The 53,848-nt window shown below is 43.8% G+C and carries 48 protein-coding genes and 1 pseudogene; 23 read left to right on the top strand and 26 right to left on the bottom strand.

Annotated elements, in window-relative coordinates:
• Positions 1 to 47 precede the first annotated feature (47 nt).
• Positions 48 to 152 (bottom strand): annotated as a pseudogene (locus tag AZI85_RS17525) (transposase); the annotation flags it as partial.
• 441 nt (positions 153 to 593) lie between these two features.
• Here AZI85_RS17525 and AZI85_RS06540 point away from each other — a divergent pair.
• Complete coding sequence (locus AZI85_RS06540) at positions 594 to 1,982, top strand: trypsin-like peptidase domain-containing protein (RefSeq protein WP_063243342.1); 1,389 nt, start codon at positions 594 to 596, stop codon at positions 1,980 to 1,982.
• A 64-nt stretch (positions 1,983 to 2,046) separates the two neighbouring features.
• Here the strand turns inward: AZI85_RS06540 and AZI85_RS17790 are convergent, their stop codons facing one another.
• Positions 2,047 to 2,826 carry a hypothetical protein gene (locus tag AZI85_RS17790; RefSeq protein ID WP_216635855.1) on the bottom strand — a complete coding sequence of 260 codons (780 nt, stop codon included), beginning with the start codon at positions 2,824 to 2,826 and terminating at the stop codon, positions 2,047 to 2,049.
• 416 nt (positions 2,827 to 3,242) lie between these two features.
• Here AZI85_RS17790 and AZI85_RS06530 point away from each other — a divergent pair, with 416 nt between their 5' ends.
• The 3 genes from AZI85_RS06530 (at position 3,243) to AZI85_RS06520 (ending at position 5,243) form a co-directional block, all read left to right on the top strand.
• A complete protein-coding gene (locus AZI85_RS06530; protein WP_063243341.1) occupies positions 3,243 to 3,845 on the top strand; it encodes a DUF6088 family protein in 603 nt (200 codons plus the stop codon).
• 18 nt (positions 3,846 to 3,863) lie between these two features.
• Positions 3,864 to 4,868, top strand: a complete 1,005-nt coding sequence (locus AZI85_RS06525) for a nucleotidyl transferase AbiEii/AbiGii toxin family protein (RefSeq protein WP_216635853.1) — start codon at positions 3,864 to 3,866, stop codon at positions 4,866 to 4,868.
• A 138-nt stretch (positions 4,869 to 5,006) separates the two neighbouring features.
• Positions 5,007 to 5,243, top strand: coding sequence for a hypothetical protein (locus tag AZI85_RS06520; protein WP_063243339.1), 237 nt, complete (start codon positions 5,007 to 5,009; stop codon positions 5,241 to 5,243).
• A gap of 70 nt (positions 5,244 to 5,313) precedes the next feature.
• On the opposite strand, the gene AZI85_RS06515 is transcribed toward AZI85_RS06520, so the two are convergent.
• From AZI85_RS06515 to AZI85_RS06465, 10 genes are all read right to left on the bottom strand, one after another.
• The gene (locus tag AZI85_RS06515) at positions 5,314 to 5,679 is read right to left on the bottom strand and encodes a hypothetical protein (protein WP_155723949.1); all 366 of its coding nucleotides are present in this window, start codon (positions 5,677 to 5,679) and stop codon (positions 5,314 to 5,316) included.
• A gap of 129 nt (positions 5,680 to 5,808) precedes the next feature.
• A complete protein-coding gene (locus AZI85_RS06510; RefSeq protein ID WP_063243337.1) occupies positions 5,809 to 6,225 on the bottom strand; it encodes a hypothetical protein in 417 nt (138 codons plus the stop codon).
• A 123-nt stretch (positions 6,226 to 6,348) separates the two neighbouring features.
• The gene (locus AZI85_RS06505) at positions 6,349 to 6,831 is read right to left on the bottom strand and encodes a hypothetical protein (RefSeq protein WP_063243336.1); all 483 of its coding nucleotides are present in this window, start codon (positions 6,829 to 6,831) and stop codon (positions 6,349 to 6,351) included.
• A 10-nt stretch (positions 6,832 to 6,841) separates the two neighbouring features.
• Positions 6,842 to 7,225, bottom strand: a complete 384-nt coding sequence (locus tag AZI85_RS06500; RefSeq protein WP_063243335.1) for a hypothetical protein — start codon at positions 7,223 to 7,225, stop codon at positions 6,842 to 6,844.
• A complete protein-coding gene (locus tag AZI85_RS06495; RefSeq protein WP_063243334.1) occupies positions 7,222 to 7,878 on the bottom strand; it encodes a hypothetical protein in 657 nt (218 codons plus the stop codon). Before AZI85_RS06495 ends, AZI85_RS06500 begins: the two co-directional genes overlap by 4 nt.
• Positions 7,878 to 9,782 (bottom strand): hypothetical protein, encoded by a 1,905-nt coding sequence (locus AZI85_RS06490; protein WP_155723948.1) that lies wholly within the window; start codon positions 9,780 to 9,782, stop codon positions 7,878 to 7,880. The genes AZI85_RS06495 and AZI85_RS06490 overlap by 1 nt, the downstream gene beginning before the upstream one ends.
• A gap of 86 nt (positions 9,783 to 9,868) precedes the next feature.
• Complete coding sequence (locus tag AZI85_RS06485; RefSeq protein ID WP_063243332.1) at positions 9,869 to 11,011, bottom strand: site-specific DNA-methyltransferase; 1,143 nt, start codon at positions 11,009 to 11,011, stop codon at positions 9,869 to 9,871.
• A 95-nt stretch (positions 11,012 to 11,106) separates the two neighbouring features.
• On the bottom strand, positions 11,107 to 11,532 hold the full coding sequence (locus tag AZI85_RS06480) for an ASCH domain-containing protein (RefSeq protein WP_063243331.1): 426 nt from the start codon (positions 11,530 to 11,532) through the stop codon (positions 11,107 to 11,109).
• Positions 11,529 to 12,917: a radical SAM protein gene (locus AZI85_RS06475; protein WP_063243330.1), complete on the bottom strand. Its 1,389-nt coding sequence runs from the start codon at positions 12,915 to 12,917 to the stop codon at positions 11,529 to 11,531. The genes AZI85_RS06480 and AZI85_RS06475 overlap by 4 nt, the downstream gene beginning before the upstream one ends.
• A 558-nt stretch (positions 12,918 to 13,475) precedes the next feature.
• A complete protein-coding gene (locus AZI85_RS06465; protein WP_063243328.1) occupies positions 13,476 to 13,718 on the bottom strand; it encodes a nucleotidyltransferase domain-containing protein in 243 nt (80 codons plus the stop codon).
• A gap of 474 nt (positions 13,719 to 14,192) precedes the next feature.
• On the opposite strand from AZI85_RS06465, the gene AZI85_RS06460 reads away from it, so the two are divergent.
• The gene (locus AZI85_RS06460) at positions 14,193 to 17,174 is read left to right on the top strand and encodes a fibrinogen-like YCDxxxxGGGW domain-containing protein (protein ID WP_063243327.1); all 2,982 of its coding nucleotides are present in this window, start codon (positions 14,193 to 14,195) and stop codon (positions 17,172 to 17,174) included.
• A gap of 34 nt (positions 17,175 to 17,208) precedes the next feature.
• Here AZI85_RS06460 and AZI85_RS06455 read toward each other — a convergent pair whose 3' ends face one another.
• From AZI85_RS06455 to AZI85_RS06440, 4 genes are all read right to left on the bottom strand, one after another.
• A complete protein-coding gene (locus AZI85_RS06455; RefSeq protein ID WP_063243326.1) occupies positions 17,209 to 17,655 on the bottom strand; it encodes a hypothetical protein in 447 nt (148 codons plus the stop codon).
• A complete protein-coding gene (gene pgaC / locus AZI85_RS06450; RefSeq protein ID WP_063243325.1) occupies positions 17,639 to 18,868 on the bottom strand; it encodes a poly-beta-1,6-N-acetyl-D-glucosamine synthase in 1,230 nt (409 codons plus the stop codon). The genes AZI85_RS06455 and pgaC overlap by 17 nt, the downstream gene beginning before the upstream one ends.
• The gene (gene pgaB, locus AZI85_RS06445) at positions 18,865 to 20,511 is read right to left on the bottom strand and encodes a poly-beta-1,6-N-acetyl-D-glucosamine N-deacetylase PgaB (protein ID WP_063243324.1); all 1,647 of its coding nucleotides are present in this window, start codon (positions 20,509 to 20,511) and stop codon (positions 18,865 to 18,867) included. Before pgaB ends, pgaC begins: the two co-directional genes overlap by 4 nt.
• 278 nt (positions 20,512 to 20,789) lie before the next feature.
• Positions 20,790 to 23,318, bottom strand: a complete 2,529-nt coding sequence (locus AZI85_RS06440; RefSeq protein WP_253720882.1) for a tail fiber domain-containing protein — start codon at positions 23,316 to 23,318, stop codon at positions 20,790 to 20,792.
• A gap of 79 nt (positions 23,319 to 23,397) precedes the next feature.
• Here AZI85_RS06440 and AZI85_RS06435 point away from each other — a divergent pair, with 79 nt between their 5' ends.
• On the top strand, positions 23,398 to 24,216 hold the full coding sequence (locus tag AZI85_RS06435; RefSeq protein ID WP_063243323.1) for a DUF4423 domain-containing protein: 819 nt from the start codon (positions 23,398 to 23,400) through the stop codon (positions 24,214 to 24,216).
• Positions 24,213 to 25,265, top strand: coding sequence for a hypothetical protein (locus AZI85_RS06430; RefSeq protein WP_063243322.1), 1,053 nt, complete (start codon positions 24,213 to 24,215; stop codon positions 25,263 to 25,265). Before AZI85_RS06435 ends, AZI85_RS06430 begins: the two co-directional genes overlap by 4 nt.
• 10 nt (positions 25,266 to 25,275) lie before the next feature.
• Here AZI85_RS06430 and AZI85_RS06425 read toward each other — a convergent pair whose 3' ends face one another.
• Positions 25,276 to 26,754, bottom strand: a complete 1,479-nt coding sequence (locus AZI85_RS06425; RefSeq protein ID WP_063243321.1) for a HAMP domain-containing methyl-accepting chemotaxis protein — start codon at positions 26,752 to 26,754, stop codon at positions 25,276 to 25,278.
• Between the two features lie 307 nt (positions 26,755 to 27,061).
• On the opposite strand from AZI85_RS06425, the gene AZI85_RS06420 reads away from it, so the two are divergent.
• From AZI85_RS06420 to AZI85_RS06380, 9 genes are all read left to right on the top strand, one after another.
• Positions 27,062 to 29,335, top strand: a complete 2,274-nt coding sequence (locus AZI85_RS06420; RefSeq protein ID WP_063243320.1) for a nitric-oxide reductase large subunit — start codon at positions 27,062 to 27,064, stop codon at positions 29,333 to 29,335.
• 12 nt (positions 29,336 to 29,347) lie between these two features.
• Positions 29,348 to 30,829: a copper-containing nitrite reductase gene (gene nirK / locus AZI85_RS06415; RefSeq protein ID WP_063243319.1), complete on the top strand. Its 1,482-nt coding sequence runs from the start codon at positions 29,348 to 29,350 to the stop codon at positions 30,827 to 30,829.
• Positions 30,826 to 31,551 carry a formylglycine-generating enzyme family protein gene (locus AZI85_RS06410; RefSeq protein WP_063243318.1) on the top strand — a complete coding sequence of 242 codons (726 nt, stop codon included), beginning with the start codon at positions 30,826 to 30,828 and terminating at the stop codon, positions 31,549 to 31,551. The genes nirK and AZI85_RS06410 overlap by 4 nt, the downstream gene beginning before the upstream one ends.
• Positions 31,548 to 32,138, top strand: coding sequence for an SCO family protein (locus AZI85_RS06405; protein WP_063243317.1), 591 nt, complete (start codon positions 31,548 to 31,550; stop codon positions 32,136 to 32,138). The genes AZI85_RS06410 and AZI85_RS06405 overlap by 4 nt, the downstream gene beginning before the upstream one ends.
• Positions 32,139 to 32,312: 174 nt before the next feature.
• Positions 32,313 to 33,182: a L,D-transpeptidase family protein gene (locus tag AZI85_RS06400; RefSeq protein WP_063243316.1), complete on the top strand. Its 870-nt coding sequence runs from the start codon at positions 32,313 to 32,315 to the stop codon at positions 33,180 to 33,182.
• Positions 33,182 to 33,616, top strand: a complete 435-nt coding sequence (locus AZI85_RS06395) for a hypothetical protein (RefSeq protein ID WP_063243315.1) — start codon at positions 33,182 to 33,184, stop codon at positions 33,614 to 33,616. Before AZI85_RS06400 ends, AZI85_RS06395 begins: the two co-directional genes overlap by 1 nt.
• 436 nt (positions 33,617 to 34,052) lie before the next feature.
• Positions 34,053 to 36,533 (top strand): hypothetical protein, encoded by a 2,481-nt coding sequence (locus AZI85_RS06390; protein WP_253720881.1) that lies wholly within the window; start codon positions 34,053 to 34,055, stop codon positions 36,531 to 36,533.
• Positions 36,530 to 37,021 carry a type II secretion system protein gene (locus tag AZI85_RS06385; RefSeq protein WP_063243313.1) on the top strand — a complete coding sequence of 164 codons (492 nt, stop codon included), beginning with the start codon at positions 36,530 to 36,532 and terminating at the stop codon, positions 37,019 to 37,021. The genes AZI85_RS06390 and AZI85_RS06385 overlap by 4 nt, the downstream gene beginning before the upstream one ends.
• Positions 37,018 to 38,100, top strand: coding sequence for a prepilin-type N-terminal cleavage/methylation domain-containing protein (locus AZI85_RS06380; RefSeq protein ID WP_063243312.1), 1,083 nt, complete (start codon positions 37,018 to 37,020; stop codon positions 38,098 to 38,100). Before AZI85_RS06385 ends, AZI85_RS06380 begins: the two co-directional genes overlap by 4 nt.
• Here AZI85_RS06380 and AZI85_RS06375 read toward each other — a convergent pair.
• The 6 genes from AZI85_RS06375 to mbhE are packed head-to-tail and all read right to left on the bottom strand — an operon-like array spanning position 38,060 to position 43,358.
• The gene (locus tag AZI85_RS06375) at positions 38,060 to 38,419 is read right to left on the bottom strand and encodes a cation:proton antiporter (RefSeq protein ID WP_063243311.1); all 360 of its coding nucleotides are present in this window, start codon (positions 38,417 to 38,419) and stop codon (positions 38,060 to 38,062) included. The genes AZI85_RS06380 and AZI85_RS06375 overlap by 41 nt on opposite strands.
• Positions 38,419 to 38,673 (bottom strand): monovalent cation/H+ antiporter complex subunit F, encoded by a 255-nt coding sequence (locus tag AZI85_RS06370; protein WP_063243310.1) that lies wholly within the window; start codon positions 38,671 to 38,673, stop codon positions 38,419 to 38,421. Before AZI85_RS06370 ends, AZI85_RS06375 begins: the two co-directional genes overlap by 1 nt.
• The gene (locus tag AZI85_RS06365; RefSeq protein WP_063243309.1) at positions 38,670 to 39,014 is read right to left on the bottom strand and encodes a Na+/H+ antiporter subunit E; all 345 of its coding nucleotides are present in this window, start codon (positions 39,012 to 39,014) and stop codon (positions 38,670 to 38,672) included. The genes AZI85_RS06370 and AZI85_RS06365 overlap by 4 nt, the downstream gene beginning before the upstream one ends.
• Positions 39,011 to 40,468 carry a complex I subunit 5 family protein gene (locus AZI85_RS06360; protein WP_063243308.1) on the bottom strand — a complete coding sequence of 486 codons (1,458 nt, stop codon included), beginning with the start codon at positions 40,466 to 40,468 and terminating at the stop codon, positions 39,011 to 39,013. The genes AZI85_RS06365 and AZI85_RS06360 overlap by 4 nt, the downstream gene beginning before the upstream one ends.
• The gene (locus tag AZI85_RS06355) at positions 40,465 to 40,734 is read right to left on the bottom strand and encodes a sodium:proton antiporter (RefSeq protein WP_063243307.1); all 270 of its coding nucleotides are present in this window, start codon (positions 40,732 to 40,734) and stop codon (positions 40,465 to 40,467) included. Before AZI85_RS06355 ends, AZI85_RS06360 begins: the two co-directional genes overlap by 4 nt.
• Positions 40,731 to 43,358: a hydrogen gas-evolving membrane-bound hydrogenase subunit E gene (gene mbhE / locus AZI85_RS06350; protein ID WP_063243306.1), complete on the bottom strand. Its 2,628-nt coding sequence runs from the start codon at positions 43,356 to 43,358 to the stop codon at positions 40,731 to 40,733. Before mbhE ends, AZI85_RS06355 begins: the two co-directional genes overlap by 4 nt.
• A gap of 112 nt (positions 43,359 to 43,470) precedes the next feature.
• Between mbhE and AZI85_RS06345 the strand changes: the two genes are divergently transcribed.
• Entirely contained in the window at positions 43,471 to 44,373 is a 903-nt protein-coding gene (locus AZI85_RS06345; protein WP_063243305.1) for a universal stress protein, read from the top strand.
• On the opposite strand, the gene AZI85_RS06340 is transcribed toward AZI85_RS06345, so the two are convergent.
• Positions 44,353 to 44,922 carry an NADAR family protein gene (locus AZI85_RS06340; protein WP_253720880.1) on the bottom strand — a complete coding sequence of 190 codons (570 nt, stop codon included), beginning with the start codon at positions 44,920 to 44,922 and terminating at the stop codon, positions 44,353 to 44,355. The two genes, AZI85_RS06345 and AZI85_RS06340, sit on opposite strands and share 21 nt — an antisense overlap.
• A 121-nt stretch (positions 44,923 to 45,043) precedes the next feature.
• On the opposite strand from AZI85_RS06340, the gene AZI85_RS06335 reads away from it, so the two are divergent.
• The 4 genes from AZI85_RS06335 to AZI85_RS06320 are packed head-to-tail and all read left to right on the top strand — an operon-like array spanning position 45,044 to position 50,297.
• The gene (locus tag AZI85_RS06335; RefSeq protein WP_063243304.1) at positions 45,044 to 45,430 is read left to right on the top strand and encodes a hypothetical protein; all 387 of its coding nucleotides are present in this window, start codon (positions 45,044 to 45,046) and stop codon (positions 45,428 to 45,430) included.
• A gap of 59 nt (positions 45,431 to 45,489) precedes the next feature.
• On the top strand, positions 45,490 to 48,615 hold the full coding sequence (locus AZI85_RS06330; RefSeq protein ID WP_063243303.1) for an efflux RND transporter permease subunit: 3,126 nt from the start codon (positions 45,490 to 45,492) through the stop codon (positions 48,613 to 48,615).
• Positions 48,616 to 48,629: 14 nt separating this feature from the next.
• Positions 48,630 to 49,034, top strand: coding sequence for a hypothetical protein (locus tag AZI85_RS06325; protein ID WP_063243302.1), 405 nt, complete (start codon positions 48,630 to 48,632; stop codon positions 49,032 to 49,034).
• 9 nt (positions 49,035 to 49,043) lie between these two features.
• Positions 49,044 to 50,297 (top strand): TolC family protein, encoded by a 1,254-nt coding sequence (locus AZI85_RS06320; protein ID WP_063243301.1) that lies wholly within the window; start codon positions 49,044 to 49,046, stop codon positions 50,295 to 50,297.
• Between the two features lie 36 nt (positions 50,298 to 50,333).
• Here the strand turns inward: AZI85_RS06320 and AZI85_RS06315 are convergent, their stop codons facing one another.
• Together AZI85_RS06315 and AZI85_RS06310 are read right to left on the bottom strand one after the other, a co-directional pair.
• Positions 50,334 to 51,296: a quinone oxidoreductase family protein gene (locus tag AZI85_RS06315; RefSeq protein WP_216635852.1), complete on the bottom strand. Its 963-nt coding sequence runs from the start codon at positions 51,294 to 51,296 to the stop codon at positions 50,334 to 50,336.
• A gap of 38 nt (positions 51,297 to 51,334) precedes the next feature.
• Positions 51,335 to 51,673 (bottom strand): FKBP-type peptidyl-prolyl cis-trans isomerase, encoded by a 339-nt coding sequence (locus tag AZI85_RS06310; protein ID WP_063243300.1) that lies wholly within the window; start codon positions 51,671 to 51,673, stop codon positions 51,335 to 51,337.
• Positions 51,674 to 51,789: 116 nt separating this feature from the next.
• On the opposite strand from AZI85_RS06310, the gene AZI85_RS06305 reads away from it, so the two are divergent.
• Both AZI85_RS06305 and AZI85_RS06300 read left to right on the top strand, forming a co-directional pair.
• The gene (locus AZI85_RS06305) at positions 51,790 to 52,467 is read left to right on the top strand and encodes a hypothetical protein (protein ID WP_063243299.1); all 678 of its coding nucleotides are present in this window, start codon (positions 51,790 to 51,792) and stop codon (positions 52,465 to 52,467) included.
• A 218-nt stretch (positions 52,468 to 52,685) separates the two neighbouring features.
• Complete coding sequence (locus AZI85_RS06300) at positions 52,686 to 53,279, top strand: Hpt domain-containing protein (protein WP_063243298.1); 594 nt, start codon at positions 52,686 to 52,688, stop codon at positions 53,277 to 53,279.
• Positions 53,280 to 53,848: the final 569 nt, after the last annotated feature.

Below are 53,848 nucleotides of genomic sequence, written 5' to 3'. Positions count from 1 at the left end.
TAGTTAAGTGGGAAGAACCAATTAACTGGGGCAGTCAAAGACTCTAGCTAAGAACAATACTCTAAAACTCTTAATCTAAAATTCTCAAAATTTCTAAATCCATAAGCTCGTCTTATAATTTCTTCCATTCTGTTGTGCAGGCCTTCCGTTATTTATGATGTAGACCCCAAGGCTCTTCTTTTTTCAATTTTTCTGCATTTTCCAAGAAGAAATAAGCCAATCTTGTTGTCCATCAAAACTCCCATCCACCGCGATGGGAGTTTTGGGGATTCTAGCCGCTCCCTTGCCAGCTTTTTCAACGCCTTAGGCGCTTGGGGCGACCTGCTTTATCTTGCTGACCACCCACTCCCAACGTGTTGAGAGCAGGTGGTCAGCAAGGCAGGTCACCCATTACTTAAATAACAAAAAGCTGGCAAGGGAGCTCGGTGAACATAGCGTTCTAAGAATGAAAAGTTCTTAGAACTCGCATGTACATTCCTTAAACACCTGATTAGGCAATGCTGGGTACTGGGGCAAAATTCTTGAGTTAGATGTAATTTAAGTTATTCCCAGGGGCACGAGCATTGCTGGTGTATAAATAAAACGAGGTTTTAATGAAGTGTTTACTTTTGAGACAAGTTAGCGTGGGTGTTGTTCTGGCGTTTGGCTTCAATGCCTACTCCCAATCTATTAGCACGGAAAAATCAAAATTTGTCTTTGATCGTAAGGATGAAAAGCAACTTTTGGAAGATGAAACAAAGCTTGTATCTGAATCGGAAGATGAATATCTCACTTCGTTTGCTACAGGTGAGACTGACCTAATGAAAGAATATCAAGCTTATGGTGGTTTCAATGGTATAAATGCCACGAAAGTTAAATGCTTTAGTAAGCAGCGCGAGATAGTTCAGAAGGCTTTCGAAAATAATGAAGAATGGGCCGTGATGAATGTGGCTCATGAGCTAGAGAAGAAAGATTCTAATAAGTCACTGATGTTGTATCAAGCTTTGGCTGAGTCAGGAAATTGCTTGATTCAAAGTCATCTCGCAAATGCATATGCTGATGGAAAAAGCTTTGTAAAAAAGAATATTAAAATAGCATATTTCTGGTCGTTAATAACAAATGTTCGAAAGGGTAGGGGATGTTATAGCGGTTTGGAGGAAGGTCTCGAAAAGAAATTGGCAAAAAAGGATATCGAGGTCATTCAAGATCTTGCCAGCTCCTGGAAGGTTGGTAAGAAGGCTCCAACGGCTTCTCTAGAAGCGAGCGGATTTGTAGCGCTTGTTCCGGCAGAAAAAGCTGGGCCGAAGAAAAAAGAAAATGAAAAACCCGTAATAGAAAAAATGAATCCGTTGAACAGAGCGGAAACAAATGTTGTCTATAAAGAAAATTTAGATCCAGTTAAGACGTGGCAACCTTTACATTCTGGAAAATGGCAAGGAAATCTCAGTACACCACTTTCATCTATAGAGTTCTTCGAAGAAACGTCTGAATCAGTATGGATGATAATAGCTGCCACTTCAACTCAGTCCATGAGCATAGGGTCCGCAGTTGCGGTGACAACAAATCAGCTGATCACTAATTGTCATGTTGTTAAAGGAGCCTCAAAAATCGGAATTAAACGCGGAGACATAGTAAAATTCGCAGAGGTGGTTTCTGGTGATTTTAAGGCCGACAAGTGCATTATTTCAGTTAAAGAAGGAAATTTGGTCCCTGTGCGAGGTATGAGAAAGTTCACCGATTTAAAAGTTGGTGAAGAGATATATACTATCGGTTCGCCGAAAGGACTTGAATCGACTCTAAGTCAAGGAATAGTCTCTGGACTTAGAACAGACAAAGAAGCACGTCTTGTTCAAATTTCAGCGCCAATTTCATCGGGATCTTCTGGTGGTGGGGTTTTTGATAAGTACGGAAATCTCATAGCTATAACTACTTTTTTGCTTAAAGATGCTCAAAACATGAATTTCTCTATTTCAATAGAAGATTACTTTGAAGATTCCAAATAACTGACATGGAATCTTGTGGAGAAGTTTTGCATTACTTGGGCGGAGTATGCCCCGCCCAGTAAGTTTAACGATTAAATAGTCCCATAGCTCGCGCATCTTCATCAAGATATCGTCTTTGCTCTTCCATCGTCATACTATCAAACATATCGGCTAAAGCAGCAAGATGAGGTGGCGTTGGAATTATTCCGGGGCCACGGAAGAAATTTCCTAGTGGAGTTCCGGTAGGATTGGGGTCGCGCGACCTCGATTGATGAACCTTTTCAGTTTCCTTGATTGATTTTTCGCTCATTCCAAACATCACATTTGGTCCATCGCTGATCTTGTATGGGTAACCGGCAATTATAGCGGCTGCTATGAATACGCCATTTGTAATATACCCGATATCTTTTTCAGCAAGATGCTTATATCTGTAACTACTTTGGTTGGTGTTGATTGTTTTTATAGGGATGACTCTTGCTTGTAGCCACACGATCGTTTTCGCGATGGCATTCACGCTCTCCCGCAAAACTTTTCGGTTTTTTGTGAATATTGCGTCCCGCTCTTCTTTAGGCAGTCGTCGGTGGCCGTCGTAAATGCCGATGCCGAAATCATTTAAAAGAGGTTCTTTTGCCATCGTAATGGCTAAATGCAACTCCACAGGATTGGCTCGAATGAGGTCTTCCCATTTTGGAAACCCATAATCGATCGCAACAACATGTTGAACACGCATCAAGCTAACGTCTGTCGTGTCTTTGAGTACTCGCTGTACGTGAGCTAAAGCCTCGGCATCATTAGCCTGAACCTGACGGAATAATTTTTTTGCTTCTTTTTTGAAAAACTCGATTGGCGTAGACAAGGTAGTCATACACTCTCCCTCTTAGTTAACTCGCCATTAGGTCCGCAAGAAGCGAGTCATGAAGTTAGAGTCTGACTTGCTACTAATTGAATCGGTTTGACCATAAGTCTTTGCGCGAACGACAGGCGCAACCCACGCCTTCATCCTGAAAGTGCCGCCAATTACTAGTCTGTGTCAAGAGCGCCATGAGCTAAGTGTGGCCAAGTGCGCAAGTTGGACAGGTAAGGGTATGTAGAGTCCGCTCGATGACTCCAATATATTGGGAGTGTTTTGACTCAAGCCTAAGGACCTGTTAATCTTGAGATATCTTCAAGATTAACAGGTCCTTGAGATTCCCATTTTGAGACAATCCCAAAAACACTAAAAATAGGCCCTTACTTTGTCACAAAAATATGCTAAATTTGTGACATAAGTGGGGTTTTTATATGTCTCAAGTAGTTGAAACTAGTATAAAAAATAGAATATACGGACTTGGTAGGGGTAAGTGCTTTACTCCAGACAGATTTTTAGACCTGGGCGGGGACGATGCCATTAGGCAAAGTCTCTCAAGACTCGCTAAGGAAGGCACGATTAGGCGCTTGGCTCAGGGGCTTTACGAATATCCTCGTATTCATAAAACGCTCGGAGTTTTGCCGCCCCAAGCAGAACAAGTCATCAAAGCCCTCACTGAACGAGATCAGATAACGGTGCAACCTTCAGGGGCTTATGCTGCGAATCTTTTGGGGCTCTCAGAGCAAGTTCCTAACAAGATCGTTTATCTGACTCAAGGCTCACCTCGAAAAATTAAAATCGGTAATATGGAAATCATTCTGAAAAGAACTTCGAATAAATCAATGGCGACAGCTGGTAAGATGAGCGGCCTAGTGATTCAGGCGCTCCTTTATCTTGGAAAAGAACATCTTGATAAAGATATTGCCTCGAAATTAAAACGCAAACTTTCTGCGGGCGATAAGAAAGAGCTGATGAAGGATATTAAGTCAGCTCCTATATGGATGCGTGGTTTCTTAAAAGAAATCGCCGGGGTTTAAATGGAAACAATACTGTCATTGGAAAAATCTGAAAGAGCGGCTTATTTTGAAAAGGCCGCAGAGATTCAAAGTCTGTCACCGCAAATCATTGAAAAAGATTTTTGGGTCTGCTGGACTTTGCGTGAGCTTTTTACTCTGCCAGATATTAAAGATCATCTGACTTTCAAAGGTGGAACGTCTTTATCTAAGGTATTCAAGGTTATAGAAAGGTTTTCAGAAGATATCGATATTTCTATCGAGAAGTCCTATCTTGGATTTGTAGGAGAAAGAGACCCAGAAACTGTTGGTGCAAAAAAGAGAAATGCTCTTTTGGGCGAACTTTCTGATGCTTGCAGAAAATTTGTTGGCGATTCGTTGATAGAGTCTCTTAGAAAAGAAATAGCATCCAAAATTCCAAGCGGGGAGCCGTGGAGTTTGGAAATCGATCCCGATGATCCAGATGCACAGACGATATTATTCACATATCCACGCTCACTATCGTCAGCGTCTGGATATGTTCGTCCTATTGTAAAAATTGAAGTAGGCGCAAGATCTGAGCATTGGCCTGTAAGTTCTCGGAGCGTGAGCTCATACTTGAAAGAAGCGCTTCCGGATCTCGTGCAGGAAGAGCCAGTTCAGTTGAAAGTATTGGATGTCGAAAGAACATTCTGGGAGAAGGCCACGATATTGCACATGTATGCGCATTATCCAAATGAAAAGCATCCTCCGGCTCGCCAATCTCGGCATTACTATGATTTTGTGTGTTTGTTGCGATCTGCATATAAATCTAAAGCGGCTCAAGACGTGGATCTATTGGTCAGGGTCGCAGATCACAAGTCGATTTATTTCCGGGCTGCGTGGACAAGCTATTCCACTGCAAGAAAGGGCACACTCAAGTTGATTCCAGATGCAAAGGTGTTTGCTGAAATGGAGAAAGACTACGAGCAGATGAATGAGATGTTTTTCAAATCACCTCCGAGTTGGAGTGAGATTGTTGCTGAAATTACTGCGTTCGAAGCGGAATTTAATAATTTGAACAAGTGAACATCTCAAAATTAAAAATACTGTTCTCAGGAATGTGTTACTAATATTTTATTGTTACCGACGTCGGCGAAATTAATACAAAAACAATATAAAGTTTACTGTTCGAATTCCGATACTCTCCAAAAGGAGAAAATTTCCATGATTAATTTGACCGTCAAAAAAGTAGGTGAGCTGATGTATTTTTATGACAATAACGGGAAGGAAATCGGCTGGGTAAAAGAAGTTGGCTCAGTTGCACACATCGGTGGAATGGACTATAGAAACACGAATTCCTACGCTAAGGAATTTCACGACGCAATTTGCTCTAAGTTGAAATCAATGGGTTATTCTGAAGTTACAACCGCGTTCAATGATTTTAAAAAGTTTGTATCTTAAGAGAAGAGAAATTGCACATAGCAATCTCTCTGAAAGCGCAAGATATCGCATTAACTGTGATTCTTGCGCTTTACGCAATTTCAAAATACTCGTTATAAGACACCTTCAAAATATCCAGAAGCTCCTTAGGTGGATTTTGCACCTGTTCTTTTGAAAGACGAATAGGATGTACTCTCCAATAGGAAGCATAATCGAGCACTTCAATATCGGCGTTCGTTAGTGTCTCGACTTGCTCATCTGTGAGGCGTAGCCGGAGATCAATTCTTAAGGCTCCATTTTTGGTTGGCTTAAAGACGATAAAGTTGGCTGCGCGCCCATCTACAACGCATCCAATATAGGGCTTAGTGCAGCTTAGCTTAAAAGGGCCAACTGTTTTGGATAGTTTCGGCGAGTTTGTCCAAAGCTGCCAGTCGATCAACTCCAATTTTGTCTTCATAGGTTTTTCTGTCGGTAGGTGAAACCTCTTCAAGTTCTTCTTCAATCCGGCGTGGAACCTCGTCTAGAACTTTCGTAAAAGACAGGGTAATAAGGCCATTGACTTCAATTGCCTTCACTTGAATAGCAATCAATGGGATCTGGCGATTGAAAAGGCTAATAACCGAGTGTTGATGGTCTCCGCGCAAATCACACAGCAATGGTCAATTTCTGGGTATCTTCGACGCTCGTTGTCCCAGTACTCGATTGCTCTGATGATATGAGACTCATCGACAATTCCTAGTTGCAGCTCAAAGGTGTAACGGCGACCAGTTTCCTGGTCTTTTAAAAGAAAATCAAGGCGGCCTGCTTCAGGCTGGGGTCGTTCTCTTTGTAGGACAATCAAATCACCAGGAAGATCTAATAGTTTGGGGTCTTCTTCGATACGATCCTGCAACCATCGCTCGTTCAGCGTGGAGTGATTCTTCAGAGATAAATAAGTCGGAGAGACGTACTTTGGAGAAGAAGTATTTTGTATTGCCCGCAGAGTTGATGAATCTTTAGCCATGATAAAAACCTCGCAGGCCTTTTATCGGAGTTTGCCATTCATTTCTTAATCAGTCCGGTGTTTTTGGAAAAAAGTAAATTGATTCATCTTTATTTTCGAGAAGTCAGAATAAATTCTGTAAGACTACGATTTTTTCGACTTCTTTCCAGGCAAGTCGAATACATACTTATATGTCTTCTTATCAATTTTTTCGACCGCCTTTAAAACGACTGTAAGAAAAAAGGTCTGATCGTTCAAATTGAACATTCCGCCGATCGTTACCTTTGACATCATCTTATGTACTCGGTCGCTGTCACGATACGTCTGAAGTTTTTCGCCCATGAGAGTTTGAACGATGTATCTGCGTTTATATAAAATTGTAGGAACATCTTTAGTTAAGCAGATTTTGTTATTATCTAGAGCTTTCAAGATGCCTTTGTATTTTGTCAGCCATGATTCTGCTGCTTTTTCAGTTTTAAAGATCTTATGATCGTAGTCATTCAGTTCCATTGGATCTTTAAAGCCGAAATATTCTAAATCCTCACGAATTACTTCAGGTGAATATTCCATAACTTCTGGATTCTTAACTGACAGATCAATGCAGAAATGAGTTTTTAATGTACCCATGCGTTTTACTTCATCCGATCTTTGATTTAATAAACTTTGCGGTCTTCGCAGCGTCGGGAAGGCCATTCAACGCTTGTGCGACTTGAAGGCTTGTCTTGGCAAATGGCTCAACAACTTCTTTTTTGAACTCTTTCAGTTTTTCGTAGTCGAACTTTTTAAAAGATTTTTCTGCAACAAAAAACTGACCACCAACTGGGATTCCATCGATAAAGATTTGTCCAGTAATGGTTACTTTTTTTGAATCGCGAATTGCACCTTCAACTTCTTCGATGTGCTCGAAGTATTGAACTTCGACTTGCTGCTTGTCACTCTTCCTTTTTAATAGAAGAAAGCAAAGAACACCGATGATAATCAGATTCGAAGCTAAAGAAATTCCAACGATCATTTCATTCATGCCACGCTCTCCTGAAATGCTTCACGAAGGAGCTTCTTATCTTCAAGGTATTTCAGCAGAGATGGACACTTTTCTTTTACCGCATCAACTGACCCAAGCTTCCTCGCAACCCGAATAGCAGTTTCGTCGGACTCCCATTTAGTTGTGTTGATATCCAAACCTTTGGCCAAACAAAACTCTGCATAACTTCCATATGCCTTTTGAATTTGTTTTTTAAATGACAAAAAACTTCCATCGAAATTATATTTGATCTGGTACACATCATATAGCTCTTCGAGAGTAATTTTTGTTGTATTAGATTCTGTGGGATCGTATTTATCATCAGGTTCTTCGCTAAAAATACCTGAACCTCTCGCCACACCAAATTCATGAAATATTTTGTGAACCTTGCGATTATCATGACTTGTCGCAAACTTACTCCAAAACTTCAGATCGCGATGTTCAAACAGATATTTTTTCGCAAGAGCACAGAGATGAGTGTAATAGTCGTCAAAAGAGCTTTTGCAGATATCAGAAGGATCTTTGATGTCTGCAATGACACCAAATTTTCTGCAGCAAAGAACTAATTCCTTTGAGCTTTTGAATTTTGCTAAGTTGCCTTTATAGCCAGCCATCTCTTTAAGCTCAGCAACTGAACGCACAAGAGAATCCATTATGCTCGCTCTTTCTTGCGTTTTTTATCTTCATTTGTATGGAACAAATCATGACAATCCACGCATAGAGTAACAAGATACTTCATGTTCTCTGATTTTCGATGCCATTCGAGAGCACCTTCTTTACCAAATTGTCGAACAATGTTTTTAAATTCCCAGGGTGGCATATGATGAACTTCAAGGTTTACTTCACCATACGCTCGATCACACCCAGCTTCACCAATGACGTTTTTACCTTGGCAGATATATTTATCACGCTTCAAAATATATTCGTTGTATTGGGTTCTACACTGAGCACGAAGACGATTTAGATCTTTTAGCTCTTTAAGAACGTCCATTTGATCGAGAGCATCCTTATTAATATGATGAGTGTTGACGAAATCCACAGCATTTGGATTCGTAATAAGTCTCTCATTGATAAAATCACGGAATCCAACTTCTGATTTGTGAAAAACCTTGTGAGGCAAGTCATAAGCCTCAGAAAGAGTCATCGACGAAGTAGTGTATCTTGTCTTTGGACTCTCATCGGCATCTGGATCAACCTCAATTGGACTTGGTTCACGCTCAGGTTTATCACTACCTGGAGCTCCTTCTCCGATATCTAACTTCTTTCCTGTCAAGGATGTAAGGAAAAGGGTTGCTAGCTTCTTTGGAACTTTATTGGTATCGACGGGTCTCATCAATCTTCCGATTGCCTGCATGATCTTGATTTTGGAATTTGTCGGGCTGATGAATACATATCGAAGATGGGGAGCATTAAGTCCTACAATTAACTTCAACGCTGAGATCAAAAATATTTTTTCACCTTTTTTTAGTGCCGCGATATCTTTGTCTGTGGCTATAATTTCAGAACCGAATCGAGCTCTACATTTTTCCGCGAATTCAGCACTTTCTGATGCTAGAACTTTAATGCGACCTTTAAGGATTTTTGATTTAGGTCCGTAAGATAGCATTTGCTCAACCATGTCAGGAATGATTACGGGGTTGAAGTAGCAAATTCCAGGACCATCGAGTTCGTTTTCGGGCAATACTGTCATAATATGATTTGCCATAAATTCGATGACCTGAGATTTCTCAGTCAAATCCAGCTCTTCACCTGAATCAGCAAAATCTGGGCGAGCATTTTGTAAGTTTACTTCTCGTAATGTAACGGGATAGACAATGTTGTGATCAAGGTAGTAATTAAAATCAAACTCTGAATTGATTTTATTCTTTGACCAGGTTTTTTGAAATTTTCCATCTGGATGTTCATATGGGGAAGCCGTAAATCCGAAGGCATTTCCTCCTCGTTCTTTAACGTGATTCACTAGGTCAGATTGGATAGTTTCCTGTTGGGTGGCATTTCCCCAGTGACACTCGTCAATAATGACATACTTAAGATTTTCTCGTCGAGTTTCATTTCCAAGAGCTTGTACGGAATGGAACTGAATTTTATTCGCCAGTTCCAAACCAAGGAGAGAATTTGCATCACCTTGGAGCTGCTTTAAAATTTCAACGTCATGAACAAGAATTTGAGTTCTCTTGATATCAGCTTTAATAACTAGCTTGGCGTAAAGTAGGCTTAAGCTGATAACGATTGGTACAAGATACGGTTGCTCCTTCAAAATTCCAGGCATTGAATCTTCTATGTTTTTGAACAACCTGAAATCACCAATCGATAGCCCTGCAAGGGTAATTAGAATATGTCCTTTTCCCGCAGAGGTAGGCATAAAGCAATACCCAGATTTCGTACTATCCGTCAGAACAACTTGTTGGAGACATCCCTCAATGGCCTTAACCTGATGTGGATAAAGCATATGACGTTCTTCATTGAAAAGTTGAACTTTCCAATTGATAACTTCATCACGCATAGAGTGGTGTTTATCCTGAATAATTCCTTGCGTGAACTGAATGAAATCAACCACGCTTGCCTCAAAATCATCTTTTGAAGTTAGAGACGAGAACTTATTGAACTCATCTCTGTATCTCGACCCAAACTGTAAGGCCATTGTTAAGCTGCCTTTTTAGAGTTTCGGATTTTATCGATTTCTAGATCCAGGTCCTTCTCATCAATGATTGTAACCTTGGCATTGATCTCTTCTAATCGCTTTTTATTTACTTTCATTGCAGTAGGAGAGATGTCGATCCCAACCCATTTTCTTTTTAGTAAATGTGCTGCATGCATTGTAGTCCCACATCCTGCGAAACAGTCTAAAATAAGACCGTTTTCATTACTGCAAGCAGAAATAATTCGTTGAAGAAGAGCGACAGGTTTTTGAGTTGGCCATCCAGTTTTTTCTTTAGAATTTGCTTGAATAGGTTGAACAAGGTCATCGTTCCAAATATCGCCAATAAGGTTACCTTTCTTTTCATCCAGGTACCTTTTTACTCTCGGAGTTCCATTTTTCGTAAAAATGATAGTTCCATCACGAAGACCTTTGTCGATTTCGTCTTGCCCCCAGATCCAGTGTTTTCCAGAAGGAGGAGTTAGTAATTTACCGTTAAACTTTCTTGCGGGCCCTTGACCTTTTTGAGTGAAATCGAAAGAACCGTATTGACGGCCTGTTTTTTCTTCTGTGTATGGATAATTCTTTGCATCCTTATTAGCATCACCCTTGAGATATAGCTTATTGAAGTTCTTAGAGTTCACAGGAGTTTTTTGGAAGCAAAGAATAGTATCGTGCATCTTAGCAAACGATCCTTCTGTTTGTGCTTTATTATTAGTTACTCGTTTCCAAATGATTTGGTTAACAAAGTTATTGTATCCATAAATATCATCGAGAACGATCTTGATGTAGTGAACTGCATGATAGTCAAGATGACAGAAAAAATATCCACCAGGTTTTAAAACTCGGTGAATCTCAGCAAGTCTTAGTCGCATCCACTCTAGATATGCACGAAGACCTTTTTCGCCAGACTTAATGTGTTGCTCGAAAAAATCTCTAGTGTCAAAGAACCCATCAAGTCGTGATGATTCCCAATCGAGCACAGATTCCTTGTCTCCCCAAATATTTTTATAATTCTTTTGTGTAAAAAAAGGTGGATCAATGTAGCAAACATCAAAAGTATTCTCGGGCATCGCCTTTAAAATTTCGAGATTGTCACCGCGATATAGAGTGTTGGTTTTAGGCGAAATTTTTTTTAACTTGGACATTATAAACTCCTTGAAGTTGACGCGTAAGTGATCGGTCGTTTCAAGGAGCCCCTTAAGCTAGTTTTTATCTCAAATGGGCAATAACGTTCACGTATTTAAATTTGCCTACCCCCGACCTTACAGGCTTTTGCGAATATAATTCCACGTTTAGACGGAGCAGGAGCTGGATTGTCTAGTTTTTCTACCATCCCCACAACCCAACCATATTTTTCTTTTTCTTGTCGATAGCCGAACAGACTATCGTCTGGACTAACTAAATGCTTTTCATACTCCGAACGCCAATGCGTTTTGGTTTTATACTTATACGATCTAGTAAATGTTATTGTACCGATTATCCGAGCTTTGGTAATACCAGCGGCCCTTTTTCCATTTGGACCAGGAGTTTCAATTATCGCAAGTTCAGTATCTATCAAGCGAGCTGGTAGAGGATAGGACCGTGTTTCCACGGTCTTTTTTCCGCTTACAAGAAGTTCACTCCAAGGCCATTGGATATTTATACCTTGAATTACTCTAGGCTTCATAAATTTTCTTCGAGAATTGGTTTCGCTGAATATCTTGCGGCATGATTTAGATAAGTGGGATGAGAAGTCCCAAGCTCTAAGGCAAGACCTTTTAGGGCCTCTTGCTTGGATGTCGCTAATCTAACTCGCTCGTCCCAATCAACATCCTGTGATGATTTTACTATTCCAGTGACGTTCCCTTTAGCATCGCAACAGTCTGTCTTATTAGACCACAGATTTTGATATTTGAAAAAATCTGGCTTTCCCATTCCAATATAACAAGTATTGAAGCGTATCCCTCGTTTTGCAGACTCAGATTTGAATTTCCAATAGTAATGAGCAATCTCTCTATCAGAATATCTCACGTCACCGTTTTTCTTATATTCCGCAGGATCGAAAAATACTTTTAGATCTACCCCAGTTTCTCTTGTCATCGCAGCAACAGCGTTAGTGGACAATCTTACAACACCAACAAGCAAGCTTGGAGTGCCTGATTCTTTTACTTGATCCAACATTGACCAGTCGAACAGTTCAAATTTGGGAGCATTATCGATGCTGCCAAATCTTTCAATCATACGATCTGGATTAGTAAAATACCCATCTGGAAACATAGGGAAAAATGGATTTACTCTCACTGTAGTCCAAAATCCCGCCTCATTGAGCTTCTTCAGTGCAGAAAATCTTTTTGTAACAGAAGGAGCACCTGGCTCAATTAATTTCGTTAGTCGTTCATTATTCCCAGAAATAGAAAACTGAATAGAGGACAGATCTTTTCGAAGCAACTTCATATAAGAGTCGTCCGCAATCAATTCTGATCGCGTAAATATAATATGCGGATAGTCGTAGAAAGATAATATTTTTAATAGTTCTTTTGTAACACTATACTTGGTGTCCATTTTCATAAAGCTATCACTCATAGAGCCAATCCTAAGAGGAATCTTTTGACCCATGATATTTCGCCATTTATTCGGTTTATCCGTCTCAAAAACTTGATAAAAAATCTTACGAATTTCACTTACGTCAATTGGAAATGGATGTGGGCGATTCCAATAACCGTGCGATGACAACATGGCCTTCGCATAGCAATAAGAACAATTATGAATACAACCTCTGCCATAGGTATCAATCTCGAAAGTGTAATGACATTGAGTGCAACTTGTATGTGAATTTGCCATTCTAAAAGGAGATTTAAAAATCACGCCGCCGTTTGGCTGCTCATCACCGAATTTTTCGTAGAGGCGATCATAAACTGACCAGTCAAAAGTATCAGGCATTTTACTATTGAGAGCCTTTACCTTTCTCCACATATCACCAGATAGAACACCGTCAAAAGATCGTTCGTCTTCCGCAAATGTGTGATTCTGTAAATTCAAATTTTCATTAGTTACTAGTTGCAAGTGATCCATCACATCTCTCTTTCTTTGTGTCGGGCATTTTTGCCTTTCACGATTGGTTGAATTTGCACAGTTGGGTTCTGCACAAACTGGTCAATCGCTAATCGGGTCAAAGAGGAAAAGTCCAGAAAGGGATTTCTAACTAAGAATTCCTCAATCCTCTTAATTTGTTTGTCATCGAACCTCACGGTTCTTACGTTTTTAGACATATGATCAACTCCAAGAAGTAGTCTCCTGTATTACATCGACTTACTGGAGTCATCTCTGTCAGACATGGTCTTATATTTATTACTGTAAACGCAATGCGTCCAACATCGCGTTGCGTGTGTAACTGGCTCAACTCAAGGTGCAGCGTCGTTTTAAGGATGGAAGTCCGACGGCTCGCTTAAAGATGCCTTCCAGGAAGCCGCTATCGTATTTCCATACATGGGGACTTCTTTTTTTAGCTCTGGGGCCAGGGGGCCAATGCAAACTGCCAGAAGCTATTTAGCCAAGATCGATTTCCTGATCCGTATTCAAAGCAGTTTCCGGAATAGAACTCAGTTCATCTTTCCATTCGTCGAATTCTTTTTAAGAATAAATAAAAATATCAGCAGAAATAAGATGCTTTTTAAATACCAAAGAGCGTGCTTTGCTCATTTCATGAAAAGTAGATTTTTTAGGGTCGGGCACCACCATCACAAAATCGTAGTCGCTGTCTTTTGTTGCCGTGCCATTTGCACGAGATCCAAACAGAAAGAGACGCAAAGGATTGTATGCTTCCTTTAACGTCTCTTTGATTTCATCGATGATTTTGCGATCTGCCTTTTTCAAGGGATTACTTGATTGGGGCCCAGTTGCTATCTTTTTGCGACTGATTAAGCGCTTCAACCATATCGGAGTTTGGGATCAAATCAAGTTCAGAGATTTGAACGTTCTGAATCTGTCACTGGCTTCCTTCAAGATGGCCATAAGCAAACGTAGGTATTCTCACAACCAGTAAAGCGTCTTCCGATGAATAAAGGAATTGGTTCTCTGACCTTTTCTTTTGGTTCAAATCGTCCTTCATTAGAATATTAGTGGTTAGTTTATTTTTGACTTCTTTAAGTTCCACATAGAGAAATCAATAAAACGCAAAGTAGTTTATGGCAACTAATTAAATCGGTGCATTATACCGTCATTGGTCGGTATCTATGACAACTACCTGCTGGAAGCATGACGGCTGCGGATAGTTAGCGCATTAAACGCTAATTATCATTCTGAAACACCAAAATAAAGATTTCCGAGTTAAAATCCGATATTATACTCATGAATTCGGAACGTTCTGGGACTTTAGGTTATAGTTCGTTCTATAAAGCTATCATTTGTTCGATGGCCTTGGGTTCCTGTACCATCGACACTAAGATTCGTAATCCCTTCGCTGTTCAAATCAATAAGTATTCGATTTATACCAATTCCTCAACTCATCCGTTTTCATTTTCACCGACTTGGGAAGAGTCAGCCTTTAATGGCGGGACCGTGCTTCTTTACGACAACGCCTTTTGCGAGGGGACTCCCACAGAAGTTTCGTTATCAGGGACCGATGTACATATCGATGGTCTGCGAGATGGTAAAAGTTATTATGCGAAAGTGCGTGTGACGAATAATAGCCGTAACTACGAATCATCTTGCGCATTCTGGGTGACAGTGGACATGCAGGCCCCGATGCCAGCGACGATCACCGCACCCTTATCAGATTCTTACGTCTCTGCGACGCACTTTGTGGGTGCATGGAATACCGTAGTCGATGTCGGACCGGCAGGCTTAAGTGAAATTCCTTACAAAGTCAGACTTTATGATCAACCCTCGTGCGCGGGTTCCATCATCTTTACAAAAAACTTAGCATCGCTTACTCACGTCTTTGATAACCTTTCCGCAAACACATTTTACTCTTTCGATATACAATCCACGGATAAAGCCGGTAACTGGAGCACTCCCATTTGCTCTGCATTTATGGAAGTAGATTTATTCGCACCGGGTTTTGTCTTAACTCATACAGGATCTGATCAAGGTTACGCCGCCACACAAACAGTTTCCATCACAGTAACAAACGATGCTTGGGCCTCTTATTGGTGTTTAACGGAAGACTTAAGTTTTATTCCTTTAAGTCCCGCAGATCCTTGCCCAGGTGGACAGGGACCCGCAAACGGTTGGCATACAACTCGTCCAACAAACTATGATCTATCCGCAGGCGACGGTGTTAAAACAGTGAAACTATGGCTCTTCGATAGCGCGGGTAATGCCCTGACGAATAAAACTCCTACTTATAGCATTGTCCTAGATACCATCGCTCCGGGAGCTTTCCCAGTCTTAGGAATCACCGGCGGAAGTGATCTAACGATCGATGATCGCTTATCACAGCTTGTAGATCCGATTGTTAATTGGAGTCCTTCTTCAGGAGCTTCTGCATATAACGTATCGATTCTTAACTTAGATCTTTCCATGCGCTGTGAAGAAAACGTAGGGGCCTCTATCACGCAACAAGTTCTCACAGATTGTGAACTCGTTCCCGAAACAGATTACATTGCCCGCGTGATCGCCCGCGATGAAGCGGGGAATCTTACACAAGGAACCGACCTCGTCTTCCGCGTGGATGTCACTCCACCGGGAAATTTCAATATTTTAGGAGTCAGGGGAGGCGTGGATACGACTTTAGATACATGGGCCGCACAGTGGCCCGAAGTTGTTTGGAGTTCTTCATCGGACGCCATCGTTTATCAAACGTCCATTCAGTCAATGAGCGGAACCATAGTCTGTTCTGAACAGTCGATCTCCATAACGTCCTATGATTTTTCAACAGCGGGTTGCCCTTCATTGATTCACGGAATGCAGTATCAAGTTCTAGTGCGCTCGTTAGATCAAGCCGACTTGGTAACAATCGCCACGAACAGTCCCTATATTTTCCGAGCGGACACTCAAGCCCCGGTTCTCAATGTTACAACAGCTCCAAACGCTATTATCAGAGATACCGCAACAGATTTTGAATTCACCGTTTCAGACGATACAAGCGGATTAGCAAGTGTGGAATGTAATTTTAATTCTGGCAGTTACGCAAATTGCGATAGCCCCTATGAATTATCAGGACTTTCTCAAGGAAGTTACTCATTAAGTATTCGCGTAAAAGATGTCGCCGGAAATGAAGTCATTTCAAATCATAACTTCGACGTCGATCTCTATCCTCCGGTAATCACAGTCACGGATTCTCCGGGGGCCTTTGTTAGTGAAGCTTCAGAGCAATTTGTATTTAACGTCGTTGATTCAGGTTCATCTGGAGTCAGCTTCATAGAATGTAAATTAGACGGTGGATCATGGGCCGTGTGTGCTTCTCCTTATTTAATTCCAGTCGTAACAGATGGCGCGCATGAGTTCCGAATTCGCGCTACCGACAACCTAGGCCACGTCAGCGCAGAGACCATCATCAACTGGTTTGTAGACTCAACGCCGCCTTCGATTGTCTTTACATCAGCACCTTCAGACACAGTTGACACGGACGCGACTATAGAGTTTGAAGTTACCGAATCCGAAACAACAGTAAATATTGAATGCGACTTAGACGGAGGAGGATGGTCTTCATGCACTTCTCCTCACAACCTAACAAACCTTCCATCGGGCACACACAGTTTTTCAGTCAGAGCAACAAATGCAGCAGGTCTTGTGTCGACCCAAACTGTCACTTGGAATGTCATCGCACTCACATCATGTAAAGTCATCTTAGATACCGGCGGCTCTGTCGGAGACGGCATGTACATGATCGACCCTGATGGGGCAGGCGGAAACGCGCCGATCTCCGCCTATTGTGAAATGACGACCAATGGAGGCGGGTGGACGTGGATCATCGGAAACTCCAACTATGCAAGTGGAAACTTCCCCACCGCAGTTTCTGTCAGCGGAGTTTCCGTCTCTTATAGCGGAGGACAAGTATCTTCTTATCAAGGCACAGGCGCGAGTGGCTATTGCAATGTTCCCGCACCATTTATCGGTGTGACAATCACCGTGCCCCACAAAGAAGTTTACCTTTACGGATATTCGCAAGGTTACAACGCCACACCTTCAGCTTGGATTGATATCGGAAACGACGGCTATGATTATCATTGGGCGAGCACTTGTCACAATTGCACTGCCGCAAACACTCATAACGTCACTCGCTCAGTGGCGTCAGAAGTGACGTCTTCTTACGTAAACGTCAACGGCAACTCTTGCCAATACACCGGCGGGAACCAAGCCCATATCTATGTTTTAAAAGTACGGTAGGATTTCTTGTCTAAATAGACTCACAACCCGGTTCTTAAACCGAGTGCGAAACCAACGCCACAGCGTTTTCATCAGCCGATGCCGGCACCAACTTCAAATGCACCGTCGTATTTTCCGAATGAATCGTCGCCGCAGCTTCGTCTCGAGCAACCACATGACAAGCAAGCCCAGTACTCGGAAAGGTAAGATCAACCACCTTACCAGTTTGCGCGAGTACTAACTCCTCAGCTGTCCATTGAGCCGTGTGTTCATTGACGACTGTCTTCTTCGCAGTTTGGAATTTTGAAAAGCGAACCGCGACAAGCATTGAAGCAAAGATGATAACGGCAAGAACCGGAGCGATAGAGATCAGCTTTAAATGCTCCCACATCATTTCGCCAGAAACGCTCTTAGAGAAAAATTCTGCGACAGCTTTGCAGCTTCCGGCAATAAAGACGGTCCACAAAAGAAGTGTACTCAGTGTCTCAATTATTTTTCGCATACGTCACTCCGCCACGATCGGGGCTGATCCAAGAACTGAATTGGCGTTTTGGGCCAAACAGAACTTTTGGGATTGCTACGAATAGCACAAAACTATTAATCATCCAATAAGCAAAAGGGTACCAGATAGCAACAAAGCCCAGTTTCGCCGAACGCTCATAACGGCCGTGCAAAAACATTCCCACCGCAAACTGCAGAAAGCTCATCACACCTGTAAGAAGAATCGCATAACTAAGGTTGATATCGTGAGGGTTATGCCCAAACAGAGCGATCGCAATCGTCACAGGTAATAGGAAAGCCCAGGTGACAGAAAATACGTACTCCAAAAGAACCAGTCTTAAACCGGTGTCGCGGCTTTTCAAAACAGATCGGCCATGTCTAAGAATCACTTCAAATCCACCTTGCGCCCAGCGAAGACGTTGTTTCCAAAGGCCTTTTAAAGTGTCGGGCATTAAAACATCACAAGTCGCTTTGGGCTCGTACTTAAGGGCCCAACCCGAAGTTTGTAGTTTCCAGCTGATTCCGACATCTTCTGTCACAGTGTAAGTATCCCAGTAGCCAACACTTTCAACGGCAGATTTACGGAACATCACTAAGACGCCAGACAAAGCAAATAAGCGTCCCAAAGTTTGGTGGTAGCGTTTAATCATTCCGACGAGGGCCGAGAATTCTCCCACCTGCAGTCGACCCACCAAGGTTCCGCGATTTTTGACGCGCGGATTTCCAGTCACACCCGCCACATGCGGATCGCGAAAGTGTTCCATCATAAGGCGGGGAGCATTGGCGTCTAATTCAGAGTCGGCATCGATACACAAGATAAACTCATGACGACTGGCCATGGCACCTAACGTAAGAGCAGCCGCTTTCCCACGATTTTGAACTAAGTTAATAACGCGCATATTCGGACGAGACATCGCCAGTTTTTCTAAAACAGACTGAGTCTTATCCCGGCTGCCATCATTGATCGCGATGATCTCGCATTGGTCTGAAGGCAATTGATCTAGCGAGCAAATCGTCGCTTCCGCAGTTTTTTCCTCGTTAAAGCAAGGAATTAAAATCGTATAGGGCTGATTAGAAAACTCAGAAAGGGTCGAGCGATGGCGTTCCCTTTTAAAGTAGAAAACAAAAGCCCCCATGATCCAGATCAAAGGCAGAACAAAGGGAGTAATTAAGAAGAGGGATGTGAATAGCACCGGCAGATAAGAGAAAATCATTTCGCTTCCCCTTTGATGTGTTTTGCGTTGCTTTGGCGGACTGAAAACAGAGTTTTGAAATCAGGATCCGGAACGACATCTTTGAAGTTCACATCATAAAATAAATTTAAATAGCCCTCGGCCATCACGTGGCTAGCGACTATATTATAATCTTTCGGCAAGGCGATAATGTCTTGCTTCTGTTTTATCGAATTCGGCACGGCTGCCAGCTTTTCTTTTTCAAGCTGCTGTGGAGTCAGAACCAAGTAATCAAAGATCTCGGCATTTTCAGGTCTTGGACCAATAACTCCATACTGCCAGTGGGGGCGCACAGAGCGACCCGCTGCCATCACAGGTTCAAAAGACAACTCTTTGGCTTTTTCTTTTGAAGAGACCTCAAAAAAGACGCCGTCGATATCGGTGTACTTCGCTAAATCACGAATAACAGCCTTAGCCGTCTCCGTATTTCTCAAAAATGCTTGAGGAACTCGAGCATAGACATTCGGCACGCGAGAGCGATGTCTCATCGTATGGGCCGTGCGATTTAAGTAATCCGCACGAACGTGCATCTGTGAAGTGGGGAAGTAAGCGTCTCCAGATTCAGAAACCGCCTGAAATAAAGCAGCATTGGCCCCTAAGCTCAGAGTCTTTTCTAAAAGATCCCCCAGAACTTGCTCAGCCTCGGCTTCGTTTTTCTTCCAAATACTATCTAAGTCGATGCGAATCATGCGCAACGGAGATGAATCAACAAAAGCCTGTTCAAGCGCACTAGCGAATTGCGGAAGGTCCATATCAGCAAAGATCAACCCGCGCCCGATTTGAGAAATGTCATTCGCGTTATTAAGACCCGCTCGCAAGGTCATCTGAATTTTCAGTCCTACGTCTTCAGCGGCTTTTCGCGACAAACCGTTTGAGGCGCCATACGGCCACACAACTACGGAATTTTCTTTTCCAAGATGTTTTTTAATAAGCTCGTTATTCTTTTTAAGATCTGTCTGAACGCGATTCACAAGGTCTTCTTCAGATTGATAAGATTTCGTAATTGAATCGTATCTAAAAAAGCCCGCCACCGGAGCCTGACTTCCTTGAGGATTAAAGACATGCCCTTGATGCATATCATAGGTGTGAGAAACAACATCCACCCAACCGGATTCAGACATTTCCTTTAGCTGTTTCCAAGAAGCCATTTTCGGATTGGTGTCTTTAAACCCATAATCCGGAGCCACGCCGTCTTCAGTCCACTTACCCACAATGGCAAAGACGGCTTTAAACTTATAAGTTTTTAAAAGAGGAAAGACGTTTTCATAAAAAGAAGCCAAACCATCATCCACCGTTATAAGTACGGCTTTGGCAGGAAGAGTCTTCTTTCCTTGAGAAGCTTCAAGAATATCTTGCAGACCGACGACATTGTAGTGAGCCTTAAGATAGTCGAACTGTTCAACAAGGTCTTTTTTACGAATACTAAAAGCATTGCCGACAAAGCCGTTACTGACGTCGTGATAGCAAAGGGCGACAAAAGTATTCGCCAAAGGATCGTTATTTTCAGGAGTGGAAGAGGTTTCGGCACTTGCGGTAAATCCCGCTAAGAGGAGGGCGAGGGAAATGAAAAGCCGCATTGCTTGAGACGTCCATTTTAAAAAGCCCATGACTCTGTCGGATTTCATTTTCAAACCATATATGGGACAAGCCCACCAAATTTCTTGCAAATGAGTAATCTAGTTCCAAGAAGTCGTCAATAGGTCTGAAAGGGAGAGGCGAGATCTGAAGAGAGTCTCGCAACTTGATTGGGTCAATCGCAAATTAAGCCTTCTCCAAACCAGCTAAAGCCAGTGTCTGAGTTTTGTACATAGAAATTCTATAAGGTTCCGCAGGGGCGAGATACAGGGAACCCGGAGAAGGCCGCCATGCTGAACAAAAGCTTCAAACCACTATAAGTGCTAGGTTATTTACAAAACTCTGCCGAAGGATCCTTCTGGCAAACCCACTTTTGCAAAGACTGAACTTCGTTTGTAAGTCGGGCGTTTTCTGCCTTCAAAGCCGCCGTTTCCGTGCGCCACTGTGAATAGAATTCTTTAAAAGCCTCAATCAAGGGCGCAACGAGGTTCGCGTATTGAACGGCTAAAAATCCATCATTGTCTTTTGTAACTACGTCAGGGAAAACTTCCTGAACCTCTTGCGCGATCAAACCGATTTGCTGACCGTGATCAAAGCGACGGGCAGGGAACTCTTCCACTCTCCAGTCGTAAGTTACACCTCGAAGTTGTAAGACTTTTTCTAAGCTAGAATCAATGGTCGCGATATTACGTTTGAATCGTCGGTCCGAGGTGTTTGCCCACGAGGTTCCACCAGCGGTCCCGCCGACATGAAGCATGTAAGAGGGGTTGGTGATACCAATACCGACATTGCCTGACCCGGGCTCGGTGATCATTGCATATTGCGTAGTGATCGCTCCCGTACCAATGGGCGCTCGAAGCATGATTCCCGTATAAGACCCGATGGTATCATAGGCTCTAGTGGCAAGACGCAGCTCAAGTCCATTGGCTTCATTGATTGTTGTGCCGCCTGTTGCTGTCCCTTCTAAGTTGATATCTGACGTGATGGCATTAATTTTTTGCGAGACAGGTAAAGAGGCTGCTCCCGGAATAAATACATTTGCCCAAAGAGCTGTTTGAAGCCCACTGACATTGGCAGCTCCGGTGTTCACCTTGACTTGACCTTGCACACCATAAGAGGTTCCGGTGAAGCCCGCTTTATTGTCAACAATACTTAATCCTAAAACTGCTCCCATGGTCCCGCCTTGAACATAATCTCCACGGATGCTGTTGTCGACGCCCATAGCAGGCATAGTGATGCTTCCCGCGGCGGTTTGGGTTTGACCGACGCTGACCATGAAGCGCCCTTTTGCGGTAGAGCTCGTTGGCCCATAATAGTAAGAATCGAATGAGAATGAACCAGGAGTCGCGCTGCCCAAACCCAAACTACCCATAAAGAATGAAGACCCTTGAATTCGAAAGCGCTGCGTTCCTCCAGTAGAAAATGCGATTTGATCTGGATTAGGGTTGTACATCCCTGAATCGGAATCAGCACTAAATGAATAAGTAGGTGCCGCCGCGGTGCCAGCACTACCAAGAACGGGGAAGGTCACGGCAGAAACTAAATCTGTATAAGCCGATCCACTTTGCGAGACTTTAAATTTCTTCGCCGTTGAATCAAAATAAATACGTCCTTCATCAGTTCCGGCAACAGCGGGCGCGGCGATCTGTGGTAACGCAATTGTCGAAGGAAGTCTTTCTGCGGGGATCGTTCCCGTTGTGATCACTGCCGCATCCAGCCCCGCGATATTGGAACAAGTAAATGCATCAGTCACAGCGGACCAAGTTAAGGTTTGTGAAGCTGTACAGCTAGTAGAAAACTGTGAAGCGCCCGTTGAAGTGCGAAGGTCGTCAATACCAAACCACACAGGCTCTAACGATGAAGCGCCATAACGATAAACTTGTCCATCCTGAGGAGTCGTTGTTGCAACACTGACACCTTGGACTTTTGCGACTGTCGGGTTAGGAAGTGTGCCACTTAAATCTCCTCCTAGTGAAGTTGCAGATTGAAAGGCTCCCGTGATGCGAGAGTCATTTCCTTGAGCTGCGGTACCCGCCGTGGTTCCAAAACTCACTGCCACCGTTTTAGAGGAAGCTCCGGTAACGCTGATTCCTGATCCGGCAATAATATCTGAAACTACTCCAGAACCACCCGCATCCGTCACGCAAGTAAAAGAGGCTCCGTCAAAGAAGACGACTTGACCTGCGGTACAAGCACTAGAAGGAAGAGACGTCGTACGAATAAAGTCAGTCGCGGTGAAATTTCCTAGCTTCAGTGCGGAGGAAGCAAAGTGAGCATAAGGGACAGAACGAATTTCGTTATCAGGACTGATCTGATTCCAACCAACGCCGTCGTGAAAACTCACGCTCAGACGTCGCGATTGATCGGCAATAGGTCCTTTGTTGCTCGCGACATTGTTGTTGGCATCTGCGCAATCTAAGGTGGCTGTATTATCAAAGATCTCTTTTAAACCTATACTTCCAGAAGTGGGGAATAACTTTGTTCCTGTTCCCAGCGGTACATCAAAAACACCCTTTGAACCTGACATATTCACGCCATTTTTTTGTTCACGATAATAAACGCAAAGTCCATCTTGAGATTTAATCTCAAACAAAAAGCTCACGTTGCTGAACTCAAGAGGAGTTCCTGTCGAAGTAAGAATACGACCTTGATAAGTTAAAGTGTTCGGAGCAGCAAAAGCTATCGATGTCAGTAACAACGCACTCGAAAAAAAGAAGAGTCTTATCATAGGCTTCTTTTCGGACTTAACACCTTTTTGATTGAGTGATGAAAGCAGAATAAGAGCAGCGATCATATTAAAAATGGCTCTCGCAATAATCAGAAAGTATTCGGCGATGTTCGGATTACCAAATCGCACTGGGCATTCTGTAGAGCGTCGGTAAGTGTAACGGCAGATTGATTGATAATGTTCGGAGTATAGAATAAGTCTTCGGTCAATGGCCGAACAAGTTCTCTTCTACGATGATTACCGTCTCTATCTGTCTGAAGCTTTTGAAACTCGACGTTTGCGAAATCCGAATTATTCTATGCGAGCCTTCGCTCGTGATTTAGGGTTGGCGGTGTCAACCCTGATTGAAGTGCAAAAAGGTAAGTACGGCCTTTCAGCGGCACGAGCTTATGAGGTTGCAACCAAACTCAACTTAAGCCAAAGACAGTGCGAACACTTTTCTGATTTACTCACTGCGAAATTCGCCCGTTCTTCTGAACAAAGAGTGGTTGCGAAGAAGGCTGTTGAACATAGAATTAATAACTTCGTACAAGAAGTGTCTTTAGATTCTTTTAAAGTTATTTCCGAGTGGCATCACATGGCGCTTTTAGAACTGATGGATTTAGAAAAAAACCATCTCAATAAAGCTCGCTACGCTAAAATGTTGGGTGTTAGTGAAAGCGTGATCGAAGATTCGTTAGAAAGAATGAATCGCTTGGGTTTGATAGAAATGACATCGAATTCGGTGAAACCCACATCACAGTTTACTTCTGTAAATAATAACTATAATTCCGAAGCTGTGCGCAGTTTTCATAAACAGATTATTGAAAAAGCACTTTACGCGGTAGAACGCCAAGATAATGAAAAGCGAGAAGTCTCCTCCACTTTGTTCTCAATTAAAAAACAGGATTTTCCCGCGGCACGGAAAGCTCTGATGGATTTTCGTCGAGAATTTGCCTCGCGCTTTGGAACTACTGAAAATGCGGACGATGTCTGCAGCCTGAGTATTCAATTTTTCAGCCTTTTGGCACAGGAAGATGCACGATGAAACTTCTTTTAATCTCTTTTACGCTCTTTTATTCCCTCACTCTTTTTGCCGGCATTCGAGACGTTGGTAGTGGGGGAGCGGCGATCTTAAAAGACAATCAGATTTATTTATTGGACCTTTATGAAGTAGGATTGCCAGAACCTTTAATAGATTCTAGCGTAATTCCTGATGAAGACATTCTGAATCGTGCTCAGGCTATGCCACATTTTACGGACGACGAAAGAATGATCTTCGCTCAAAAAATGACAGAGATTCGACGGAAAGCTCCTCGATTTGCGAATGTTCTTCTTTTGGCTCTTTCTAAATACCAATGGTATCTGGTGGATACACCATTAGCGGTAATTAAAGAAGACACCCCGCTTGATTTAGAAAACATGCAGCTTGTACAAATAGCCAATCGCCTCGAAACGCGCGTTCGCATTTATCGTCCTTATTGGGAAAGTATGTCACCAAAAAGCAAGGTGGCATTGGTAATTCATGAGCTGGTTTACTCCATTCACCGGCCCACGATGGTCTCTAGAGAGAAATACGCCTTCGTCGTGGACGCGGTTCGTGTGAGGTCGATTGTGGCTTGGATGTTATCTCAAGAGTTCTATTCCAGCACGCCTGAAACCTTAGCGCAAATGACCAATAACATGTCTAATCCCGCGCAACTTCGAGATGAATATTTACTGAATCTCGATGCGGATGTCGTTATCCTCAATGGCTACGTCGAACTAAGTGTTTCAACAGATTTTGATAGAGCTTTCGTTTGTTCCGATATCGAGCGTCAGGTTGGAGGCTCGGCAAAGATCGTCGTCCAACGAGAGTTAAAGGTTTCTTGGAGTGAGCTTTTTTTCTCAAGTTATTTGACGCCAGAAGGTCTTACGCAGTTTACGTTGAGGCTCTCGACCCGGTTTTTGGGGGACAACATTCGATCGCCCGGGTTCTGGGATGAGGCTGTCTTAACTCTGCCAAGCATTTCATTTGACTCTTCCAACGTAAAAAACTGCCGTGCCTTGCTTCAACAAAGTCACGAGCAGTCTTTAAAACATTTCCAGGAATTGTAAGCTCAGGTTTTTAGGAGGCCTTTAAGAACGGTCTTTGATGGTTTTTTTCAACGTCTCCATTCACTAATACCTGAAGTGTTTCTACGTTGGCCAAAAGTGAATAAGCCTGCGCCGAAAGCTCCTCGGCCGCTGCGGCTGATTCTTCTGAAGAAGCTGCGTTCATTTGAGTCACTTGATCCAACTGATTCATCGCTTTACCGATCTGTGAAATACCGTTGAATTGTTCTTCACTGGCTTTCGCTAATTCCTCGCTGAGGGCGGCGACCTTGCTGGTTTCGCTTACAATCTCTTTCAAGACTAAGCCACTGTTTTTCGCTTGCTCACTTCCAGAATTAATCTTTTCTACACTAGCACTAATAAGTGATGCGATATTTTTTGCGGACTCCGCACTTCTTTGCGCCAAGTTGCGAACGGCTTCGGCAACAACGGCGAAACCTTTTCCTTGTTCCCCGGCACGAGCCGCCTCGACCGCCGCGTTCAAAGCCAATAGATTTGTTTGAAAGGCGATATCATCAATGACATTGGTAATATCAGCAATTTTCTTAGAGTCGTCGGCAATGCTTGCGATGGAATCAATAAGTTTATTGACCTGAGATTCACCCTTGATAGCGATCGCGGAAGTCCCATTCGCCAGAACTGAAGATTGTTTAGCGTTTTCAGAGTTAATCTTAATCATCGATGTGATCTCTTCAATAGTGGCCACAGTTTCTTCTAAAGACGAAGCCTGCTCAGTAGCAGATTGAGAAAGAGTCTGTGATGTATCAGAAATTTGGGCTGCGGCATCGCGGACCTGGTGCGAGCTGGATTCAAGTTCTTTGGATGTAAAATTAATGGTTTTAGAAAGACTCACCGCTACGAACAGTCCGATTCCTTGACCCAATATTACGCCAACCCCGATAACGATTATCATCGTAGAGTTCGAAGAATCTACCTGGTCTTCGGCTTTTTGGATGAAAATAGAGGCCTGCTTTTCTTGATAGGCAACTAAGTTATTCATCGAATTACGATAGACAGTTGATTTTTCTAGGTCTTGATTGATAAAGATTTGCACCATCTTGTCGATATCTTCTGGCTTTCCGGTCCGATACAGGCGAAGGGCTTCTGTATAAAGAACTTTTAGCTCCTGCCAAGCATTGTCGACTTTTTTGTATAAATCCTCTTCGCCAGGCATATAAGAAAGCAGTTTGTACTTCGCGTTTTTCTCTTCATATTGCGTAAGGTGGTGTTCAGCACCTTTAATGAAGGCCTCTGCTTTTTCTTTAGGAAGATGGGGTAATCCCAAGCTTCTAAGATTAATCCGTAGCATTCTAAAGTCCAGATACATCTGATCTGCTAGTTGGATGTTCGGCAAAACTTTGTATGTAACTCCGTTGTAGTTTTCATCAATGTCTCGAATAGCGAAGTACGCAAAAGCGCCTACGACAACTGGAACAAGAGACATAGCCGAGCAAAGAACAATTAATTTTGCTTTCAATCCCATCTTAGACATAACGTCCCCTTTAACTTCACATAACGATTCGGTATTTAATTTCATTGCTGAAGTGCAAGAAATGTTAAGTTCCGCTGACAAAGTAAGGGCCACTGTTACGTTTCAAGAATTGAATGGCGGCTCATATGATTAATTGCATTTAATGCCAAATGATTCCGCGTTTAGATGTTTTCTCACTTAAGATGAATAAAAATTTTTTTTAAGTAGCAGGTAAGATCTCGCTTTTTTTATGACGGCGGTCATGATCCTGTTCCGGTTTGCTTTAGTTTGAGTGGGAACGGTTTTTTTAGAATAGAAAGAGGATTTCATGGGGCATAAAAGGTTATGGTTGATTTTCACCTTCGTGGTTGTCGCATCTTTTGCCGTGCTTGGTTATTACGGGAAAGAGATTTACCGCGAAGCACCTCCTCAACCAACCAGAGTCATAACGACGGATGGAAAAGAAGTTTTTTCAGGCTTAGATATCAAAGACGGAATGAATGTGTGGCAGTCTATTGGTGGGCAAGAGGTGGGTTCTGTTTGGGGACATGGTGCTTACGTCGCCCCTGATTGGAGTGCGGACTGGCTTCATCGCGAAGCGGTGTTCATGGCAGACCGCATGTCTGAAGAAAAATTCGGAAAGAAGTATGAAGAACTTCCTGACGATCAAAAGGCTTCAGTAAGAATCAGTTTGCAAGGTGAGCTGCGAAAGAACACATACGATGCGGCAACCGGGACAATTACTATCAGCCCCTTGCGCGCGGAAGCTATTGCTCACAACAGTAAACATTATAGCGACCTTTTCATGAAGGGCGAAAACCTAGACGAACTTCGCGATGCCTATGCCATTCCTGCAAATACGATCAAAGACGAAAAAAGAATGCATATGATGAATGCCTTCTTTTTTTGGTCGTCCTGGGCGTGTGTCACTCAAAGACCAGGACAAGAAATCACTTACACAAACAATTGGCCGCCTGACAAATTGGTCGGTAATGAAGCCACAGGATCTTTGATTTTGTGGACTGGTTTCAGCGTCATCCTGCTCTTAGCCGGGATTGGATTATTAGCGTTCTATTACGCTGTAAATCACGGCGATGAAGTTGAGCACGACAAACTCCCGAAACTGGACCCTCTCTTAGGCTTGTCACCAACGCCCTCTATGTCGGCCACTTTAAAATATTTCTGGGTCGTTTGTGCACTGATGGTGGTGCAAGTGATCTTAGGAGCGGTCACGGCGCACTATGGAGTTGAAGGCACCGCTTTTTATGGATTCCCGTTAGCGGAATATCTTCCTTATTCCGTCACTCGCACATGGCATGTTCAGTTAGGAATTTTTTGGATCGCGACATCATGGTTAGCAACCGGACTTTTTATTTCTCCCGCTGTTTCTGGACATGAACCAAAGTTTCAAGCTGCAGGCGTAAACTTTCTTTTCGTCGCACTTTTAATTATCGTCGTCGGCTCTCTAGCGGGTCAATGGATGGGAGTGATGCAGAAGCTAGGCTTAGAGGCCAACTTCTGGTTCGGCCATCAAGGTTATGAATATGTAGATCTCGGTCGGTTTTGGCAATCATTCCTTCTAATAGGATTATTCCTGTGGTTGTTCTTGATGGTCCGAGCCATCTGGCCGGCGTTTCGGCAGCAACAAGAAAATCGTCACTTGTTAATGATGTTTTTAATCGCATCTGCGGCGATCGCGTTGTTTTATGCTGCGGGCTTTATGTGGGGACGACACACGAACTTAGCGATCGCCGAGTATTGGAGATGGTGGGTTGTTCATTTGTGGGTGGAAGGTTTCTTTGAGGTCTTTGCGACCGTTGTTATCGCTTTTTTGTTTACCCGCATGGGGCTTATTCACAGCAAGGTTGCGACTTTAAGTGTTTTATTTTCCACCATCGTATTTCTAGCCGGTGGTATTTTAGGGACTTTTCATCACTTGTATTTCACTGGAACTCCAACGGCCGTTTTGGCTATCGGTGCAAGCTTTAGTGCTCTGGAAGTTGTACCTTTAATATTGTTAGGCTTTGAAGGTTACAGTCATTTTCGAGTCAGCAAGGCGGCGAAATGGTTGCAAGCTTACAAGTGGCCGATTTATTTCTTCGTGGCCGTGGCTTTCTGGAATCTTGTCGGAGCCGGCATATTCGGCTTTTTGATCAATCCGCCGATTGCTCTTTATTATATGCAAGGCCTTAATACGACTCCCGTACACGGTCATACGGCCCTTTTCGGAGTTTATGGAATGTTAGGTATTGGGCTGATGCTTTTTGTCTTAAAAGGTATGGCGTCTCGACATGTTTGGAAAGACGGAGTGATTTCGTTTGCTTTTTGGTCGATTAATATCGGCCTAGCTTTGATGGTCTTAATCAGTGTCTTACCAATAGGTTTCTTGCAAACTCTGGCAAGTGTCGAGCATGGCTTTTGGTATGCGCGTTCCGCCGAATTTATGCAGCAACCGGGAATGGATACCTTACGTTGGTTGCGCGTCATCGGGGACACTATATTTACAGTCGGAATTTTAGCGTTAGGGTGGTTTGTTGTGGGCTTGAAAGCCGGCTTTTCGGTGAAAGAAAAAATCGATTTGAATTCAGACGGTTTGTTGTAACAGGGAGGTACTATGAATTCTGGTGGAAGACTTCTAAGTTTTTTAGTTTTAGGAATGATGGCGTTAAGCTGTACCAAAAAATCGGATGTCAGCGAACCTACTAGCAAGGACAAGTGGAAAGCTTCTTCCGCCGAAATCGCCGAAGACAATGAAAACTTAGATAAATTGCCTGAAGAAGAACATAAACTTCTTCCTCCGCCACAAGTTCCTTCACCTATCACTAGAAAGAACCCTGCGCGTGTGAAAATTAAGATGGAAATTCGTGAACAGGTGGGCGTGCTGGCTGATGGTGTGAAGTATACTTTCTGGACTTTCGGAGGAACGGTGCCCGGGCCGATGCTTCGTATCCGCGCAGGCGATTACGTTGACTTCACTTTATCAAATCATCCGGACAACAAACTTCCGCACAATATCGATTTGCATGCTGTCACAGGCGCGGGTGGAGGAGCTGAAGGTTCATTCACCGCTCCTGGACACTCATCAACGTTCTCATTTCGCGCACTGAACCCAGGTCTTTACATCTACCACTGTGCGACAGCACCCGTAGGTATGCACATCGCCAACGGTATGTACGGACTGATTTTGGTAGAGCCAAAAGACGGTTTACCAAAAGTCGATAAAGAATATTATGTCGTTCAAGGTGACTTTTATACTAAAGGAAATTTCGGTGAGCGTGGTCTACAGGCTTTTGATATGGAAAAAGCCTTAAAAGAACAACCTGACTATGTCGTATTCAATGGTGCCGTCGGAGCGCTTTCAGGAAGTTCATCTTTAGTGGCTAATCTAGGCCAAACAGTGCGGATCTTCTTTGGTAACGGTGGACCTAATCTAAGCTCTTCTTTTCACCTTATCGGAGAGATCTTTGATCACGTTTATCAAGAGGGCGGAAGTCGCATTACTCAGAAAAACGTGCAAACGACTATGGTTCCTGCTGGTGGATCGGCGATCGTAGATTTTCGAATCGATACACCGGGTAACTTTATATTAGTAGACCATGCGATTTTCAGAGCATTCAACAAGGGCGCTTTAGGTATGTTGAAAGTGGAAGGGGACCACAATACGAAAATCTATACAGGTAAAACTAAAGATGCCGTTTATTTGCCCGAAGGTCAGAACATGATACCAATTTCTCAAGAGCAAAAGAAGGATCCGCCAACAGGAGACACACTTGAAGCACGTATGAGAACCGGAGAAATCGTTTACAAGCAAAACTGTTTGGCCTGCCATCAGGCTAATGGTGAGGGTGTGCCGAATGCCTTTCCACCTCTAGCTAAATCCGATTTTTTGATGGCGGATAAGGCTCGGGCTATTCGCGTTGTGAAAAATGGACTTGAAGGAGCCATTACCGTAAATGGTAAAACCTATAATAGCGTCATGCCTGCACTAGGATTGTCTGACGATGATATTGCGAGCGTGGTAACCTATGTCCGCAATAGCTTCGGTAATAAGAGTGATGTGGTTACTTTGGACGAGGTTAAGAGAGCGAAAAAATGATTTCGTCTTTTTTTGTAATGGCTTTGCTATTTTCCTGGGCCGAAGAAATCAAAGTCTCGGGTGGAAAGTTTCAGCCCTTGTTTCAAGATAAGGGGGAAGAATCCATTGTTATCCCGTCCTTATGGGTGGATGCGACTCCCGTGACGAACGAAGAATTTCGCGCATTTATTGAAATGAATCCTAAATGGCGAAAGTCAAAAGTAACTCCGCTTCTTGCGGACTCCTCTTATTTAAAAAGCTGGAAGGACGATCTGACCTTCCCTGATGGTACGGGGCGCTTCCCTGTCGTTCACGTGTCCTGGTTTGCCGCGCGCGCGTTTTGTAAATCACAGGGCAAGCGGCTTCCCACGATTTTGGAATGGGAGTACTTCGCAGATGCAAACAGTCCCGAGAATGAAGCAAAAACATTGAAGTGGTACGCCAAAGGACAAGATGAAATAAAGAACGTGAAAACTTTGAAACCAAATAAGTTTGGTCTCTACGATACGGCCGGACTCATCTGGGAGTGGGTGGATGACTTCGGCAGTGTTGTGATGTCGGGAGACTCACGTGAAGGTGTGAACCGCGATCTTTTTTGCGCTGGGGCGGCGATAAACACCAAAAAACCTAACCAATATGGTGCATTTATGCGCTATGCACTTCGTTCCAGCTTGCAAGCCCAATACACAACTTCATCATTGGGCTTTCGCTGCGTAAAAAATTTTATTGAGGAGAAAAAATGAAATTCATAATCATCGTATTCATGATTTTTTGTTCCCTGAATATTTTCGCTCACGAAGTCGGGCATGAACACCATGGAACTGAAAACTTGGAATCGGCAGATCCCGTTCCAGGCAGTTCTCTTTATCAACTCGACAGCAGTTGGGTCGATAGCGATGGAAAAAAAGTTTTATTAAAAGACCTCAAAGGAAGGCCGCGCCTGGTGGCTATGCTTTACACTCGCTGTACAACGGCGTGTCCTTTACTCGTGGAAGACCTTAAAAAGCTTATTTCAAAGCTGCCAGCCAAGAAGCAAAGCATTCCTGTGACGCTGTTTTCATTTGATTCCGAAAACGAAACGGCCTCTACAATGAAAGAATTTCTTCAAAAAAAGAAAGTGAAGTGGCAGATGCTAAAGGGTGACTCCTCAGATGTTGCAGAAGTCGCCGCTGCTCTCGGGGTCCGCTACAAAAAACTTTCCTCGGGAGAGTATGTTCATTCTAACGTTATCTACTTACTGGATTCGGACGGCGTCATGATAGCTAAGAAAGAAGGTCTGAAGTCCGACGATTCCGCTTTTGTGAAGAAAATCGATAGTACTTTAAAATAGTTTGCGCTGCGGCTGCGGGATTCCTCTGTTACATAATCTCTGTTGTGCTTCGACCTCTGTCTTAAAATGAGCCGTTTTATTGAGGGAAAAAATAATCTTCGCGAGTTTTTTCGAGAGCTCAGATAGACTTTAAGGACAAATCCATAACGGGGACTCATTTAACAAAGAGGAATCATGGCAAGACTTATTCTGGTATTGTCGGCTTTGCTTCTAGGTTATTCACAAACCCAAGCAGCCGCACTTTTCGGTCGTCCTTCCAAGATCATTGATAGCAACGACAGCAATTCAAGCAGCGCAGGAAGTAGTTACTACACACCTTATACATCAGGTTCGTCGTCTTACTCTGCTACTGGGGGAGGATGCGGCTCCGTACCTTCTCACGTAAAAACGGCGTTTTCTGAAGCCAAGCGCTTCACGCAAACTTGTTCTTACGCGCAATTGGCTCCCGGCAAAATGATTGCCGTGAATGATTATTCGGGAGATGGTCGCCCGACAATGTACATCTTCGATCAAGATGGAAATTGCGTAAAAGGCTTTCCGATCAGCTGGGGTGTCGGTTCTGACCGCAGTGGACGCTTAGAGGCGTGCAGCACGGAAAACTCTAGAAAAACACCTCCTGGATTTCACTTGACCGCGACCCACAATGGGGCACGCTATAATAGTTCGAACTCGCTAGGTATGGCCGGTCTTTCTGGTCAGGACAGCCTTGGGCAACGTGGAGTTATCATCCACGGAACGAGTCCTGCGGGAACCTCTAATACTTGGGGATGTACAGGCGTGAACTACGAAGACTTATCAACGGTCATGAAAACCTTGGGTGTAGGATCGTTGGTATATAACTACTTCGGTGGAGCTAGAGCTTCCAATTGCAGTGATAATTCTGGAATGGAACGTCCGGCACAATGTCAGCCTGAAGCAGCGGCGGTAGCAGCAGCGAGATCCAATGGGGTTTCGTCGTCGAAGTACTCTGGAAAAAGCAAGTACTCTACTAGCTCAGGCGGTTCGAAGGCTACGAACTCGACAAAAAGAAAAGGAGCAAAATAATGAAGTCCCTCTTAGCAATTGCAATCACAATGATGATCTCTCCTTGGGCGCTTGCGGTGGAGACAGCTCCTGCTAAAGAAACGCCAGCAGCTCCGGCGAAAGCGGAAGCAACGCCAGAGAAAAAGAAAGAGGCCAAAGAGCCTCGCAAGCCTTCACAGGCAGAGCTTGAGGCTTTAAAGATTATGAAAGGTGCCGAGATTGAAATCTCTCACTACGACGATGATACGAACACTTTTGAAGTGACGATCATTAAAGAGCCCGGTGTTGGACCGAATGTGACAACGCCCGAGGAGCTTTATCGTGCGACGGAAATGAATGTGGACTTTGCGACATTCAGCTCTAAAAAAAGAGATTACATCGGTTCAGAATTTCAATTGAAAGAAGATCTGATTCTTATCGGACCAGAACAGATCATGAAACGCTCTAGAAAGTAAATTCGATAAGGGAAGTTCTATCGAAAAGAACTTCCCAGTCTTCCAGCTCCCATCGTCCTTTCAAACTGCAAAACAATCCAAAATCATTTTTAAAAAGCAGTTCTGTGATATTCCTTTCTCCGCAGTGGATTTTTTCAATTTCAAAAAGTCTGATTTTTAATTCTCATTTTCCAGGGCCTCCTTTGAAACCAAGAGCCCCACGATTTTCTTTCCGTAAATACCTCATTTATCTTGTAATTGACCTTGCATTTTTCACCGTCTCATTTTCAAAAAAAACACTTTCTAGAGAATTTGTTTTTGAGAGGTAATAAAAGCTACCATCATTGAGGAAAATCTTTATCCTTTGTGTATGAGCAAAATCCGGTTGCTAGGGCAAAAAGGGCAAGGAACCCTTCTTATTGTTTCAGTTCTATGTGTCGTAGGTGTCATCGTCCTTATGACGTCATTGGATGTATTTACGAAGGACTATAACTACAAGTCCCTTGATTTCGATCAAGTGCTGCTAGATGAAGCGACGAGTTCTGCATTTGCTGTGATGGAATCGGCTTTAGCTCGTCGACTTTGGGAGCCACCTCCTGATAGCCAGTGTCTGAAGGCCGAGTCCTTCAGTGTTGAAGGAGAACTTCCCAGCGGCGTTTCTTGGAAGGTCGACACCGTATTTAACTTCACGACTAAAAATTTCGAAATGACAGCCACCGGTTCCTACCGAAAACTGAAATCAAAATTTCGAAAGCACGTTAAAGTCTTGGATGTTTCAGATTATCTGCTTTTTTCAGGAAGTTCTAATAGCGTTATTTTGCAAAGAGCCTATAGTCCTAAAACGCCTTCGGCGCTGATTGCAAAAGACCGACGTATTTATACGAAGGGACCCTTGGTTGGCTATTCCATGATTGACCGGCCAAATCCAAACACAGGATGGTCAGGTTCTACACCCGTGTGGCCGGGGGAGTGGGGCACTGTGATTCAAGGGGACCGCATGCAGTTTGCTGGCGGTATTTATTATTATCCGTGGAGCATTCCGCGCCCTAATTCCAGTTGGGTCAATGCGGGAAACTTGCCGACGCTGTTAGCGCCCTACGCAAACGCTTGGGGAACACCTGCTATTTCCGTGGGTTCCTCGGGCGCAGGATCCATGGTGTTCACTAAAAGTTCGACGATCGCAGAGACCCTTCGTGATCAAGTGACTAATGAAACTCCCGGACCTAATACAAAATCTGCTTTGCGAAATTCAGTTTATCCGGTGGCTCTCTTTGGTGGAAATCCTCCACTGCAAGCTTGGAGTGCAACGGACTCAGGCAGTTATTTCAACGATGTCGATCGTTACTCTATTTTTTATTATGAATACGCCGATGCTAATAAGTTTGGCATTCGTATGAACGCAACCTGCATGTCACGTCCCGACGCTTTGACTTCAGGAAAATACTGCTCTCACTCAGAACATTTTCCTAAGGGCTTTAGAGAGTGGAGAAAAGACGCGGATCTAGAGGGCTATTTGTACACCTCGGATGCCGAGGTTGTCCCTTCACCGACAATGAATTGGGATAATTTGGAAGCATTGGAAGAGGATGCGAGCGCATGTGGGCAGGTCATCTCGTCGCCAGTCAATGCCTACGAAGATTGTGCGATTTGGGATAGTGAGTTTCAAAAGCAGTATGCCGCTAACGGCGCCGGCACTGCGTGCACACGTGTATCTCGCTTGGATATGGAGTCGCTGACATTGAATAACTTCAATGCGGGCCAACTTTCCAACGCAAATCTATCCAATCGACTTTTGCGTCGCGTGGTCTACGCGAAAGTGCCGACCGAGATTAGACAGAGCAATAATCAGGGTTTAATGATTGGTGCGCTTTCCGACAATGCCGCAAGAAAGAAGCTGGCACTATGGGTTGTCGGAGAAGACACCATCACTTTGCGTGGAGTACAACCCGATACCACATCGCCTTTGAATACCGATCCTGGACGATTGCGCGAAGTCTTTTTTAATATGGACGCCACGGGGGGAGTAAAGCCGGGAATTTCGATGGTTTTGCTTTCGCCGGAACAGGTGCATTTGCTCAGTCCTTTTTATGTTCCTATCAGCGAAAGCTATTTGAAGTCGCGATGGCCTTCTTCGGGCGGAAAGATCCGCCCCATTTTGCATAACCTCACTGATCCTCGTCATGAGGAAGATGGCTTCAAATATGGATATCGACGTTATCATCTCAACAATGTCAGTCTGATAACGACGGCGACCGTGGATGCAGGAAGACCTTTCATTTTGCAAGGATTGTGGAATGGACCAGATTCATCCGCATCTCAGTTTATTTCGAATCAGTGCATGGTCACAATGGCCGGGAATCCTCTGCCACCTTATATGGCGTATAATATTTCTGAAATGGCGTCGATGCCGGTATATACAGATCCTATTTCGGCTCTTCCGCCAGCGGGTTCGCGTTACTATGATGACGGACATTTGCCTCGTCGTTATTATCCGAATGTGTTTTGGGTGCAAAACGCACATCCTGCTATTGGGGGAGCTCGTCACGAATCTGATTTAATGCTTAAAGGTATACGTATCTACGTCGACTTCGATGCGACAGTGATTCCTGGAAAAAGAGATCTTAATACACCTCTTCATCGTGCCACAGATGGAAGAAACGTCAGTCTGAATTACTTTGATCTTTCTCATAAGCATTTTACCTACAACATGGGTTCTTATTATCAGAATGAGCCTTCATTCACTCCTTGTATTCTGGAAAATGCGGCCTATCTTTCGCCTTCGAGTCCGACAGCACTTTATGATGGGAACGCTGTAACCCCGACAGTTAATAATGGAAGCTATATCTTTGTTCACACTTCGCCTGATGATGATTTTAGAAACGTAGGTTCTATCGTGGGTGTCGATCAGCCTGTTATCGAAACAAGGAATGCCAAATGATGAATTCAAGAGGTATGACTTTAATAGAAGTCCTTATGGCCATTGGAATTTCGGTCATTGGTGTTTCTATCTTTTTGTTCTTCGTTCTTACTTCGCGTAAACACGTCACGCATGTCGATCGAGCGATTGTTCTTAAAGAGCTTCTTACCGATAACGTGATTGAACTGAAAGGTTTGCAGATCGGGGATATTGTTCCCATCGGAAAATGCCTGATGCGTATTTATAAAACGGATAAAACCTTTTTGTCAGAATCGGTCGTCGACCTGAATTCTTCCGAGTGTCCACAGCCATCGCTTTCCGCAAATCAAGTTTTCGTGGGTTGGGAAGTTTTGCCAGCTTCATCGATAGAAGCGTCCTTCAGTTCGTCTTCTTTAAAACTTCCTAAATACTCAGACACTTTACGCAAAGTCACTTTGAAAGTCTGGGGCTGGAGCGACGGTGAAGGTAAAACCATTCTTACCAATCAGATTGTGATTTTTAAACGATGAAGAAATCAAGTCGCGGATTTACAATGATTGAACTTCTTTTAGCCGTGTCGCTGGCAGCTTTGGTGATTGCTGGTACGGTGCAGGTCATCTATTATTTCTTTTCAGAAAAGAAGAATCTCGACGACTGGAGTGCCGCACAAATCGACATGTCATTGGCGATTAAGAATGTCGAAAATGACGTGCGCAACATCGTCCGTTTAGAGCCTACTGAAGATCTTTTATCGGCCAATGACGGTCTTTATTTCGGATTGAGTTCTTTGAAACCTCAAGAGGCTCCGGAAGAATGCCTAGCGGATGCAACTCATTCCGTTTTTCGATACACGACATTGGACCGAGTCTTACGATCGGAACGGACTCTGCGAGCTTGGTCTGAAAGTGGGGATGCGGATAAAACGGGTGAGGCTAATGAGCTGCGTGTTTCCGCAGATGCGACGATGTCTTCATTGTTTCAATCCGGAAAAGCGCCCACAGAAATTTCTTTAGTCGATGCCGACCGTCGCTTCATTCGACGTTATGAAGTCGGAGCTGTAACGATGAACTTAAATTCTGCGAAAGACCCCTATGATGGTCTTCCGAAAACAGACGCCAATGGGAATCCAATCCGATTTAATTATGCCAGTGTCTTTCTAAAAATGCCCAAGAATGCTCAAGGGGCCACTGTTCAAAAAAAGTCCTCGGTTTTTGTCACTAGCAGCGAGGTGTATGAATCATCAACGGTGATAGTGTGTCTTCGTAAGACCGATTTAAATTTAATCAAAATAGAGCCTTTAACTAATAAAGTGTCGATCTTGCTACAAAATCGCCCTTCCGAGTTTAACGTGAGCTCTTTTGTGGTAAAGTATCTTGGCACCAGAAAAGGTGTTCGCGTGGATCCTGCGAACTTTATGGATGATACCGTCAGCGATCCCAATGGTTACTGCGTAAATTCAGTCTTTCTTGAATTGAAAGCGTCCTTGCCTTTAAGAAATCAGACGGGCGCTGCCACAAGCAGCAATGTCACCAAAAACAACGTGACTCGGGCAAGAACCATCTTCGCCCCTAATCTGAACGCGAAGCGGGCGGTGGCTTGTTTGCAGTAAAATCCAATTCATGGTCATTTCTTTTTAAATAAAGAGGGTGAGGATGCGATCCCTCTTTCACGCGGCTTCGACTGATTAAGTGAGAGCTAATAGGAATCCCCAGCGCCAATATCACAGAGGACGCAATAAGAAGGGCGGTCGTTTCCCAATGCCAAAAGTGCAAAGCGCCGCCCAAACAAAAACAAACCGAACCGAGAGTCGAAGCCTTTGTAATAGCGGCAATGCGAGTTAACGTGTCGGGAAACTTCATTGCACCGACGGCAGCAAGAAGAATCGAGATAGCGCCAAGAAAAAGAAGAACATCAACCAAAGTCTCCATCAAGATCCTTTTGTCTTTTCAATAAAGTATGCAAAAAGCGACGTCCCTACAAAGGAAAGAACAGCAAGAACAATCACAAGACTCATCACCTTATAATCATTGACGACGATCGCGATTAAAACTGTCGCTGCAATTAATATAGCTGTCAGTAAATCAAAAACCACCGCGCGATCCGCTTGAGTCGGCCCCAAAAGCAGTCGGCGAGTTCCTAATATCAAAGCCACGATAAGAAGTGCTGAAAGGAACCACATCATACTCGATCTCCTTGAGAGAAGATTTCAAAAAGCCTTGCTTCGAAACGAACTCTTAAAGCCGTCATCGCCTTTTCCGTGTCCGGGGCATGAAAAAAATGAATATACAAAATACTTTCGTCCTTTGATAAATCCACCACCAAAGATCCCGGCGTTAAAGAAATAATCAAAGAAAAAAGCCATAGCGCTTTTTTATTTTTTAGACGGGTCGGCATGCGCACGATAACGGGATGTAAATCTTCATTCGGGTGAAACAAAGCCGAAGCCACTTCGAAGACGGCAATAAAGAAGTCATGCAAAAAAAGAAAAAATATTTCGATAATGAGCTTTAACTTCCTCATCATGGTTGATGCCCTTCATGACGCAGTTCCCGGGATATCTTTTGCGCCACTTCAAATACCTGGTTGGAGTACAGACCCATGGTTACCGTCCAAAGATTAAGTAAGATCAACGGCACTATAAACCAAAGCCAACGTGCCGGCTTCGGATTATTATGAAAATGGGGAGAAGGCTTCAAAAACACCCCCAACCAAATTTTCAGCATCGACATCATAGTGAGAAGACTGACAGCCAGACTAAAAAGAACTCCCAAAACTTCCTTTGATGCGAGTAAAGCCTTGAGTGCAAAGACCTTTGCCCAGAAACCTGAAAGAGGTGGAATACCAGCTAAAGAAAGCGCGGGGATCGCAAATAGAATTGCCAGTAAAGGATCTCGATCTAAAAGCCCGCCAATTTTAGAAACTTGATTTCGCTTTTCGCGAGATTCGATATAGGACACGACGAAAAAAAGATTCGTTTTTACAACCATGTGGTGCAAAAGATAGTAAATACAAGCCGCTAAACCAACACCAGTTCCCAAAGCTAAAGCCAGCGCGATGTAACCTACTTGCGAAATAATATGAAATGAAAGAATACCCTTCATATTGTCTTGAGAAATCGCTCCTAAAACTCCTAGCAACATCGAAATAAGTGCCAGCGCCTGAATCAAGAAAGCAAGAGACGAATCTAAAAGCGGCAAGTGAGGAGCAAGAATTCTTACTAAACCATACAAGCCCACTTTTGTTAAAAGACCTGAAAAAACTGCCGCCATGGGGGTAACAACATAAGGGTAAGAAGCCGGAAGCCAAAAATAGAATGGAAAAAGGCCGGCTTTAATCATAAATGCAAAGCTTAATAGACCCAATCCCACGGTAAAAGCCGAAGCGGGAACAGAAGAAGAAATTTTAGAAAGTTGATCTAAATTTAAAGTACCGGTTCCGCTATAGATAAGGGCCACGCCACCAAGGAAAATAAAGGAAGAGATTACGCTCAAGATGGCGTATTTAAATCCGCCTTGCACCGCATTTTTATTCTTGAGCAGCGTCGCCAGGAAGAACGAAGACATCAAAAGAATTTCAAACCAAACATAGAGATTAAAAAGATCTCCCGTTGAAAATGATCCCAAAATTCCCAGCATCAGAAAATGAAAAAGGGGATAGTATCCTCGCACTTCGACACGAAGATTTAAGGAGCCGATAGAAACCAACACCCCACTAAAATAAATTAACGATGAGACGACCAAAAGAGCCGCACTCAATAAATCAATGCGAAAAGTGATGCCAAACGGCGGTTGCCAGTTGCCGAAAGCTAGCAGCAAGGGGCCCGATTTCCAAACTTGATAGAAGATAAAAAGACTCAAACCCAAAACGGTGAAAGATCCCACAGACGCAAGCATGCGTTGCGCTTTTAAGCTGTTTCTTAAAAGCAAACTGCTTAGAGCTAGGATCAAACATAAGGCAACAGGAAGCACCGCAATCATTCAGCCTCTTTCATGTCATCCAAGTCGTCAATATCTTCCGTCTGGCGAGCGAAGTAAGCAAAAACCAAAAGCACTGTTTGAATGGCTAAACCGATAACGATGGCCGTAAGAATAAGAGCTTGCGGCAGCATGTCGCTGTGAGGCCCACTGTTCAGAATAAATAAATTCGTCGCGTGCCCGAGAAGCGAAAGCCCCATGATGACTCGCAACCATTCTCTTGAAAGTATCAGCCAGATGCTTGCTGCAAAAATAAAAGAAAGAATCATCGCAAAGTCCTTCCGTTGAAGGCAAAGGACACGGTGGTCATCACGCCTACAATAACGCAGTAAACGCCGATATCAAAAAGGACCGGAAGTCCTAGAGTGATGGGGCCTGGCAACCAGAGGCTCGTAAAAGGGGGAAGAAAGTTTGTAAGCACCGGCAGAAGGCCAGAGAAAAAACAAAGTCCTAATCCCACTAAAATCCAGTTAGAGGAGGGGCCCCGTAAAAATCTATTTGTTGAATGTTCACCAAACACCAAAGCATGAAAGATCAAAGCAATGGCTAAAATGAGTCCGCCAACAAATCCACCACCAGGATTGTTGTGGCCACGCAACAGAAGATAAAGCGAAAGAACAGAGAAAATCAGCATAAAAAACTTCGTCGCAACCTCAATGATGGGCGAAGGTAAAAAAGGATTTTCCCTCTTTCGATGTCTTTGAAATAAAAACGACGTGCCTAAAGCGACGATGCTAAGAACGGTGATTTCTCCCATGGTATCTAATGCGCGGAAGTCGACCAGAATGACATTCACGACATTTGTGCCTTTTCCCAAGGTGGGGGCATTTTCAACAAAGTAGGGCGAGATCAATGAAGGAACTTTTCCATTCTCTAAAATCGGGATGAGCCACAGCATGCTAAAGAACGAAAGAACAGTGAAGACGATTCGCACGAGTTGGTAGGCTTCAGGAAGCCGAAGGGGTTTTGTTTGCAAGGGCTTTAAACATAAAATCAATACTAAAAGCGACACTGTTTCTACGGACATCTGAGTCATAGCTAAATCGGGAGCATCGGCCAAAATAAATAAAAGGCCAACACCGTATCCGACAAGTCCCAATCCCATGATTTGCAGAAGCGGCTGAGAACTTTTTAATAATGGAACAAGACCAGCTAATAAAAGTATGACGGCTAAGAGTTCAGGACCGGATGAAATATTTGGAGCTTTTAGAACCGGCAGTGATTCCTGCATCAGTGCCATCCAAAATGTCCAAATGCCTATAGGAAGAAGCAACCAGAATATGTAAGTACTGAGTTTTCCGTTTTGAAAGACACCCGTGAACCAGCTTGCTAACACAGGTAAAATTTCATTTTTTTCTTTTCGCTGCTGATCAAATCGCAGCCAGATTTCAATATGACTGAGCCTTCGAATTAAAAAATGAGATAGCACGCCCCCCAGAAGGAACGAACAGATACTTAAAACCAGGCCCATGTTAAAGCCGGTCCAAGCTTGAAGCTCTAAATCTGTTCTTTTTAGTAAGATCGAAGACACAATAGGCTTTAAAAAATACTCGTTGATATCACTGAGAAAGAAGTTTGATATCCAGCCGGCCATGGCTAAAGCCAGTGCCGGAGCCCACATTGAAAAGCGCGCCTCGCGAAGACTGCGATTGGGTCTGGCATCTTTCTTAAAGATCAACTTTAAAAGTCGGTAGGCTACGACAATGGAAAGCGCTCCTGTGCACACCAAGACGACTAAGAGTACGGTGTTTTCACCTTTCAATTGCAACGCTGAAGTCAGTAAATACTCTTTACCTAAAAAACCTAAAGTAAACGGAAGACCGATCATAGAGCCCAAGGATAAAATCATCGCCATGGAGGTGAGCGGCATTCTTTGTGTCAGATTGTTGATGCTATAAAGGCTGCGAGTTCCAATCTGTTTATCGATATTACCAACACAGAGAAACAAACTCGCTTTATAGCAACTATGCGCGAAAATATAAGACACAAAAGACTTCCAGGAATATTCATGCGGAATCCCTAAAAGAATAAATATAGATCCCAAAGCACTCACGGTGGTCCAGGCAAACATTTGCTTAAGATCGGTTTTTAATAAAGAAATAAAAAGCGCACCTAGTGAAGTGATACCTCCAATGGTCACTAGCAAAACAATCCATAAGGTGGTTTCTTGAAAAAGGGGAGAAAAGCGCGCTAAAAGAAAAACTCCCAATTTCACCATCGTGGCAGAATGCAAAAAACAGCTGGCCGGTGTTGGGGCTTTCATCGCATTGGGGAGCCAAAAATGAAAAGGAAACTGCGCTGATTTCGTAATGGCTGCAAACACAATCAAAGAAATTAACAGAGAACTATTTTCGATCCTTTTATCCTGACTCCGAATGATTTCTTCAAGAGACGTGCTTCCGGTCATTTGATTGAGAATCAGAAAGGCCGTTAACAGAGCCAATCCACCTGCGGCGTTCACAATCAAAGCCTGACGAGCACTTTTGCGAGTGTCACTGTCCTCATAATGAAAGGCGATTAAAAGAAAGGAACAAACGGCCGTGGCTTCCCAAAAGGTAAAGAACACGAAAATATTGTCGACCCAAAGTATGCCGAGCATAGAGCCGGTGAAAAAGAAAAACAGCGGGAAGAATCTTTTCGCATCATCTTTTGAAAAGTAAGCACCGGCATACGTGCTGACACACAGTCCGATGCCCATGACGATGCAGGCAAAAAAATCGCAAAGGCCATCTCGGTGTTCCGGCCATTGGCGATTTAAAAAAGAACTAATGGCCTCGATAAAAGTAATAACAAACGGAGCGGCAAAAAGCGCCCTCCAGACGACGGTGGGAAGTCGCATGATGAAGCGAGCCAGAAGCGCATAAACGAAGAAAGAAAGAATCCACCAAGTCATAGGTCATGATCTCTAATCTTTGGTTTTAATGTCATCTTTCAATCGTGTCATAGTGTCGCAAGCACTGTTGATGAACATAGAACGCGCAGCATGGAAGCCGTGGAAATGTGTTATGCTTCAAAGAATGAGACGTGGAATGCTGGCGCTAAATCCGATGGCAGGAGAAAGTGGCTCAATTGAGACCCTCTGTGAACAAGTGCGCCATTTACAAAAAGATGGATTTCTCAACGAACTCTGTGTCGTCTCTGTCGTTCACAAAAGTTACTTTCCTTTTTCTTCTGAAACTTACAAGGAACGTCACGACGAAATCGTCAAAGATATAGAGCACTCTTTAGCTGCCGGACTTAAAGAGCGACTTGAGTATCAAGATATTCAAATTCTTGAAGCGCCTACTTCCACCGACGACGACGTTGTGCGCACTATTTCTGAATGGGTTTTTAAAAAGAGAACGAATTTTCTTATCCTGGGTGTTCACGGGCATCAAAACCTCGCGCACGGGTCTTTAGGCGGAATTCCTTCTACGGCCTCGTTTCTGTCTCCCGTTCCATTGTTAGTGATCAATGTTGCTGAACCGGTGCACGACGAATTTAATTCTGCGCCAGCAGTACTCCTTGCAGTAGATGCTTCCGAGCCTCCAAGTCTTCGCGCTCTTCGTCGCTTCGCCAAAATTATCGAGCCCTTAAAAGCGCGCGTTCAGCTGGTGCATATTCTCCGAAAAAGAAAATTATTAGGGCAGCGTCTTCGTCCCGTAGCTAATTTCGATAAGGCGCGGAGGGTTTTGTTAGAGACCGCTCAGCAATTGCAGAACTTCGGTGTGGAATGCAATATGGAGATACTTAAAGAGCAGCGAAGCGTCGCGTACACCTTAGCAACCTACGCTGAGCGAAATAAAATTTGGATTACGGCAGTGACTTCTCCGGTACGAGACATCAAGCACCGGTTGTTATGGGGCTCAACGACTCACAGTCTTCTTGGACACTTAAAATGTCCGCTGCTAGTTTTGCGCACCAGTTGAAGAGGCTTTTAGTTCGCTCCTGATTTTTTCTAATAACAATCCGAGCTTGTTTTTTCCTGTGCGATCTCCACAATCTCCCCAATAGCAGTCATTTTGAGTGTGTTCAAAAATTCTTGCATCACCGGTTGAAAGTAAAAGCTCTTGCAGCTCGGGATAGCGCGTGAATTTATCGCGCACGGCTTTTTCCATAAAACCGTCTTTGCGGGCCTCCCAGTCGACCCGTTTGGGAAGATTTTTATCTCGTCCGCGCAAGGCGGCTTCCATCGGGGTTGGAGCACTTCGCACCCAAGCAATCATCTTTGGATCCGTATATTTGTGAGCTTGATAATAGTGTTCGCTCGTAGGCCACCACTGATCGTCGACACGCACCGGGAAAAGAGCGAAGTTCGAAAATTCTCCGTACGCCTGTTTGGTCGAATAAAAATCAAGCACCTCCCCCAGAAATGGCGTCGCGGGTGTGCGCGGGAATTGTTCATAGTGGGTGTGCTTCATTGAAGAATGCGAACACGCCGAAAGTAGCAGAAATACCAAGAGTGAGAGAGCTTTCATAAAGCAGTTATTTCAGAACTGAATAAGGATCTCAATGTTTTTGGGTCAGACTGAGACTTATGCGTCAAGAAGGCCTTGATTCTTGACGGCGCTCTTCCTCAGGCATAGAGTGATTAAAGATATGACGCCTTCGTATTTGCGCTCATTTTTAAAGCATCTTGTAAAGCCAGTGTTATTGGTTTTAGGGATGCTTTTTTCGTTTCAGGTCGTCATGTCAAATCTGTCTTTAGCGCAATGTCATACCGATAAAATTACTACAGAAGCTGGAAGTACGGCCGGTATCGCCCATGACGAACACACGGATCCTTCGGCCGAGGAATCTCATTGTGGTGATCTAGGATTTTGTCTTTTTGGTCACTGTCACATGCATCACGGCTCAGTCCTAGTAACTGAGTTGTCGGTGAAAGTTTCTGCTTTTATTGCGCCTAATAAATTGGGATTTTTTAAAGAGTCCCAGTTGCATTCGATTTTGCCACTGGAAAAGCCATGGCAACCTCCGCGCGCTTAGTTTAAGCCAACAATCCCTTCAATATTTTCATAATTATTTAGCGAAACTGAGGTTGTCGCATGTTGAATTCTATTATTAGGTTCGCCTTGAACCATCGGCTTCTTGTCGTAGCGGCCACGGCTTTTATCGTGGTTTATGGGGCCGTGACAGTAAGCCATTTACCCATTGATGTTTTTCCAGACATCAATAAACCCACGGTCACAATTATGACTGAGGCTCACGGGATGGCTCCGGAAGAGGTTGAAACCCGGGTTACATTTCCCATTGAGTCTTACTTAAACGGACTTCCAGGTGTAGAGCGAATTCGTTCCCAATCAGGCATCGGTCTTTCCGCCATCTACGTCGAATTTGAGTGGAACACCGATATTTATCGAAATCGCCAGTTGGTTCAAGAAAAGCTGGCATTAGCAAAAGAACGCCTGCCAAAAGATATTTCACCCACCATGGGTCCGATATCTTCATTAATGGGACAGATCCAGCAGATCGCTCTTTATTCTGAGAACGAATCTGTTCATCCCCTCGAAGTGCGAAATATCGCCGAGTGGGTGATTCGTCCTCGTCTGATGACTATCCCCGGAGTGGCGCAAGTTATTTCTATCGGGGGCGGACTGAAGCAGTACCAGATTCTGTTGTCTGCTCAGAAGATCAATAAGTTTCAAATCAGCTTAGAGCAGATCGATAAGGAGCTAGCGCAGATCAGTCAGAACACCACGGGAGGTTTTTTAGAAAAAGACCAACAAGAATTTTTGGTGCGCAATATTGGTGTGGTTGAAACTTTAGATGATATCAAAAACACGAAAATCGGCCTGCACTTCGGTCGACCTATTTTCGTAAAGGATGTCGCCGAAGTGGTCGAAGCTCCGAAGTTAAAGCGAGGCGAAGGCAGTTTCATGGGAAAGCCTTCCGTCGTTATGACCATTCAAAAACAGCCCGGTGCAGACACTGTTCAGATCACCAACGGTGTTGAAAAAGCCATTCAAGAAATTAAGCCGTCATTACCACAAGGTTTGGTTATTAATACGGATGTCTTTAAGCAAGCAAATTTCATTGAGACATCTATTAAAGGAATCCAAGGAAAACTAAAATGGGGAACCGTTCTGGTTTTCGTAGTTCTTTTTATTTTTCTTTCCAACCTACGTATGTCGCTTATTACGCTGACGGCGATTCCGGTCTCTTTCTTAGCGACCGCTTTAGTTTTTAAATGGTTCGGTCTATCCGTAAACACGATGACTCTGGGCGGGCTTGCTATTGCGATCGGTGAGCTGGTCGATGACTCTATCGTCGATGTCGAAAATGTTTTCCGCCGGCTTAGAGAAAATGCCAAACTCAGTCAGCCGCGTTCGGCTTTGAAGGTTATTTTCGATGCCTCTTCGGAAGTACGAAACTCCATTGTTCTTGCGACGGTGATTATCGTCATGGTGTTCCTGCCTCTCTTTAATTTGACGGGCTTAGAGGGAAGACTGTTCACTCCGTTGGCTGTTGCTTATCTAACGGCACTGCTTTCGTCGTTGGTGGTCTCTTTGACTGTGACGCCGGTCTTGGCTTCTTATTTCTTAGCTAAGTCGCCTTTGAAAGAACATCAAGACACACGTTTTGTGCAGTTGTTAAAAAAATGGGATAAAAAGGTCTTAGAGTGGGCTTTGCCACGATCTAATTTCGTGCTGGCGATGACCGCCGGACTTGTGGTTGTAGCACTAAGCCTTCTGCCTTTTATGGGTAAAGACTTTCTGCCGCAATTCAATGAAGGCACGGCGATGATCAGCGTCAGTGCTCCGCCGGGCACCAGCTTGAAGCAGTCGAATGAATATGGAAATCAGGCTGAGGCACTGATTCTAAAAACCAAAGAAGTGAAGTCAGTTTCTCGTCGAACCGGGCGCGCCGAAATGGATGAGCATGCCATGGGTGTGAACGTCAGCGAAATGGACGTGGACTTTAAAAATGGTGGAAGAAGCAAGGAAGTCGTCTTAAATGAGATCCGAGAAAACCTAAATCAAGGTCTTCCGGGTCTTGCTATTAATATTGGGCAACCCATCGGTCATCTTATTGATCATATGCTTTCCGGAGTAAATGCCGCTATCGCCATCAAAATCTTTGGACCGGATTTAACGACATTAAGAGAAAAAGCCGCCGAAGTTAAAGAGGCTTTGGAAGGAACTCCGGGCTTAGTCGATCTTCGTGTTGAAAGCCAAGGCTTGATTCCTCAGATTAAAATTCACGTCTTACGTGAAGAAGCCGCTCAGTACGGAATGAGCCCCGGTGAAATCACGTCGCTTTTAGAAGGGGCGTTCAATGGAGAATCCGTTGCTCAGGTTCTTGACGGCACAAAAGTGTATGATGTCTTCTACAGATTTGACGATAGTTCCAAGCAGACCTTAGAGCAAATGCAGAAGACGGTGATTAAAACAATGCCGGATGGAAGAAAGGTTTTGTTAGAGCAGGTTGCGGATATTTATGAAACCAGCGGACCTAATGAAATCAATCGCGAAAACAGCCAGCGGCGTATTGTGATTTCGGCGAATGCGAACAAAAGGGATCTAGCGGGCTTAGTGAACGAACTGCAAAACAAGGTTTCAAGCACCGTGAAACTTCCTGAAGGCTATTACGTGGTTTACGGAGGCCAGTTTGAAAGTCAGCAAAAAGCCACCCGTAATATTTTGCTCTTTGGTTTGATTTCTCTGGCAGGAATTATACTTGTTCTTTACTCGCACTTCAGATCGAAGGCTATTACGGCTCAGATTATGATCACCATTCCGTTTGCGTTTATTGGTGGCATCATTCTTCTTTTTGCCACAGACCGCACGATCACGGTGGCGAGCCTTGTCGGATTTATCACTCTTTGCGGAGTCGCTTCAAGAAATGGCATCATGATGATCTCGCATTATCTTCATTTGATGAAATTTGAAGGCGAAACCTTTTCCAAAGATATGATTATTCGAGGTTCGCAAGAGCGACTTGTTCCTGTCATGATGACGGCTTGTGTGGCCTCACTTGCGTTACTACCTTTGGTTTTTGCTAAAGGTGAGCCGGGCAGTGAAATCCTTCACCCTGTCGCTGTTGTGATTGTGGGCGGTCTTATCACGGCCACACTCTTAGACATTGTTCTTACACCGACGCTTTTTTACCGATTTGGTAAAAGGTCGGCTGAAAAATACACTCAAGAAAATAATAAATCTGAAACTTTATAATGAAGGGACCTACTATGAAAAATCTTATCTTCACTCTTGTTCTTGGCGTAGCGACGATGGCCTGGGCGCATGAAGGTCATCATGACTCTCCAGGAATGGTTCAAGCGCCTAAAGGCGGCGTCATCAAATCACTTGAAGAGTCTCACGTTGAAGTGGTGACCAAAGGCAATGACATTAAAGTTTATCTTTATTCAAAAGATTTAAAACCTGCAGATGCCACGCGCTTTAAAGTGAAGTTATTTACCGAAATACCACGAACGAAGAAAAAAGAATCTCTCTCGTTCAAAGTCCAAGGAAATCTTCTCGAAGCGAACTTTGATGCAAAAGGCATCCATCGCTACACTTTGATTGTAAATATCAACGATTCCGTAACGGGACATGACGACAATCTGAAATTTACAGTTGAACCTCGCAAATAGAAGGCGTCTATGAAATTGCAAAAATATTTTCTAATTCTGATCTTAGGGGGGATCTGGTCGACCGCCCAAGGAGCAGAAACTATTTCTTTTGAAAAAATAGAAGAACTCATCAAGGCGAAAAATCCGGTCGTCGAGGCGATGCAACAAAAAGCAGAAGCCAAAAAAGCGCGTGAAGGCTCTTTGGCGCGCTCATTTTTACCCGATGTCAGCGCCGAGATTTCGCAAGAAAACTTCAAGCTGGGAAGCGAAGTTCAAGACACCCAGTCTTCTTGGAGAGTGGAAGCCAGCGTAAATCTTTATCGTGGCGGCTCAGACCTCAAGGAAGAGCAAGTACGTGAACTTGAAACCAAAAGCGCCATTTCGGACGAACGAAGAGTCTTCCAAGATGAACTTCAACGAGCGTACGAGGTTTACTGGCTTTTGGTTTTTAAAATGGAGGTTAAAAACTCTCTGGAAACTCACTTGGCTTTGTCGCAGAAGAATCTGAATGAAGCCAATCGTCGTATCAACTCCGGAGTGGCGACCAGCACGGACCGTTTAGAGTTTCAAATGAAGATGTCTTTGATCAGGCAAGAAATTTCTATGGTTGAAAAAGACATTCGCAGTCTTTCGAAGCGACTTGGCATTGCTCTGGGAAAGAACGAAGCTGTTTTACCGCAAGGACCTTTTCAGCACGTTCACGACTGGGAAATCAATATTCAGCCTTTAAAGATTGCGGATATGGCTCATGTAAGAAAAGCTCGCACCGAAGTGGAAATTTCTGAAGCTCGCAAAAGTCAGCTCAAAGCAGGATATCTGCCTGAATTGGACCTTTACGCGGGCTTTTCAGAACCCAATCAACGAGACGAGCGTGATATTCCTTCTGCCTCCGAGCGACGAGAGTCCTACGTTGGCGTAAAGGCGTCTTGGTCCTTGGGTAAAGCTATCGACTCTAGGATTGAGCGCGGCAGTCTGCAAAAAGAAACGGCGGCGAAAGCAAAAGAGCTCGACTTTTTGATCAAGCAATCTGAAATTGATCAGGAGTCTGTGTTAGACGGGCTGAAGACCTTGCATTCCTTTGTTCACGATGCCGAAGAGAATATCAAGGCCTCACAATCCTATTTGAATGCCACTTTGAAAGAGTATGGACGGGGAGTAAAAAACTCTCCCGATGTTATGGAGGCGACAGAAAAGTATATCGAAGCCAAAAAAAGATATGCTGAAATCAATCGCGACTTTAACACGCTTTATTCATCACAGCTGGCACTGCACTCGCAAAAATAAAATATAAGGAACAAGGTGAAAGCCTTGTTCCTTTTTTTAGTGAACCTTCAAAGCGAGCTTTCCCAAATGATGCTCGCTCAATGCTTGATGAGCTTCGACTGCCTTTTCCAAAGGGAATATTTGGGACACGTGCACTTTAAATTTTCCTGACTCGGCCATCTTGTTAAAGCGCTCTAGAATTTCATGATTGACATCACCGTCGTAAGTTTTCACTAAGGGAATTGTTTCTGTCGGAAGATTCACTCCGTTAGGGGCAATGGCCACGCCTTGTGGCTTTAAACATTTAAAGAGGTCCTTGATTTGTTTTCCTCCCGCCGTCAGCAATATCGCATCCAGCCCCTCTGGTACTTTTTGATTTATCTGCTCAACAAGATTTTCCGTATGGCCGTCCAGAGTCACATCCGCACCTAACTTGCTAACAAGGTCCACTCCATCTTTCCCCGAAGCCACTGCAATTACGCGAGCCTTCATATATTTAGCGATTTGCACGGCGAGGTGGCCAATGCCTCCGCTAGCCCCAAAAATCAAAACACTTTGTCCAGGTCTTAGCTGCAAAGTATCCTGCAGTCCGCGCAGGGCCGTGATACCCACACCAGCCATGACGGCCGCCTGTTCTAAAGAAAGATTTTTCGGAACGTGAAACACAAGATCTTCATCGGCAGCCACATACTCTGCATAAAATCCGCCCTTAGGATTTAAAAAGCTCGATGCATAAACGCGGTCGCCAACTTTGAAATTCTTTACGCTTGATCCAATGGCTTCGATGGTGCCCGCGCCCTCGGAGCCTAAGATGTAGGGGAAGTGGGATTTTTCGGGTTTATATTGTTCAAACTCTCCGTGAAGCTCTGCGGGGTCCCAAGGTCCTACGCCGGCGTATTCAAGGCGAATAAGAACTTCGTGGGCATCAAGAGCAGGGCGAGGAAGGTCTTGAAGTTTTAACTCCTCAGGGCCTCCGAACTTATTGATCGAAATCGTGTGCATTGTGTGCGGCGAGTTCATGGCTACCTCCACTGATTGTGACATCAGTATAGGAAGATCTATTCGCGCGGGCGAGCCTCCAAAAGCTCTACGTAAAAAATCAAATTTGAATGGGGTGGGATCTTTCCGATACTGCGTTCACCATAGCCTAAGTGTGCAGGAACAAAAAGTGTGCGCTTGCCACCTTCACGCATACCCATAAGTCCCATGTCCCAACCCTTAATGACGCGCTTAGAGCCGATGACAAATTGAAAAGGCCGGCCATGATCATAGGATGAGTCAAACTTTGTTCCATCTTCAAGGAAGCCTTCATAGTGGCAGATTAACAGAGCACCTTTTACGGCCTCTTTGCCTGTACCAACAACTGTGTCCGTAATCTTAAGTTCGCTTGTATCCATAAAGAATTGATAGCGGCGAACGCAGGTCTAGTCAAGAAAAGGCGCCGAGGCCACATTCTGCTTTCGCACAAGTATTTTCTCTTGGAAAACGCCTCCCTGGAAATTAGGCTAAAGAAATGAAGACTTTGATTTTTATTCTAAGTTTCTTTTTGATGAATACTTCTTGGGCGGACGAAACCTGCGTTATTTACGAGGCTCAGGATCTTTATCAATACCAAGATCGAATCTTGGCATTAGCCAAAACGGCGAAGTCGCCCGAGACTTTAAAAAGCGAAATGCAGCAGCCACTGCGCTGCCTAGTAGAAACTTATAAAGACAGCGACGACATGTTAACTAAGTATGTCGCCGGTTCTTGTCTTCAGCGTTTGATGGGCGGGCCAGAAATTCAGGGATTTAAGAAAGACAAAAAATACGACATTGTATTTCAATCATTGATCAATCAGCAGTTAGAACAAAGCGAGCTTCTGACAAAATCCGAGATCGCGGATTTCGCCAAAGGCAAATGGCAGGAATATATAGACTTCTGCAAAGGCAGTGTGACGGAGCTTCTTTGTAGCGAGCTTTTACCCACAAATGATCGTATTAAACTACAAAACGAAATGCTGGGTGCGACCTCCATGCTTGTACTAAAAAGCGCTTATCATCAATTTTCCGGCGAAACCAAAAAAAGAATCCATCAACAGATTACAAAGCTTTATCGCGAAACCTCTAAAGAATCGCCACTAAAAAGAAAGGTGATTGAGCAGATCTATCGCGAAATCAACAAACCCGCCATAGAACTGCGTGGGTCCTAATACATTCCTTCCGTTCGATTCTGAGAATAGCTACGACATTGTTAAGTTATAAACACGATCGTTGAGACTCTGCGTAGATCACCGATACTTTAAAAGAACGTTGGAGTATCAGATGAAACTACGAATGTCCCTGGCCTGCGTTGTCCTTATTTCTATGCCTTGAGGGCTTTAGATCCCGGACAGATTCTTCAGTTTATGTTGGTGAGTCTCTCTATGGCATGTTGATCTCTATCGGTGCCTGCGCTATTGGCGAACTTTATTATCATAGATATAAAAATCTTCGCTGTATCATGCTTCTGCTCGTATCGGCGGTGGTTGAAAACTTAGGCTATCGACAGTTGAACTCTACTTGGCGCATACTTGCCTTCGTGGATTTCTTTAAAGGGGACATCCGCTGGGGATCCATGGAACGTAACGGTTTTAAATTTCTTACTTTATTTGACCGTAGGAGGAATAAGATGAACAAGCTTGATTTCAAAGAAGTTCTTGATAGGAATTTTCTTGGCGACTGGGATCTTTTTAAAACAGTGACAGAAGCCTTCTGCGATACTGTAGCTGACCAGTTGGACGCTTTGAAAACCGCTATCGCCTCTAAAGAGAATAAAAGAATCAAAGAAACGGCTCACAAGCTCAAAGGCTCTATAGCTCATTTCCATCACGTCGACCCTGTCACAACAGTAAAGAGTATAGAAGAGCAGTGGCAAAACCCAAATTATCCCGAGATAGAAGCCGCGTTCGTTCGTCTTAATGGTGAAATATCAACGTTGATGGTCGAGCTTAAGGTGATCTGTTCGCAAAAATCTTTTAATTGATTCAAAGAGGGAGCTTCTTAACTCTTGGGCGTCTTCGTAAATCCACCTTCGTATTCTCGCCGTCCAATTTCGGGTTTATGTCTTTAGGTCATCGGCAAATGCCGAAGCGATGTTTTAAACATATTTGTGAGGTTTTCGGGGAAAAGTGGGGGATTGGGAGATTAGATTCAAATTTTTTTCTAAAATTTTTTGGAGGGCTTTTCTAAGAAGACGCCTTCAAACTGGGCATTTAGGCCGGTTTTAGTTAGTTTTTTCAGCAGACGGGTTGATTTTGCCCAAAAAAGCAGCAAGATGTGACGTATCAATGCCGGCATTATAGGCATTAAAAAAGCTTGCAAGCGCCGGGAATACCCACTATAAACCGTGCTTCCTCGCTAAGTCGTTTCGGAATTATCCAAACAAGCTAAGTGCTAAACCATTGATTTGTATTCGATGTTTTACATGAACGCTCTTTTAGCGAGAAACACGAATCCTTTTTCATAAAACGTTTTATTAAATTTTTTTTGAAAAAATGATTTTAGGGTGTTGACAAGGCCGCAAGGTTTCGATACAACCGTCTACCTCGTCGC

Origin of the sequence: Bdellovibrio bacteriovorus, assembly GCF_001592755.1 — a bacterium.
Taxonomy (GTDB): Bacteria; Bdellovibrionota; Bdellovibrionia; order Bdellovibrionales; family Bdellovibrionaceae; genus Bdellovibrio; species Bdellovibrio bacteriovorus_E.
This window is presented reverse-complemented; position numbering and strand designations above follow the sequence as displayed.

Coding starts and splice junctions, on each gene's coding strand:
- AZI85_RS06300 (WP_063243298.1), top strand. CDS start 52,686: ATGTTGATCTCTATCGGTGCCTGCGCTATTGGCGAACTTTATTATCAT.
- AZI85_RS06425 (WP_063243321.1), bottom strand. CDS start 26,754: ATGTCTAAGATGGGATTGAAAGCAAAATTAATTGTTCTTTGCTCGGCT.
- AZI85_RS06395 (WP_063243315.1), top strand. CDS start 33,182: ATGAAGTCCCTCTTAGCAATTGCAATCACAATGATGATCTCTCCTTGG.
- AZI85_RS06360 (WP_063243308.1), bottom strand. CDS start 40,468: ATGATTGCGGTGCTTCCTGTTGCCTTATGTTTGATCCTAGCTCTAAGC.
- pgaC (WP_063243325.1), bottom strand. CDS start 18,868: ATGATTTTCTCTTATCTGCCGGTGCTATTCACATCCCTCTTCTTAATT.
- AZI85_RS06455 (WP_063243326.1), bottom strand. CDS start 17,655: ATGCGAAAAATAATTGAGACACTGAGTACACTTCTTTTGTGGACCGTC.
- AZI85_RS06380 (WP_063243312.1), top strand. CDS start 37,018: ATGAAGAAATCAAGTCGCGGATTTACAATGATTGAACTTCTTTTAGCC.
- AZI85_RS06475 (WP_063243330.1), bottom strand. CDS start 12,917: ATGGATCACTTGCAACTAGTAACTAATGAAAATTTGAATTTACAGAAT.
- AZI85_RS06370 (WP_063243310.1), bottom strand. CDS start 38,673: ATGATGTGGTTCCTTTCAGCACTTCTTATCGTGGCTTTGATATTAGGA.
- AZI85_RS06335 (WP_063243304.1), top strand. CDS start 45,044: ATGACGCCTTCGTATTTGCGCTCATTTTTAAAGCATCTTGTAAAGCCA.
- AZI85_RS06330 (WP_063243303.1), top strand. CDS start 45,490: ATGTTGAATTCTATTATTAGGTTCGCCTTGAACCATCGGCTTCTTGTC.
- AZI85_RS06480 (WP_063243331.1), bottom strand. CDS start 11,532: ATGAAGCCTAGAGTAATTCAAGGTATAAATATCCAATGGCCTTGGAGT.
- AZI85_RS06430 (WP_063243322.1), top strand. CDS start 24,213: ATGAAACTTCTTTTAATCTCTTTTACGCTCTTTTATTCCCTCACTCTT.
- AZI85_RS06515 (WP_155723949.1), bottom strand. CDS start 5,679: ATGAAGACAAAATTGGAGTTGATCGACTGGCAGCTTTGGACAAACTCG.
- AZI85_RS06375 (WP_063243311.1), bottom strand. CDS start 38,419: ATGGAGACTTTGGTTGATGTTCTTCTTTTTCTTGGCGCTATCTCGATT.
- AZI85_RS17790 (WP_216635855.1), bottom strand. CDS start 2,826: ATGACTACCTTGTCTACGCCAATCGAGTTTTTCAAAAAAGAAGCAAAA.
- AZI85_RS06400 (WP_063243316.1), top strand. CDS start 32,313: ATGGCAAGACTTATTCTGGTATTGTCGGCTTTGCTTCTAGGTTATTCA.
- AZI85_RS06410 (WP_063243318.1), top strand. CDS start 30,826: ATGATTTCGTCTTTTTTTGTAATGGCTTTGCTATTTTCCTGGGCCGAA.
- AZI85_RS06320 (WP_063243301.1), top strand. CDS start 49,044: ATGAAATTGCAAAAATATTTTCTAATTCTGATCTTAGGGGGGATCTGG.
- AZI85_RS06420 (WP_063243320.1), top strand. CDS start 27,062: ATGGGGCATAAAAGGTTATGGTTGATTTTCACCTTCGTGGTTGTCGCA.
- AZI85_RS06390 (WP_253720881.1), top strand. CDS start 34,053: ATGACGTCATTGGATGTATTTACGAAGGACTATAACTACAAGTCCCTT.
- AZI85_RS06325 (WP_063243302.1), top strand. CDS start 48,630: ATGAAAAATCTTATCTTCACTCTTGTTCTTGGCGTAGCGACGATGGCC.
- AZI85_RS06305 (WP_063243299.1), top strand. CDS start 51,790: ATGAAGACTTTGATTTTTATTCTAAGTTTCTTTTTGATGAATACTTCT.
- AZI85_RS06365 (WP_063243309.1), bottom strand. CDS start 39,014: ATGATGAGGAAGTTAAAGCTCATTATCGAAATATTTTTTCTTTTTTTG.
- AZI85_RS06510 (WP_063243337.1), bottom strand. CDS start 6,225: ATGGCTAAAGATTCATCAACTCTGCGGGCAATACAAAATACTTCTTCT.
- pgaB (WP_063243324.1), bottom strand. CDS start 20,511: ATGAAATCCGACAGAGTCATGGGCTTTTTAAAATGGACGTCTCAAGCA.
- AZI85_RS06520 (WP_063243339.1), top strand. CDS start 5,007: ATGATTAATTTGACCGTCAAAAAAGTAGGTGAGCTGATGTATTTTTAT.
- AZI85_RS06340 (WP_253720880.1), bottom strand. CDS start 44,922: ATGAAAGCTCTCTCACTCTTGGTATTTCTGCTACTTTCGGCGTGTTCG.
- AZI85_RS06315 (WP_216635852.1), bottom strand. CDS start 51,296: ATGAACTCGCCGCACACAATGCACACGATTTCGATCAATAAGTTCGGA.
- AZI85_RS06385 (WP_063243313.1), top strand. CDS start 36,530: ATGATGAATTCAAGAGGTATGACTTTAATAGAAGTCCTTATGGCCATT.
- AZI85_RS06530 (WP_063243341.1), top strand. CDS start 3,243: ATGTCTCAAGTAGTTGAAACTAGTATAAAAAATAGAATATACGGACTT.
- AZI85_RS06500 (WP_063243335.1), bottom strand. CDS start 7,225: ATGAATGAAATGATCGTTGGAATTTCTTTAGCTTCGAATCTGATTATC.
- AZI85_RS06355 (WP_063243307.1), bottom strand. CDS start 40,734: ATGATTCTTTCTTTTATTTTTGCAGCAAGCATCTGGCTGATACTTTCA.
- AZI85_RS06540 (WP_063243342.1), top strand. CDS start 594: ATGAAGTGTTTACTTTTGAGACAAGTTAGCGTGGGTGTTGTTCTGGCG.
- AZI85_RS06310 (WP_063243300.1), bottom strand. CDS start 51,673: ATGGATACAAGCGAACTTAAGATTACGGACACAGTTGTTGGTACAGGC.
- AZI85_RS06460 (WP_063243327.1), top strand. CDS start 14,193: ATGAATTCGGAACGTTCTGGGACTTTAGGTTATAGTTCGTTCTATAAA.
- nirK (WP_063243319.1), top strand. CDS start 29,348: ATGAATTCTGGTGGAAGACTTCTAAGTTTTTTAGTTTTAGGAATGATG.
- AZI85_RS06505 (WP_063243336.1), bottom strand. CDS start 6,831: ATGGGTACATTAAAAACTCATTTCTGCATTGATCTGTCAGTTAAGAAT.
- mbhE (WP_063243306.1), bottom strand. CDS start 43,358: ATGACTTGGTGGATTCTTTCTTTCTTCGTTTATGCGCTTCTGGCTCGC.
- AZI85_RS06435 (WP_063243323.1), top strand. CDS start 23,398: ATGGCCGAACAAGTTCTCTTCTACGATGATTACCGTCTCTATCTGTCT.
- AZI85_RS06345 (WP_063243305.1), top strand. CDS start 43,471: ATGCTTCAAAGAATGAGACGTGGAATGCTGGCGCTAAATCCGATGGCA.
- AZI85_RS06485 (WP_063243332.1), bottom strand. CDS start 11,011: ATGTCCAAGTTAAAAAAAATTTCGCCTAAAACCAACACTCTATATCGC.
- AZI85_RS06405 (WP_063243317.1), top strand. CDS start 31,548: ATGAAATTCATAATCATCGTATTCATGATTTTTTGTTCCCTGAATATT.
- AZI85_RS06495 (WP_063243334.1), bottom strand. CDS start 7,878: ATGGATTCTCTTGTGCGTTCAGTTGCTGAGCTTAAAGAGATGGCTGGC.